General features: G+C 70.3%; 54 protein-coding genes (1 of these 54 running past the window's edge). 23 read left to right on the plus strand and 31 right to left on the minus strand.

Annotated features, from left to right (window positions below):
- Positions 1–205: 205 nt before the first annotated feature.
- Complete coding sequence (locus tag EDF28_RS12070; RefSeq protein WP_123938472.1) at positions 206–2,035, plus strand: beta-galactosidase family protein; 1,830 nt, start codon at positions 206–208, stop codon at positions 2,033–2,035.
- 88 nt (positions 2,036–2,123) lie between these two features.
- Here the strand turns inward: EDF28_RS12070 and EDF28_RS12075 are convergent, their stop codons facing one another.
- Both EDF28_RS12075 and EDF28_RS12080 read right to left on the minus strand, forming a co-directional pair.
- On the minus strand, positions 2,124–2,588 hold the full coding sequence (locus tag EDF28_RS12075) for a hypothetical protein (RefSeq protein WP_123938473.1): 465 nt from the start codon (positions 2,586–2,588) through the stop codon (positions 2,124–2,126).
- Entirely contained in the window at positions 2,585–2,884 is a 300-nt protein-coding gene (locus EDF28_RS12080; RefSeq protein WP_123938474.1) for a biopolymer transporter Tol, read from the minus strand. The genes EDF28_RS12075 and EDF28_RS12080 overlap by 4 nt, the downstream gene beginning before the upstream one ends.
- Before the next feature lie 44 nt (positions 2,885–2,928).
- Here EDF28_RS12080 and EDF28_RS12085 point away from each other — a divergent pair, with 44 nt between their 5' ends.
- The gene (locus tag EDF28_RS12085) at positions 2,929–4,002 is read left to right on the plus strand and encodes a spore photoproduct lyase family protein (protein ID WP_123938475.1); all 1,074 of its coding nucleotides are present in this window, start codon (positions 2,929–2,931) and stop codon (positions 4,000–4,002) included.
- Here the strand turns inward: EDF28_RS12085 and EDF28_RS12090 are convergent.
- Positions 3,990–4,646: a TetR/AcrR family transcriptional regulator gene (locus EDF28_RS12090; protein WP_123938476.1), complete on the minus strand. Its 657-nt coding sequence runs from the start codon at positions 4,644–4,646 to the stop codon at positions 3,990–3,992. The genes EDF28_RS12085 and EDF28_RS12090 overlap by 13 nt on opposite strands.
- Positions 4,647–4,738: 92 nt before the next feature.
- Here EDF28_RS12090 and EDF28_RS12095 point away from each other — a divergent pair, with 92 nt between their 5' ends.
- The gene (locus tag EDF28_RS12095; protein ID WP_123938477.1) at positions 4,739–5,086 is read left to right on the plus strand and encodes a DoxX family protein; all 348 of its coding nucleotides are present in this window, start codon (positions 4,739–4,741) and stop codon (positions 5,084–5,086) included.
- 22 nt (positions 5,087–5,108) lie between these two features.
- Here the strand turns inward: EDF28_RS12095 and EDF28_RS12100 are convergent, their stop codons facing one another.
- Both EDF28_RS12100 and EDF28_RS19585 read right to left on the minus strand, forming a co-directional pair.
- Entirely contained in the window at positions 5,109–6,209 is a 1,101-nt protein-coding gene (locus EDF28_RS12100) for an SDR family oxidoreductase (protein ID WP_123938478.1), read from the minus strand.
- 37 nt (positions 6,210–6,246) lie between these two features.
- A complete protein-coding gene (locus EDF28_RS19585) occupies positions 6,247–6,498 on the minus strand; it encodes a DUF3253 domain-containing protein (RefSeq protein WP_235035881.1) in 252 nt (83 codons plus the stop codon).
- 228 nt (positions 6,499–6,726) lie between these two features.
- Between EDF28_RS19585 and EDF28_RS12110 the strand changes: the two genes are divergently transcribed.
- Complete coding sequence (locus EDF28_RS12110; RefSeq protein WP_260154930.1) at positions 6,727–8,064, plus strand: alpha-amylase family glycosyl hydrolase; 1,338 nt, start codon at positions 6,727–6,729, stop codon at positions 8,062–8,064.
- Positions 8,065–8,142: 78 nt separating this feature from the next.
- Here EDF28_RS12110 and mmsB read toward each other — a convergent pair whose 3' ends face one another.
- The 3 genes from mmsB to chvE all read right to left on the minus strand — a co-directional run bounded on the left by mmsB (position 8,143) and on the right by chvE (position 12,094).
- Positions 8,143–9,324: a multiple monosaccharide ABC transporter permease gene (gene mmsB, locus EDF28_RS12115; protein ID WP_111086259.1), complete on the minus strand. Its 1,182-nt coding sequence runs from the start codon at positions 9,322–9,324 to the stop codon at positions 8,143–8,145.
- Complete coding sequence (gene mmsA, locus EDF28_RS12120) at positions 9,311–10,861, minus strand: multiple monosaccharide ABC transporter ATP-binding protein (protein WP_123338695.1); 1,551 nt, start codon at positions 10,859–10,861, stop codon at positions 9,311–9,313. The genes mmsB and mmsA overlap by 14 nt, the downstream gene beginning before the upstream one ends.
- 102 nt (positions 10,862–10,963) lie before the next feature.
- A complete protein-coding gene (chvE, locus tag EDF28_RS12125) occupies positions 10,964–12,094 on the minus strand; it encodes a multiple monosaccharide ABC transporter substrate-binding protein (protein WP_123938480.1) in 1,131 nt (376 codons plus the stop codon).
- Positions 12,095–12,275: 181 nt separating this feature from the next.
- Here chvE and EDF28_RS12130 point away from each other — a divergent pair, with 181 nt between their 5' ends.
- Positions 12,276–13,325 carry a substrate-binding domain-containing protein gene (locus tag EDF28_RS12130; RefSeq protein WP_123938481.1) on the plus strand — a complete coding sequence of 350 codons (1,050 nt, stop codon included), beginning with the start codon at positions 12,276–12,278 and terminating at the stop codon, positions 13,323–13,325.
- A gap of 53 nt (positions 13,326–13,378) precedes the next feature.
- On the opposite strand, the gene EDF28_RS12135 is transcribed toward EDF28_RS12130, so the two are convergent.
- From EDF28_RS12135 to EDF28_RS12150, 4 genes are read right to left on the minus strand one after another with little or no spacing between them, the layout of a single operon-like run.
- Positions 13,379–14,332: a carbohydrate ABC transporter permease gene (locus EDF28_RS12135; RefSeq protein WP_123291928.1), complete on the minus strand. Its 954-nt coding sequence runs from the start codon at positions 14,330–14,332 to the stop codon at positions 13,379–13,381.
- Between the two features lie 3 nt (positions 14,333–14,335).
- Positions 14,336–15,304 (minus strand): carbohydrate ABC transporter permease, encoded by a 969-nt coding sequence (locus EDF28_RS12140; RefSeq protein ID WP_123938482.1) that lies wholly within the window; start codon positions 15,302–15,304, stop codon positions 14,336–14,338.
- A gap of 58 nt (positions 15,305–15,362) precedes the next feature.
- Entirely contained in the window at positions 15,363–16,670 is a 1,308-nt protein-coding gene (locus EDF28_RS12145) for a sugar ABC transporter substrate-binding protein (RefSeq protein ID WP_123938483.1), read from the minus strand.
- A 4-nt stretch (positions 16,671–16,674) separates the two neighbouring features.
- On the minus strand, positions 16,675–18,672 hold the full coding sequence (locus tag EDF28_RS12150; RefSeq protein WP_123938484.1) for a glycoside hydrolase family 127 protein: 1,998 nt from the start codon (positions 18,670–18,672) through the stop codon (positions 16,675–16,677).
- Between the two features lie 173 nt (positions 18,673–18,845).
- On the opposite strand from EDF28_RS12150, the gene EDF28_RS12155 reads away from it, so the two are divergent.
- The 11 genes from EDF28_RS12155 to EDF28_RS12205 all read left to right on the plus strand — a co-directional run bounded on the left by EDF28_RS12155 (position 18,846) and on the right by EDF28_RS12205 (position 33,261).
- Positions 18,846–19,859 carry a LacI family DNA-binding transcriptional regulator gene (locus EDF28_RS12155; protein ID WP_123938485.1) on the plus strand — a complete coding sequence of 338 codons (1,014 nt, stop codon included), beginning with the start codon at positions 18,846–18,848 and terminating at the stop codon, positions 19,857–19,859.
- A 640-nt stretch (positions 19,860–20,499) separates the two neighbouring features.
- Positions 20,500–22,191, plus strand: a complete 1,692-nt coding sequence (locus tag EDF28_RS12160) for a xylulokinase (RefSeq protein ID WP_123938486.1) — start codon at positions 20,500–20,502, stop codon at positions 22,189–22,191.
- A complete protein-coding gene (locus EDF28_RS12165) occupies positions 22,188–22,946 on the plus strand; it encodes an L-ribulose-5-phosphate 4-epimerase (RefSeq protein ID WP_260154935.1) in 759 nt (252 codons plus the stop codon). The genes EDF28_RS12160 and EDF28_RS12165 overlap by 4 nt, the downstream gene beginning before the upstream one ends.
- Positions 22,943–24,487: an L-arabinose isomerase gene (gene araA, locus EDF28_RS12170; RefSeq protein ID WP_185094230.1), complete on the plus strand. Its 1,545-nt coding sequence runs from the start codon at positions 22,943–22,945 to the stop codon at positions 24,485–24,487. Before EDF28_RS12165 ends, araA begins: the two co-directional genes overlap by 4 nt.
- A 26-nt stretch (positions 24,488–24,513) precedes the next feature.
- Positions 24,514–25,779 (plus strand): D-arabinono-1,4-lactone oxidase, encoded by a 1,266-nt coding sequence (locus EDF28_RS12175; RefSeq protein ID WP_311394740.1) that lies wholly within the window; start codon positions 24,514–24,516, stop codon positions 25,777–25,779.
- An 88-nt stretch (positions 25,780–25,867) separates the two neighbouring features.
- On the plus strand, positions 25,868–26,332 hold the full coding sequence (locus EDF28_RS12180) for a DUF2510 domain-containing protein (RefSeq protein WP_123938488.1): 465 nt from the start codon (positions 25,868–25,870) through the stop codon (positions 26,330–26,332).
- A gap of 505 nt (positions 26,333–26,837) precedes the next feature.
- On the plus strand, positions 26,838–27,767 hold the full coding sequence (locus tag EDF28_RS19690) for a cation-transporting ATPase (protein ID WP_123938489.1): 930 nt from the start codon (positions 26,838–26,840) through the stop codon (positions 27,765–27,767).
- 217 nt (positions 27,768–27,984) lie between these two features.
- Positions 27,985–29,649 carry an ABC transporter substrate-binding protein gene (locus EDF28_RS12190; protein ID WP_165901084.1) on the plus strand — a complete coding sequence of 555 codons (1,665 nt, stop codon included), beginning with the start codon at positions 27,985–27,987 and terminating at the stop codon, positions 29,647–29,649.
- The gene (locus EDF28_RS12195; protein ID WP_123938491.1) at positions 29,646–31,334 is read left to right on the plus strand and encodes an ABC transporter ATP-binding protein; all 1,689 of its coding nucleotides are present in this window, start codon (positions 29,646–29,648) and stop codon (positions 31,332–31,334) included. The genes EDF28_RS12190 and EDF28_RS12195 overlap by 4 nt, the downstream gene beginning before the upstream one ends.
- On the plus strand, positions 31,331–32,266 hold the full coding sequence (locus EDF28_RS12200) for an ABC transporter permease (RefSeq protein ID WP_123291939.1): 936 nt from the start codon (positions 31,331–31,333) through the stop codon (positions 32,264–32,266). Before EDF28_RS12195 ends, EDF28_RS12200 begins: the two co-directional genes overlap by 4 nt.
- Positions 32,263–33,261 carry an ABC transporter permease gene (locus tag EDF28_RS12205; RefSeq protein ID WP_123672464.1) on the plus strand — a complete coding sequence of 333 codons (999 nt, stop codon included), beginning with the start codon at positions 32,263–32,265 and terminating at the stop codon, positions 33,259–33,261. Before EDF28_RS12200 ends, EDF28_RS12205 begins: the two co-directional genes overlap by 4 nt.
- A gap of 1 nt (position 33,262) precedes the next feature.
- Here the strand turns inward: EDF28_RS12205 and EDF28_RS12210 are convergent, their stop codons facing one another.
- The 4 genes from EDF28_RS12210 to EDF28_RS12225 all read right to left on the minus strand — a co-directional run bounded on the left by EDF28_RS12210 (position 33,263) and on the right by EDF28_RS12225 (position 37,600).
- Positions 33,263–34,240: a squalene cyclase gene (locus EDF28_RS12210; protein ID WP_123938492.1), complete on the minus strand. Its 978-nt coding sequence runs from the start codon at positions 34,238–34,240 to the stop codon at positions 33,263–33,265.
- A 134-nt stretch (positions 34,241–34,374) separates the two neighbouring features.
- Positions 34,375–35,694: a GNAT family N-acetyltransferase gene (locus EDF28_RS12215; protein WP_123938493.1), complete on the minus strand. Its 1,320-nt coding sequence runs from the start codon at positions 35,692–35,694 to the stop codon at positions 34,375–34,377.
- Positions 35,695–35,723: 29 nt separating this feature from the next.
- The gene (locus EDF28_RS12220) at positions 35,724–37,199 is read right to left on the minus strand and encodes a cryptochrome/photolyase family protein (protein ID WP_123938494.1); all 1,476 of its coding nucleotides are present in this window, start codon (positions 37,197–37,199) and stop codon (positions 35,724–35,726) included.
- A 38-nt stretch (positions 37,200–37,237) separates the two neighbouring features.
- Entirely contained in the window at positions 37,238–37,600 is a 363-nt protein-coding gene (locus EDF28_RS12225; RefSeq protein ID WP_123291944.1) for a hypothetical protein, read from the minus strand.
- 135 nt (positions 37,601–37,735) lie between these two features.
- On the opposite strand from EDF28_RS12225, the gene EDF28_RS12230 reads away from it, so the two are divergent.
- The gene (locus tag EDF28_RS12230) at positions 37,736–39,868 is read left to right on the plus strand and encodes an acyltransferase family protein (RefSeq protein ID WP_123938495.1); all 2,133 of its coding nucleotides are present in this window, start codon (positions 37,736–37,738) and stop codon (positions 39,866–39,868) included.
- Between the two features lie 110 nt (positions 39,869–39,978).
- Entirely contained in the window at positions 39,979–40,158 is a 180-nt protein-coding gene (locus EDF28_RS12235) for a hypothetical protein (RefSeq protein ID WP_123938496.1), read from the plus strand.
- Between the two features lie 56 nt (positions 40,159–40,214).
- Here EDF28_RS12235 and EDF28_RS12240 read toward each other — a convergent pair whose 3' ends face one another.
- From EDF28_RS12240 to EDF28_RS12250, 3 genes are read right to left on the minus strand one after another with little or no spacing between them, the layout of a single operon-like run.
- Positions 40,215–41,063 carry an ABC transporter permease gene (locus EDF28_RS12240; RefSeq protein WP_123938497.1) on the minus strand — a complete coding sequence of 283 codons (849 nt, stop codon included), beginning with the start codon at positions 41,061–41,063 and terminating at the stop codon, positions 40,215–40,217.
- On the minus strand, positions 41,056–41,889 hold the full coding sequence (locus EDF28_RS12245) for an ABC-2 family transporter protein (RefSeq protein ID WP_123938498.1): 834 nt from the start codon (positions 41,887–41,889) through the stop codon (positions 41,056–41,058). Before EDF28_RS12245 ends, EDF28_RS12240 begins: the two co-directional genes overlap by 8 nt.
- Positions 41,879–42,889: an ATP-binding cassette domain-containing protein gene (locus EDF28_RS12250; protein WP_123938499.1), complete on the minus strand. Its 1,011-nt coding sequence runs from the start codon at positions 42,887–42,889 to the stop codon at positions 41,879–41,881. The genes EDF28_RS12245 and EDF28_RS12250 overlap by 11 nt, the downstream gene beginning before the upstream one ends.
- A 133-nt stretch (positions 42,890–43,022) precedes the next feature.
- On the opposite strand from EDF28_RS12250, the gene EDF28_RS12255 reads away from it, so the two are divergent.
- Entirely contained in the window at positions 43,023–43,643 is a 621-nt protein-coding gene (locus EDF28_RS12255) for a DUF402 domain-containing protein (protein ID WP_185094231.1), read from the plus strand.
- Positions 43,644–43,649: 6 nt separating this feature from the next.
- On the opposite strand, the gene EDF28_RS12260 is transcribed toward EDF28_RS12255, so the two are convergent.
- Positions 43,650–44,147 carry a hypothetical protein gene (locus EDF28_RS12260; RefSeq protein ID WP_123938501.1) on the minus strand — a complete coding sequence of 166 codons (498 nt, stop codon included), beginning with the start codon at positions 44,145–44,147 and terminating at the stop codon, positions 43,650–43,652.
- 71 nt (positions 44,148–44,218) lie between these two features.
- Between EDF28_RS12260 and EDF28_RS12265 the strand changes: the two genes are divergently transcribed.
- Complete coding sequence (locus tag EDF28_RS12265) at positions 44,219–44,830, plus strand: hypothetical protein (RefSeq protein WP_123938502.1); 612 nt, start codon at positions 44,219–44,221, stop codon at positions 44,828–44,830.
- A 52-nt stretch (positions 44,831–44,882) separates the two neighbouring features.
- Complete coding sequence (locus tag EDF28_RS12270; RefSeq protein ID WP_123938503.1) at positions 44,883–45,731, plus strand: ornithine carbamoyltransferase; 849 nt, start codon at positions 44,883–44,885, stop codon at positions 45,729–45,731.
- Here the strand turns inward: EDF28_RS12270 and EDF28_RS19260 are convergent.
- The 6 genes from EDF28_RS19260 to EDF28_RS12295 all read right to left on the minus strand — a co-directional run bounded on the left by EDF28_RS19260 (position 45,725) and on the right by EDF28_RS12295 (position 49,255).
- Positions 45,725–45,865, minus strand: coding sequence for a hypothetical protein (locus EDF28_RS19260; protein ID WP_165901085.1), 141 nt, complete (start codon positions 45,863–45,865; stop codon positions 45,725–45,727). The two genes, EDF28_RS12270 and EDF28_RS19260, sit on opposite strands and share 7 nt — an antisense overlap.
- A gap of 17 nt (positions 45,866–45,882) precedes the next feature.
- The gene (locus EDF28_RS12275; protein WP_123938504.1) at positions 45,883–46,410 is read right to left on the minus strand and encodes a hypothetical protein; all 528 of its coding nucleotides are present in this window, start codon (positions 46,408–46,410) and stop codon (positions 45,883–45,885) included.
- Between the two features lie 11 nt (positions 46,411–46,421).
- Positions 46,422–47,075, minus strand: a complete 654-nt coding sequence (locus EDF28_RS12280) for a signal peptidase I (RefSeq protein ID WP_123938505.1) — start codon at positions 47,073–47,075, stop codon at positions 46,422–46,424.
- The gene (locus tag EDF28_RS12285) at positions 47,072–47,956 is read right to left on the minus strand and encodes a hypothetical protein (protein WP_123938506.1); all 885 of its coding nucleotides are present in this window, start codon (positions 47,954–47,956) and stop codon (positions 47,072–47,074) included. Before EDF28_RS12285 ends, EDF28_RS12280 begins: the two co-directional genes overlap by 4 nt.
- A complete protein-coding gene (locus EDF28_RS12290) occupies positions 47,953–48,549 on the minus strand; it encodes a TasA family protein (RefSeq protein ID WP_123938507.1) in 597 nt (198 codons plus the stop codon). Before EDF28_RS12290 ends, EDF28_RS12285 begins: the two co-directional genes overlap by 4 nt.
- A gap of 151 nt (positions 48,550–48,700) precedes the next feature.
- Positions 48,701–49,255 (minus strand): alternate-type signal peptide domain-containing protein, encoded by a 555-nt coding sequence (locus EDF28_RS12295; protein WP_123291956.1) that lies wholly within the window; start codon positions 49,253–49,255, stop codon positions 48,701–48,703.
- Between the two features lie 356 nt (positions 49,256–49,611).
- Here EDF28_RS12295 and pnuC point away from each other — a divergent pair, with 356 nt between their 5' ends.
- Both pnuC and EDF28_RS12305 read left to right on the plus strand, forming a co-directional pair.
- Positions 49,612–50,277 carry a nicotinamide riboside transporter PnuC gene (gene pnuC, locus EDF28_RS12300; protein WP_123938508.1) on the plus strand — a complete coding sequence of 222 codons (666 nt, stop codon included), beginning with the start codon at positions 49,612–49,614 and terminating at the stop codon, positions 50,275–50,277.
- A 127-nt stretch (positions 50,278–50,404) separates the two neighbouring features.
- Positions 50,405–51,115 (plus strand): hypothetical protein, encoded by a 711-nt coding sequence (locus tag EDF28_RS12305; RefSeq protein ID WP_123938509.1) that lies wholly within the window; start codon positions 50,405–50,407, stop codon positions 51,113–51,115.
- Here the strand turns inward: EDF28_RS12305 and EDF28_RS12310 are convergent.
- From EDF28_RS12310 to EDF28_RS12330, 5 genes are all read right to left on the minus strand, one after another.
- Positions 51,112–52,335, minus strand: a complete 1,224-nt coding sequence (locus EDF28_RS12310; protein ID WP_123938510.1) for an ABC transporter permease — start codon at positions 52,333–52,335, stop codon at positions 51,112–51,114. The two genes, EDF28_RS12305 and EDF28_RS12310, sit on opposite strands and share 4 nt — an antisense overlap.
- Positions 52,332–53,258 carry an ABC transporter ATP-binding protein gene (locus tag EDF28_RS12315; RefSeq protein ID WP_123338726.1) on the minus strand — a complete coding sequence of 309 codons (927 nt, stop codon included), beginning with the start codon at positions 53,256–53,258 and terminating at the stop codon, positions 52,332–52,334. Before EDF28_RS12315 ends, EDF28_RS12310 begins: the two co-directional genes overlap by 4 nt.
- Before the next feature lie 145 nt (positions 53,259–53,403).
- Complete coding sequence (locus EDF28_RS12320) at positions 53,404–55,065, minus strand: glycoside hydrolase family 13 protein (RefSeq protein WP_123938758.1); 1,662 nt, start codon at positions 55,063–55,065, stop codon at positions 53,404–53,406.
- 68 nt (positions 55,066–55,133) lie between these two features.
- Positions 55,134–56,039: a carbohydrate ABC transporter permease gene (locus tag EDF28_RS12325; RefSeq protein WP_123291961.1), complete on the minus strand. Its 906-nt coding sequence runs from the start codon at positions 56,037–56,039 to the stop codon at positions 55,134–55,136.
- Positions 56,039–56,456, minus strand: the 3' portion of a protein-coding gene (locus EDF28_RS12330) for a carbohydrate ABC transporter permease (RefSeq protein WP_123291962.1). The gene runs 530 nt beyond the window's last position; the window shows 418 of its 948 coding nt (coding positions 531–948); its start codon lies off the right edge, out of view; the stop codon is at positions 56,039–56,041. The genes EDF28_RS12325 and EDF28_RS12330 overlap by 1 nt, the downstream gene beginning before the upstream one ends.

Consider the following 56,456-nt stretch of genomic DNA (forward strand, 5'->3'; position numbering starts at 1 on the left):
CACCCGCCCCCCTCTCTCCGCGGGGGCGCCCTCCGGGGCGGGGGGGGGGGGGGCGGCGGGGGGGGGGGGGGGGGCGGCCCCCCCCCCCCCCCCCCCCCCCCCCCGCCCGGGGGCCCCGCGGCCCCCCCCCCCCCCCCCCCCCCCCCCCCCCGGGGGGGGGGGCCCCCCCCCCCCCCCCCACCCCGCTGTCTGAAAGAGTCATCTCATGCGATTCGCCATCGGCGACACCGACTTCCTGCTCGACGGCGAGCCGCACCGCGTGCTGTCCGGGGCGATCCACTACTTCCGCGTGCACCCCGACCTGTGGGCCGACCGGATTCGCAAGGCGAAGCTGATGGGCCTCAACACCATCGAGACCTACGTCGCCTGGAACGCGCACGCGCCGTCGCCCGACGTCTTCGACCTGACCGGCGGGCTCGACCTCGGCCGGTTCCTCGACCTGGTCGCCGCCGAGGGCATGCACGCCGTCGTCCGCCCCGGCCCCTACATCTGTGCGGAGTGGACCAACGGCGGCCTGCCGTACTGGCTCTTCGCCGACGGCTCCGTGGGCGTCCGGCGCAACGAGCCCGGGTTCCTCGCGGCGGTCCAGACGTACCTGCAGCAGCTGGCCCCCGTGCTGGTCCCGCGGCAGATCGACCAGGGCGGGCCCATCGTCCTGGTGCAGGTCGAGAACGAGTACGGCGCCTACGGCTCCGACCCCGAGTACCTGCGTGCGCTCGAGCAGATGCACCGCGACATCGGGCTGACCGTCCCGTTCACGAGCGTCGACCAGCCGATGGGCACGATGCTCGAGGACGGTTCGCTGCCGTCGCTGCACAAGACCGGCTCGTTCGGCTCGCGGTCCGCCGCGCGCCTCGAGCGCCTGCGGCAGGCCCAGCCCACCGGCCCCCTGATGTGCTCGGAGTTCTGGGACGGCTGGTTCGACAGCTGGGGCGAGCACCACCACACCACCTCGGCCGCGGACAGCGCTGCGGACCTCGACGTCCTGCTCGCCGCCGGTGGCTCGGTCAACATCTACATGTTCCACGGTGGCACGAACTTCGGCTTCACGAACGGCGCCAACGACAAGGGCGTCTACCGACCGATCGCGACGTCGTACGACTACGACGCCCCGCTCGACGAGGCTGGTCGGCCCACCTCGAAGTTCCACGCCTTCCGCGCGGTCATCGAGCGCTACGCGCCCGTCCCGCCGTTGCCGGCGTCGATGGAGCCGGGTGGGTCGGGTCGACTCGCGTCCGATGGGGCGGACGGAGTCGGCCTGGAGGCCCGGATCACCCCCGCCACGGACCTCGCCGTCCGCCTCGACCGCGTCGCGTCGCTCCGCTCCCTGCTGCCCACGCTCACGACGTGGTCGGCGCACGACGAGCCGCCGACGTTCGACGCCCTCGGTGCGGCCAGCGGCTTCGTCCTGTACCGCGCCGAGGTCGACCTGCCGACCGGCGGTGTGCTGACCATCGGGCAAGAGGTCCGCGACCGCGCGATCGTGTCCGTCGACGGCGTCGTCGTCGGCGTCCTGGAGCGCGAGCACCACGACCGCGCCGTCGTCTTGCCGCCGGTGACCGGCACGCTCGAACTGCTCGTCGAGGACCAGGGCCGGGTCGACTACGGCATCCGCATCGGCGAACCGAAGGGCCTGATCGGCGGAGTCGCCGTCGACGGTGTCCCGCTGTCGCGCTGGACCGCGGCACCGTTGGCGCTCGACCCGATCGCACCGTCCGCCCTCGATGCGCTGTCCGCGGTGGAGCCGACCGACGGCGAGGTGCTCGCGGGGCCGACGTTCGCCGCGGGGTCGTTCGACCTCGACGCGGTGGACGACCGCTACCTGGCGCTCGACGGCTTCCGCAAGGGTGTCGCGTGGGTCAACGGGTTCTGCCTCGGTCGGTACTGGTCGCGCGGCCCGCAGCAGACCCTGGCGATCCCGGGCCCGGTCCTGCGCTCAGGCCGGAACGACCTCGTCGTCCTCGAGCTGCACGCGTCGGCATCCCGCACGGCCCACCTGCTCCTCGAGCCGTCCTTGGGGCACACCGAGGGCTGACGCAGCCCCCGGCGTACCTGGTCGAATCGGGCGTACCTGGTCGGAACTTCCGACCAGGTACGCCCGATTCCGCTTTCCACCGCGGGCGTCATGGGACGTTTCGGACTTCGTGAGTCGCTGCCCACGCCCGCACCTCGAGGAGCGCCTCGTGTCGCCAGCGCCAGAGCGGGGCGAACTTCGTGCCGTCGTCCGCCCAAGCCCGGGTCAGCAGCCAGATCTGCCGTCGGTGGCCGACCCCGCGATCATCGCGCCACTCGACGTACGCGTCGTCGAGCACCGCGGTGATGCCCGCACGCGGTGCGGTCCACGACGACAGGAAGCCGGAGTACCGGAGGGTTTCGTCGGACAGGTGCACGGCGACGCGACGGAGCCTGGCCGTGGCCCAGGTCCCACCGGCGATGAAGGCGACACCGAGGACGAAGACGAACACCCGCGCCGATGCTCCGGGAACGAAGGCCACGCTCGCGAGTGCGACTCCTGTCCCGATCATCACCGGGCCGAACACGATGAGGTTCAGGATGCGATCCAGGCGCGGCGGACGAATCGTCGTCACGGCAGGGCGTCCAGATCGGCGAGTGCCCGCTCGGCGTCGGCGATCCGATCGGCCTCGGGGCGCGTCCACCACTCCGGGCCGCGTTCGCCCAGACCGTGCTTCGCGAGCCCGTTCCGGTGCCGAGCCGCGGCCAGCGCAGCGTCGTCGCCGGCGCGCTTCGCGGTCTTCACCGCGTTGCGCCCGCGCCCCAGGTGGGAGCGGAGCGCGGCCGCGAGTTCCTCGGGCAGGGCCGGGTCGGTGCGGCGCCAGCGTCGGCCGTTCACCACGAAGTAATGGTCGTCGGCTTCGGCGGTCATGCCCCGAGTCTGCACCGTCAGTGGTCCCCGGTAGACAGGAGTCGATGAGCAACGACCGCGCCCGCCCGATGCTCGACGTCCGTCGGATCTACGCCGAGCCCGCTGCCCTCGAACTGCAGCGCGGGCAAGAGGTGATCGGGCGCTGGCCGGACGCCGAGATCGTGCCGGTGGAGTCCCACTGGAACATCCCCGAGGTGCACGGCGACGAGCGCAACGTGCAGCGGTGGGTCCGGATCAAGACCGAGGCGCTGGTGCTCGGCGTGAAGAAGTCGTTGATCACGCGACCGAACGGCCGCTCCGCCGACTTCATCGCGCCCTCGACGGCGAACGGCTGTGCGATGGCGTGTGCGTACTGCTACGTCCCGCGGCGCAAGGGCTACAGCAACCCCGTCACGGTGTTCGCCAACATCGACCAGATCACGAAGCACGTCGCTCGCAACATCGCGAAGCAGGGGCCGAAGACCGAGCCGAACCAGTGCGATCCCGGGTCGTGGGTGTACGACATCGGCGAGAACAGCGACTGCTCGGTCGACGCGATGATCAGCGACAACGTCCGTGACCTGTGCGACCTGTTCCGGATGACCCCGACCGCGAAGGCGTCCTTCGCGACGAAGTACGTCAACCGCGAGTTGCTCGACTGGGACCCGATGGGCCGCACGCGCATCCGGTTCTCGCTCATGCCGCACGACACCGCGAAGGTCACCGACATCCGGACGAGTCCCGTCGCCGAGCGGATCGCTGCGGTGAACGAGTTCGTCGACGCCGGCTACGAGGTCCACCTGAACTTCTCGCCCGTCATCGTCACCCCGACGTGGGAGTCCGACTGGACCGAGCTGCTGCGGCAGGTCGACGACGTACTGTCACCGGCCGCCAAGGCGCAGATCGCGGCCGAGGTGATCTTCCTCACGCACAACCAACCCCTGCACGAGGTCAACCTCGGCTGGCACCCGAAGGCCGAGGACCTGCTCTGGCGCCCCGACCTGCAGGAGCAGAAGGTGTCGCAGAACGGCGCGGTGAACGTCCGCTACCGGTCCGGGATGAAGGGGCAGCTCGTCGAGCGCTTCCGCGAGCTCGTCGCCGAGCACCTGCCGTCCTGTCGGATCCGCTACGCCTTCTGACGGCCGGCGGGCTGGTGGCGCTCCGCCAGGGCCCGACGGACCTGATCGCCGCGCAGGGGGCGTCCGGCCAGCACGCCGCGCGGGACGTCCGTTGCCCGGAACCCGTCGAGCACCAGGTCCACCCAGCGTCGGTACGCCTCGGGTGCGACCCGGCCGAACGTGCGGATCGTCTCCGCGATCGACAGCTGCAGGAGTGCGACGTCGGCCAGGGTGGCGTCGGCGCGGATGACCGCGGCCGCCTGTCCGGCTGTGAAGAGGGCGTCGATCCCGTCCTGCACGGCGATGCGGAGCCGGAGCAGTTCCGGAGCGTCGCGGTAGTCGGTGGTCATGAGCTCGCTGAAGCCGGTGCGGCGCGCCTCGATCGCCGCCGTCTCGCGGACGAAGGTCGCGAAGCCCTCCCACGGGTCCGAGGCGGACAGCTCGCGGCAGTGCTCGACGAGGTCGAGCACCTCGTGCATCGGCTCGACCAGGACGGCTTCCCACAGCGCCGCTCGGGTCGGGAAGTGCCGGTACAGGGTCGCGTTGCCGAGTCCCGCTGCGACCGCGATCGGTTCCAGTGCAGCCTGGAGGCCGTGGTCGGTGAACGCGGACCGGGCCGCGTCGACGAGCGCCTGACGGTTCCGGGCGACGTCTCGGCGGGTCATGCACCGAGCCTAGATCGCGTGGCCGGGAATACGGGGAGCAGTCCCCGGTTTGAAACGGGGACAACCATCCGTTTCATCACCTGGAGTTCCCCGTGCACATCGCAGCCGTCGTCCTGTCCCTCGTCCTCGCCGTGGCCCTGCTCGGCTCGGGCGTCATGAAACTCGTCCGCAACCCGAAGATCGTCGCCTCGATGCAGGCCGTCCACGTCACTCCCGCGCAGATGACCGTCCTCGGTGTGCTCGAGGTCGCCGCTGCCGCCGGGCTCGTCATCGGCATCTGGTGGGTGCCCCTCGCCATCGCCGCGGCCATCGGCGCGGTGGTCTACTTCGTCGGCGCCGTGGTGGCGCACCTCCGAGCGCACGACAAGGACCTGCAGGGCGCCGTCGTCCTGCTGGTGCTGTCGGTCGCGACGCTCGTGGTGCTCCTGCTCGCGCTGTAGCCCGCTGTTCCGGGCCGACGACTCAGGGGATGAGTCGGTCGGCCCGGTAGCGCGCGAAGAGGTCGGCGAACGCGCGTTCGGTCCGGCGGAAGGCCGTGAACCCGGCCTCGCGGCTCTTCCCCATGTCGGTGACGACCTCCATCGCGCGACCGAGGTCGGCGTCGGTGTGCCACCACGAGGCGAGCCGTGTGATGTCCGCCTCTGCCAGACCGTGTCGCTCGGCGATGCCGGCCCACTCCGACTCGTGCGGCGCCATCTGCTGCTCGAGCGGTCGCGGCTCGTCCTGGTACCCGACCACCCGCGCCGGGTCGACGCCGAGGTGCGCAGCGAGCCGCGGCCACATCCAGCGCCACCGGAAGACGTCGCCGTTCACGATGTTGAAGGCCTCGTCGGCGCCCTCGGGTGCGGTCGCCGCCCACACCATCTGCTCGGCGAGGATCCCCGCCTCGGTCATGTCGGTCAGGCCGTTCCACTGCGCCTCGCTGCCCGGGAACACGAAGTCCAGGTCGAGCTCCTTCGCGAGCGTCGCCTGCACCGCGATCGTCAGGCCCATGTTCATGGCGTTGCCGACGGCGTGCCCGATCACGGTGTGCGAGCGGTGCACCGACCACGTGAAGCCCTGGCGCTCGGCGGCGGCGAACAGCTCGTCCTCCTGCGCGTAGTAGAAGTTCGGGGTGTCCAGGCGGGGTTCTTCCTCGTGGAAGGGCGTGTCCGGCATCTCGCCCGCGGCGTAGGCCTCGAACGGGCCGAGGTAGTGCTTCAGCCCGGTCACCAGTGCGACGTGCGCCAGCGGGGCATGCGCGAGTGCGGCGAGCAGGTCGCGGACCATGCCGCCGTTCACGCGGATGTTCTCCGCCTCCGTCCCCTGGCGCTGCCACGCGGTGAAGAACACGTGCGTGGGACGCTCGTCGGCCAGCGCGGCGCCGAGGCTGTCGGGATCGCGGAGATCCGCGGCGACGGTCCGGACGTCCTGCTGGGGGAGCGGGCGGCGCGACAGCGCGGTCATGTCCCAGCCGAGGTCGAGCAGGTGGCTCACCAGGGCGGAGCCGGTGATGCCGCTCGCCCCCACGACGAGGGCTCGGGGCTGGACGGGGGTCGGTTCGGTCGATCCGGTTGCAGTCATCCCCGTCCCCAACCGACGGTGCACGACAGGTGTTCCCTCACCGCGGGCGACGGATGCGGATCGGCCCCTTCGCCGTCGACGGGTCCACGACGGAGCCGCCCTGGGTGATCTCGACCTCGCCGCGCGCCATCATGCGCTGGGCTGCTCGACGGGCGGGTTCCATGAGCGGGCGCCAGTCGTCCGGTTCGAGCGACCGAGCGACCTCGGACGGACAGATGCTCGAGGTGCGTGCCCGTGCAGCGAGCAGCTCGTCGATGCGCTGCTCGAGTGCCAGGTCCGTCCGGTCCACTCCGTGGCGACGGCAGGCACGGGAGCACCACTTGGTTTCAGGCGCCGCCGACGACGGCATCCGACGGCCGCACGACACACAGGTCCGATCGGCCTGTGCCGACTCCGACGCCGCAGCGTCCGCTTCCGTCCTGATCGCACGTCCCATGCCCACATCCTCGTCCTGCCGTCCCTGTCCGTTCCCAGCACGGGAGCGCCCAGCACAGGCGCGGCTGGCAGCATCGGAGCGGTGAGCACCGACACCGCACCCTCCCGTCCGCCCGAGCCCGCCTGGGTGCCGCACGTCATGTGGTGGCACGTGTACCCGCTCGGGTTCGTCGGGGCGGACGTCCGCCCGGGGGTGCCGGTCGAGGAGCGCGCGGTCGAGCACCGTCTCGGCCGCATCGAACCCTGGCTCGACCACGTGGTGGACCTCGGCTTGAACGGCCTGGTGCTCGGGCCGGTGTTCGCGAGCTCCACCCATGGCTACGACACGGTGGACCACTTCCGGATCGACCCTCGGCTCGGCGACGAGGCCGACTTCGACCGTCTGGTGTCCGGGGCGCACGAGCGGGGGATCCGGGTCCTGCTCGACGGTGTCTTCAACCACGTCGGCCGTGAGCACCCGGCGTTCCGGGCGCTCGGAGAAGAGGGACCGGACGGGGCGACCGCTGGCCTGTTCGCGATCGACTGGTCGGGGTGGACGCCGGGGCAGCCGGTGCCCGTCGGGTTGTTCGAGGGACACGACATCCTCGTGGCGCTGGACCACGACAGCCGAGCGACCGAGGACCTCGTCGTCCAGGTGATGACGCACTGGCTGGAGCGCGGGATCGACGGCTGGCGCCTCGACGCGGCGTACGCGGTGCCACCGGCGTTCTGGGCCAGGGTGCTGCCACGGGTGCGCGAGCGGTTCCCGGACGCGTGGTTCAGCGGTGAGGTGATCCACGGCGACGCGGCGGCGATCGCGCGGGAGTCGACCATGGACTCGTTGACGCAGTACGAACTGTGGCAGGGCATCTGGCACGGCATCGCGGACGGCAACGGCCACGAGCTGGCGCACGCGATCGAGCGGCACGACGCCCTGCTCGAGACGTTCGCCCCGACGACCTTCATCGGCAACCACGACGTGACCCGCATCGCGAGCGCGGTGGGGGAGGAGTTCGCCGGGCACGCGGCAGCGGTGCTGTTCACCGTCGCCGGCACCCCGATCGTCTACGCGGGCGACGAGTACGGCTGGACCGGGGTGAAGGAGGAACGCGAGGGTGGCGACGACGCGGTCCGACCGGAGTTCCCGGACGCACCACCCGCAGCGGGCGATCTGACGCACGCGTACGAGGCCCTGATCGCCCTGCGCCGCCGCAACCCGTGGTTGCACCGGGCGCACACCGACGTGGTGCACCTGACGAACACTGCGGTCGTCCTGCGGACCGCGACGTCGGACGCGGCCGTGGTGACCGCCCTGAACCTGTCGGCCGATCCCGTCGAGGTGCCCGCGGCGGATGCGACGCAGGTGGAGGCGGGCGGCGCGGATCTCGGGGACGGAACCCTGCGCCTCCCGGCCAGGGGGTGGGCGGTCCTGTCCCGCTGACGCACGAAAGCGACAGAAGTGCGCGGACGTTCCGCAGCACTCTGTCGCTTTCGCGGGGGTGACCCCGGAAGGACGCCCCTACTTGCGCGCGGCGGCCGCCCGACGCTTGTTGAACACGTCGAACGCGACGGCGGCGAGCAGGACCAAGCCCTTGATGAGCGACTGGTACTCGGTGCCGACCCCGAGGATCGACATGCCGTTGTTCAGCAGCCCGATGATGAGACCACCGACGATGGCGCCGGGGACCGTGCCGATGCCGCCGGTGACCGCTGCGCCACCGATGAACACCGCGGCGATGGCGTCGAGTTCGAAGCCGTTGCCCGCACCGGGTGCCGCCAGGTTGAGCTGACCGGTGAAGACCACGCCGGCCAGGGCCGAGATGACTCCCATGTTGACGAACAGCATGAACGTGACGCGCTTCGTCTTCACGCCGGACAGCTGCGCGGCCAGGGCGTTGCCGCCGATGGCGTAGACGTGGCGGCCGAACACCGCGCTCCGCATGATGACCGAGTAGATCACCACGAGTGCGCCGAGGATGACGAGCACGATCGGGGTGCCGTTGTAGCTCGCGAGCAGCAGGGCCACGTAGACGACCAGCACGACGCCGAAGACGAGCTTCACGATGAACCAGGCGAACGGTTCGCTCTCGAGCTGGTACTTGCGGCGGGTGGCCCGGCCGCGGAACGCCGTGACGGCCATGACCGCCGCGGCGGCGAAGCCGAGGATCATCGTGAGCGGCTCGTACCCGGTGGTGCCGAACGACGGCAGGAAGCCGGAGCCGAGGGCACGGAACCCGTCCGGGAACGGCGAGATCTGCTGGTTGTGCAGCACGATCTGCGCCGCACCGCGGAAGGCGAGCATGCCGGCCAGGGTGACGATGAACGCCGGGATCCCGAAGTAGGCGATCCAGAACCCCTGCCAGGCGCCGACGAGCGCACCGACGACCAGGCAGAGCACGACGGCGATCGGCCACGGGATGTGCCACTGCGTGATCATCACGCCGGCCATGGCGCCGGTGAAGGCGACGACCGACCCGACGGACAGGTCGATGTGCCCGGCGATGATGACCATCACCATGCCGATGGCGAGGATGAGGATGTAGCTGTTCTGGACGATCAGGTTCGAGACGTTGATCGGGGCCAGGGTGATGCCGTTGGTCGTCACCTGGAAGAAGACGACGATGACGATCAGCGCGATGAACAGGCCGATCTGTCGGAGCTGCCCGGTGAGGTAGCCGGCGGCGGACTTAAGCGCGTTCATTGACAGGGGTCTCCCGTTCCTGGGTCATGTACTGCATGAGGACCTCTGGGGTGGCCTCGGAGCGGGGCACATCGGCGGTGATGGTGCCCTCGGAGAGTGTGTAGATGCGGTCGCAGATGCCGAGGAGCTCCGGGAGCTCCGAGGAGATCACGATGACCCCCTTGCCCTGGTCCGCGAGGCTGTTGATGATCGTGTAGATCTCGTACTTCGCACCGACGTCGATGCCGCGGGTCGGCTCGTCGAGGATGAGCACGTCCGGGTCGGTGTACATCCACTTCGACAGGACGACCTTCTGCTGGTTGCCGCCGGAGAGCTTGCCCGTGATGACGTCGACGTTCGGTGCCTTGATGTTGAGGTTCTTCAGGAACTGCCCGGCGACCGTGGTCTCCTCGGACGCGTTCACGAAGCCCCAGCTGGCGAGCTTGCCGAGCGCCGACCCGGAGATGTTCCGTTTGATGTCGTCGATCAGGTTCAGGCCGTAGCGCTTGCGGTCCTCGGTGACGTACGCGATGCCGTGGTCGATCGCCTGCGACACCGTGTGGGTCTTGATCGGCTCGCCGCGCTTGTACACGGTCCCGCTGATCCCGGATCCGTACGACCGGCCGAACACGCTCATCGCGAGTTCGGTCCGCCCGGCGCCCATGAGCCCGGCGATGCCGACGATCTCGCCGGCGCGGACGTTCAGGTCGACCTGGTGGATGATCTCGCGCGACCCGTCGAGCGGGTGGTGGACCGTCCAGTCCTCGATCCGCAGGAGTTCCTCGCCGATCTTCGGTTCGTGCTCGGGGTACCGGTTCGACAGGTCGCGGCCGACCATCCCGCGGATGATGCGGTCCTCGGAGACGTCGTCGGCGTGCATGTCGAGCGTCTCGATGGTCTTGCCGTCGCGGATGATCGTGACCTTGTCGGCGATCGCCTTGATCTCGTTGAGCTTGTGGCTGATGATGATCGCCGTCATGCCCTCGGCCTGCAGCGAGCGGATGAGCTCGAGCAGGTGCGCGGAGTCGTCGTCGTTCAGGGCGGCTGTGGGCTCGTCGAGGATGAGGAGCTTGACCTTCTTCGACAGCGCCTTCGCGATCTCGACGAGCTGCTGCTTGCCGACACCGATGTCCACGATCTTCGTGACCGGGTTGTCCTTGAGGCCGACGCGCTGCAGGAGCTCGGCGGCTGCCAGGTTCGTCTTGTTCCAGTCGATGAAGCCGCCCTTGGACCGCTCGTTGCCGAGGAAGATGTTCTCGGCGATCGACAGGAACGGGCTCAGCGCGAGCTCCTGGTGGATGATGACGACGCCGGCTGCTTCGGAACCGTTGATGTCGTGGAACGCGACGGGCGACCCGTCGAGCAGGATCTCGCCCTCGAAGGAGCCGTGCGGGTAGACGCCCGACAACACCTTCATGAGGGTCGACTTGCCGGCGCCGTTCTCGCCGCAGATGGCGTGGACCTGTCCACGCTCGACCTCGATCGAGACGCCCTGCAGGGCCTTCACGCCGGGGAACGTCTTGGTGATGTCACGCATCTCGAGGATCGTGTCCGTCACGTCGACCGCCTTCCGTGGTGCGCGCCGTGGCGCGCGGATGGGGCGGACGGGAGGCACGGGGCGGGGTCGACCCGTGCCTCCTGTCCGACAGGTGGGTTGCGACTACTTCAGGTCGGCTTCGGTGTAGTAACCCGAGTCGACGAGGACTTCCTTGTAGTTGTCCTTGGTGACGACCGTCGGCTGGAACAGGAAGGTCGGGACGACCTTGACCTTGTTGTCGTAGCTCTTCGTGTCGTTGACCTCGGGCTTGTCACCGGTGAGCAGGTCCTCGGCCATGGTGACCGACTGCTTGGCGAGCTTGCGGGTGTCCTTGTAGATGGTCGAGTACTGCTGACCGGCGATGATCGACTTGACCGAGGCCGCCTCGGCGTCCTGGCCCGTCACGATCGGCAGCGGACGGTCGCTGGTGCCGTAGCCGGCACCCTGCAGCGCCGAGATGATGCCGATCGAGATGCCGTCGTACGGCGAGAGCACGCCGTCGAGCGTGGTGCCGCCCGAGTACGACTTCGCGACGAGGTTCTGCATGCGGGCCTTGGCGGTCGCCGGGTCCCACTGCTGCGTGGCGGCCTGCGAGAGCTGGTCCTGACCGGACTGGATCTTCAGCGTGCCGTCCTCGAGGTACGGCTTGAGGGTCTTCATGGCGCCGTTGAAGAAGAAGCTGGCGTTGTTGTCGTCGAGCGAGCCGGCGAAGACCTCGATGTTGAACGGGCCCTTCTCGCCGGTCTTCTCGCCCTTGTCGTCGAGGACGCCGAGGCCGGTGAGCAGGCTCGTCGCCTGGTCGACGCCGACCTTCTCGTTGTCGAACGACACGTAGTAGTCGACGTTCTTGTTGCCCGTCAGCAGGCGGTCGTAGGAGATCACCTTGATGCCGGCCTTGGCGGCGGCGTCGAGCTGGTCGGAGAGGGCTCCGCCGTCGATCGACGCGATGATGAGGACCTTCGCGCCCTTCGTGATCATGTTGCTGACCTGCTGGGCCTGCTGCTGGACCTTGTTGTCGCCGTACTCGAGGTCGACCTTGTAACCGGCCTTCTCGAGGTCGCTCTTGACGGCGTCGCCGTCCTTGATCCAGCGTTCCGAGACCTTGGTCGGCATGGCGACGCCGACGAGGGCGCCCTTGTTGTCGCTGCTGTTGCCGCCGCCGTCGGTGGACGCGCGGCCACCGGCCGAGCAGCCGGCGAGTGCGATCGCGATGCCGAGGGCTGCAACGCCCGCGATGATCCTGCGCTTCGTCATCGAAGTACCTCTGTTCCTCTCGCGTCGTCCTCGACGCGCTCAGGTGCCGGGGCTGCTGTGCCCCGAGGGATGTGCTCGTGTGAGCGCTCACATACTGGGGCTTTCGTAACGGGGTGTCAACTCGACCTGACCGTTTCGCGATCTTGCCGCGCGGGCCGGACTGCGCGGTACGGTTGGCCTCGTGACGACCACGACCGCCCCAGGGGGCACGGGCGGCAAACGCCGGAAGGCTCCGACGATCTTCGACGTCGCCGAGCGTGCGGGCGTCTCCCACCAGACCGTCTCGCGCGTGATCAACGGCGACCCGACGGTCCGCGACGCCTTCCGCACGCAGGTCACCGACGCCGTCCACGACCTCGGCTACCGACCCCGCGCCGCCGCCCGCGCACTCGCCGGGGGGCGGAGCCGCGCGCTCGGCATCATCACCGCTGGCGACGCGCTGTACGGTCCGTCGAGCACCGCGATCGGCTTCGAACGCGCGGCCCGGTCGGCCGGGTACCACGTGCTGCTCTCCACCCTGCCCGAGGAACCGACGCCGTCCGACCTGTCCGGTGCACTCACGACGCTGCTCGCGCAGGACGTCGCCGCGATCGTGCTCGTCGCCGCGGACAACCGGGTGCTCGACGCCCTCGGGTCGCTCACCGTGCCGGTCACCGTGCCGGTCGTCGTGTCCAACGCCGTGCAGCGCGACGCCGTGCGGACCCCGGCGGCGTCGACCGTCGCCGCGGTCGCGATCGACCAGGCCGCCGGGACGTCGCTCGTGATGGAACACCTGTTCGCGCGCGGGCACCGGCGGATCGTGCACATCGCCGGACCACCGGTGTCGCAGGAGTCCGAGGTGCGCCGTGCCACGTACGTCCGGATCATGCAGGACGCCGGCCTCGAGCCCGTCGTGCTCGACGGCGACTGGACCCCGGGGAGCGGGTTCGCGGCCGCACGGCACATCGACGTGACGGCCGTCGACGCGGTGTTCGCCGGCAACGACCAGATGGCGCTCGGGGTGCTCCACGCCTTCGCCGACGAGGGCCTGCGCGTGCCCGACGACATCGCGGTGGTCGGGTTCGACGACGTCCCCGAGGCCGCGCACTTCACCCCGCCGCTGACCACCGTGCGGCAGGACTTCCGGGCGATGGGAGAGCGGGTGCTCGACACCGTGCGGGCCCTGGTCGAGGGCGAGCCCCGCGACGAGACCCTGCTGGCGCCCGAGCTCGTGGTGCGCCGGTCGGCGTAGCCCGCGCGGAGCGCGGCCGAGCTTGCGCGGATGGTGCGAGGCTGACCCGACCGTCAGCCCTTCAGCGCGCCGGACGACAGGCCTGCGACGTAGAACCGCTGCAGTCCGACGTAGAGCGCGATGCACGGGATCATCGCCACCACCGACCCGGCGACGAGGTTGCCGTACGACACCTGCCCGTACGCCCCGGTCTGCAGGTTGAGCAGCGCCACCGGCAGCGTGTAGAGCGAGTCCTTCGTCAGGAAGGTCAGCGCCCCGAGGAACTCCGTCCACGACGCCAGGAACGCGTACAGCGCAGCGGTGGCCGCGCCGGGCAGCAGGAGCGGGCGGAGCACCGACACGACGACCCGGAAGCGTGAGGCCCCGTCGACGAACGCCGAGTCCTCGAGCTCGGTCGGGATCGACTCGAACGCGTTCCGCATCACGAACACCCCGAACGGCAGGTTCACCGTCGTGTAGAACAGCACGAGCCCGAGCAGTGAGTTCGTGAGCTTCATGGCGTTCATCTCGAGGTACAGCGGGGTGAGGATCGCTTGGAACGGCACCATCATCGTCAGCAGCACCAGGCCGAACACGATGCCCGACCCGCGGAACCGGAAGCGGGCGAACCCGTACCCGGCCATCGTCGCGATCACCGCTGTCAGCACCGCCGTGGCGATCGACACGATCAACGAGTTGAACACGCCGGTCAGCAGATGCGACGACGAGCTGAAGACGGCGGCGAAGTTCTGCCAGCCGAGCTGGAAGAAGGTCGCGGGGTCGGCGGCCTGCGTGATGACGGCCTCGGACTGGAACGCCCGCAGGATCGACCACAGCAGCGGGACGCCGAAGACGAGCACCGACCCGACGCCGGCGATCACGTACAGGGTGCGCTTGACGGCGGTGTCGCGGGGGTGCCGGACGCTGCCCTGGTGGTGGCGCCGGCGGCGTCCGTCACCGGTGGTGGTCAGCGTGCGGGTGGACAGGTCCGGCGCCGCGAGGCCGGCACGGGAGGTCGTGGTGCTCATGGCTCAGTCCTTCTCTCGCAGTGCCCAGAACTGGAACACCGTGACGGCGGCGATGACGACGACCAGGGCGATCGACTCGGCGGTCGCGGCGCCGAGCTGCAGGTTGACGAAGCCACGGTTGTAGATCGCGTTGACGATCGTCGTGGTCTCGGTCCCCGGCCCGCCCTGGGTCAGGATGTAGAACTGGTTGAACGCGAGCAGCGAGCCGATCACCGAGATGATGGCGCTGAGGGCGATGGTCGAGCGGATCATCGGCAGGGTGATGAGTCGTTCGGTCTGCCACCAGGACGCGCCCTCGAGCTGCGCCGACTCGTAGACCTCGTCGGGGATGCCCTGCATGGCCGACATCAGGAGCACCATCGTCAGGCCGGACACCGCCCAGACCACGAGCACGCAGATGAGCAGCGTGGCGAGGGGGCCGTTGACGAGCCAAGCGGTGCTGCCGTCGGTGATGCCGAGCCAGCGGAGCACCATGTTGACGGCTCCGGAGTTCGGCTGCGCCTCGAGCACGAGCATGAACGACAGCGTCGTCAGGCCGACGACGTACGGCAGGAAGAACACCGTCCGCAGCAGGGTGCTGCCCCGACGCCGTGCCCGGATGAGCACCGCCAGGAAGTAGCCGAGCACCAGGATCGGCACCGTCACGATCGCGGTGTACAGCAGCGTGTACCCGATGGCGTGCACGAACGTCGGGTCCTGGAACAGCGTCAGGTAGTTCTGCAGCCCGATGAACCGGTACGGGCCGATCAGGGGCCAGTTCGTGAACGAGATGTAGAGCGCGAACACGAGCGGGGCGAGGACGAACACCGCGACGAAGACGATCGCCGGGGTGACGAGCACGGCGCCGGCGCGCGGCGGGTGCGTGAGCGACCCGCGGGACGGACCCGAGCGACCCTGGCGGCCCGGGCGGCCGGCGCCGCGGCCGACGGTGGGGCGGCCGGCGCCGGTCCGTCGGTTGGAGATGGTGGTCATGTCTGCACCTCTCTGTGCAACGAGCGAACGAACGAGCGAACAGGCGAGCGAGCGACGGTCAGGCCTGGACCTGGCCGAGGATGCGGGTGTAGTCCGCCTGCGCCGTCTTCATCGCGGCAGCGGTGCCCGAGCCGAACACGGCCTCGCGGAACATCGCGAAGTACGGTGACGACGGCTGGTTGTTGAGCAGGTTGTACGCCAGGGTCTGTGGCGCGTAGCCCTTGTCGATGGCGTCGAGCGGGCCGAACGCCAACGGGAACCGCTTCCGGTACTCGGGCGTCGCGGCGTCGGATCGGGTGGGGAAGTACCCGCCGTCGGGCAGGGCCTGCTGTTGCTGCAGGCCGTTCGCGTACTGCATGAACGCCCAGCCCCCGGACGGGTTCGCCGCCCCGTTCGGGATGCACATGTTGTCGCCGCCGTCGAAGAACGACCGCTGGCCGTCCCACGACGGGATGAGCACCGTCTGCATCTTCGCCCGCATCGCCTTGGTGGCCGCGGGCACGGTGGCGCCGTACGAGGTCGGGAAGATCCCGACCTTGCCGGCCCGGAAGTCCGCGCCCCACGTGGTGCCGGCATCCGAGTAGGTCGCCTTCGACAGCGCGCCGTCCTTCCAGAGCTGCCGGTAGAACTCGAGCATCCGTTCCAGCGCTTCGTTGCCGGTGATGTTCGCCGTCTGCTTGCCGACCTCGCCGGACATCATGTCGACGCCGGTCGCCCAGACGTGCGGCTGGGTGACGAAGCCGATGATGCCGGCGGCGTTGCCGGAGATCGACCACCCGTAGACGTCGTCGTCGAGCTTCCGGATGGCCTTCGCCGCGTCGAGCAGCGTGGAGAGGTCCTTCGTCGACTCCTCGACGTCGAGCCCGGCCCGGTCGAACAGCTCGGTGTTGACGAACAGCTGCGAGTTGTCCGCCAGGTAGGGCAGCCCGTAGTACCGGTCGCGGTACTCGAGCAGCCGCAGGTGACCCGGCGAGATCGCGTCGAAGTAGTCGAGGCCCTTGACGACGTCGGTCAGGTCGGCGAACGCCTCACGGAAGATGAACAGCTGCGAGTTGATGTCGTCGATGTCCACGACGTCCGGCGGCTCACCACCGCGGATGGCCGTCGCGAGCTTCGTCACGTACTGCCCGTCCGGCACCGGGGTCAGCTCGACCTGCAGCTTCGGATTCGCCTTGTTGAACCCGGCCACGGCCGAGGTCAGCCCGGCCTGGGTCGCGGACCGGCACCAGACGTGCACGGTGCCGGTCGCGTCCTTCCCGAAGCTCGCCACCTTCGCGTCGACCTTGGGCAGGGTGCCGGAGCACCCCGCCAGGGCGAGTGCTGCGCCGCCGGCGACACCGCCGACCAGGAACGCTCTGCGGTCCATCACGTCACCGCGCCAGCGGGAGCCACACGCGCATCGGCGCCGCGCCCCGGTTCGCCCAGGCGTAGTAGGGAACCGCGGTCGCGGTGACGGCCGGGAGGTCCGTGGTGGCGCCCTGCGAGCCGGCCGCGTCGTCGACGCTGGTCGCGTCCACGGCGTGATCCGCGCCTCCAGACCGGGTCGCGTCCAGCCGCTGGTACGGCCACGATGCCTGCTCGTGTCCGGCCGGGGCGTGTCCGGGCACGCGCAGCGTGACGATGCCGTCGAGCAGGTCGTCGCGACGTTCCTCGGTGATCGGTGCGACCGCGTCGACCGTCAGGTCGTCGACCGTGAAGCCCTGCTGGTCCGCCTGCTCCACGGCGTACACGAGGGGGCCGCGCTCGATGGCGACCTGACCGCGGGCGGCGTCGATGCGGGTGTCGGCCACGTACCGGTGCGGCGTCGTGTCGAAGACGAGCTCGACCGTGTCCCCGGCCGTCCAGTGCCGGTCGACGACGTGCAGCGTGCCCGGCTCCGGGTGCGCTGCGCCGTCCGGTCCCTGCACCGTCGTCGTGTCCGACCAGACCGGGATCCGCAGGCCGAGGGCGAGCGGGCCGTCCTCGGTGACCGTGACGACCACGCGGCCGTCGTGCGGGTACCCGGTCTCGACCGACACCGGCCCGAGGTCCGCCGTCGCGTACTGGTGGATCTGCAGGCCGCCGTCGGTCGCGGTGGCCAGGTAGCCGTCCAGGCTCGCGAACGTGCGCATGATGTTCGGCGGGCAGCAGGCGCAGTCGAACCAGCCTCGGCGCCCGTGAGCGGGGGAGCGGTTCTCGTCCTGGTGCGCGTGGTCCCGCTGCTGCAGGGGGTTCACGTAGAAGTACTCGGTGCCCGCCAGGCTCACGCCGGCCAGGAACGCGTTGTACAGCAGGCGCTCGATCGCGTCGGCGTAGACCGGCTTGCCGGTGGCGAGCAGCAGGCGCCACGCCCACTGCACACCGCCGATGGCCGCGCAGGTCTCGGCGTAGCCACGGTCGGTCGGCAGCTCGTAGGGGTCGCCGAACGCCTCCCAGTCCCAGCGCGCCCCGAGGCCGCCGGTGATGAACGCCTTCGTCGCCATCATGTCGGCGAACTGCCGCTCGCTCGCGGCCAGCAGCTCGGTGTCGCCGGTCTCGATCGCGACGTCGACGGCGCCGGCTGCCAGGTACACGGCGCGGACGGCGTGGCCCTCGACGGTCGTGGCCTGTCGGCTCGGCACCCGGTCGGAGAAGTACGTCGGCTCACCGCCGGCGCGCTCGATGATGCCCGTGCCGCGGGCGTCGACGAACCAGTGCGCCAGGTCGAGGTACTCACGGTTGGCGGTCTCGCGGTACAGCTCGACGAGGCCCATCTCGACGACGGGGTGGCCGTCGACGTCGCGGGTCTTCGGCGTGCCGTCCGGGGCGGTGCCGTCGCCGAACGTGCGGACCAGGTGGTCGGCGTTCTTGATCGCGACCTCGAGCAGGCCGGTGTCGCCCGTCGCACGGTGCTGCGCCACGGCCGCTTGGTACAGGTGGCCGGCGCAGTACATCTCGTGGCTCCACTTGAGGTCCGTGTACCGCTCGCCCTTCCCCCGGATCTGCTGCACGGAGTCGAGGTAGCCGTCGTCGGCCTGCGCCTGGGCGTACAGGGCGGTGACCTCGCGCTGCAGTTCGAGCAGGTCCTCGGACGGGGCGCGGCCGTACTCCCACGCCACCGCCTCGAGCCACTTCGTCACGTCCGAGTCCATGAAGATCGGGCCGGTGGCCTCGCCCTCCTCGAGCCCGGCGGCGATGCGCAGGTTCCGGAAGTTGCCGGCGGTCTCGAGCAGGGCGTACCCGCCGCGGACCGCGTCACGGCCGTTGCGCTCCTGCCGGAGTGCCCAGAAGCCGCCGGTGATCCGGGCGTCGCCCGTCGGCAGGGGCCGGAGCGTGAGGTGCGCGCCGGCGGTCGGGAGGACCGGGGTCGCGGTGTGCGCACGGCTGTCGGTCGCGAGCGTGGTGGTCATGTCGCCTCCTTGCGATGTGACTGGGACCGTCCCGGTGTCTGCCGTCGGTGCAGCGTTTCGGAAAACGGTTTCTGCGGTGGACAGTACGACACCGACCTGGTGTGCGCAAGAGTTGTGGCCGTTTTTCTGCGTATGCTCATCCTCACGTCCCGCGATCCGGAAAGGAACTTGCCGTGACCCTCGAGCGCACCGGTGCCGACCGCAGCACGCAGCCCGTCCGGATCACCGACGTCGCCGCGCTCGCCGGGGTGTCGATCGGCACGGCGTCGAAGGCGCTCAACGGCACCGGACAGCTCCGCGACTCCACGCGGGCACGGGTCAAGGACGCCGCCGAGAAGCTCGGGTTCGTCGGCGACGCCCGGGCCCGTGCGCTGTCCTCCGGTCGGACCTACACGGTCGGCATGATCACCACCGACTCCTTCGGTCGGTTCTCGATCCCCGTGCTCCTCGGTGCCGAGGACGCCCTGTCCGCCGGGCAGATGGCGGTCCTGCTCTGCGACACCCGCGACGACCATGTCCGCGAGGCCCACTACCTCCGCTCCCTCGCAGCCCGCGGCGTCGACGGGATCATCGTGACCGGACGGTCCGCCGACCCGCGACCGCCGATCGACGTGGCGATCCCGGTCGTGTACGCGTTCACGCCGTCGACCTCGGCCGATGACGTGTCGATCACCCTCGACGACTCCGCCGGGTCCGCGCTCGTCGCCTCGCACGTGCTGACGCTCGGGCGGCAGCGGGTCGCCGTCGTCACCGGGCCCGCGCGGCACCGTTCCGCCGAACGTCGCGTGGCGGGAGCGGCCTCCGTGCTCGGGTCACGACTGGTCACGCCGCCGCTGTTCGGCGAGTGGTCGGAGCGGTGGGGGCGCCAGGCCGTCGACGTGCTCGCGCGGCAGTCGCCCGACGTCGACGCGATCGTGTGCGGCAGCGATCAGATCGCCCGCGGCGTGTGCGATCGGCTGCGGGAGCTCGGGCGATCGGTCCCCGAGGACGTCGCCGTCACCGGGTACGACGACTGGGACGTGATGGCGCTCGCCTCGAGGCCGCCGCTGACGACGGTGGACCTGCGGCTCGAGGAGCTCGGGCGCGTGGCCGGGCAGGCGTTGCTCGGTCTGATCGACGGCGGTGCGGCGGCCTCGGCGACGGTCACCCCGTCCCTCGTCATCCGCGAGAGCACCGCCGGCGCGTAGGGCGGTCGTGGTCCGTGGTCCGTGCCCCGTGCCGGGTGCCGGTGCCGGTTTCCGGTTCGCGTTGCGGTCGGCCCTGAGCGGTCACAACACCCCGTCCTCCGTGCCCGAGTGGTCACGAACCGGCGCTCGGCGCGCCTCCAGCTGACAGTTCGTGACCGCGCGATGGGGAAGCAACGAGGTGTCGTGACCGTACCGGGCGCCGCCGTTCGGAGTGGCACGGTTCGGCGAGCCGGCATGCGCGGGTGTGGGGCGGCGGGTGGTCTGGACGTGCGCGGGTGTGGGGCGGTGGGTGGTCGGGACGTGCGCGGCCGCGGGGCGGTGAGTGGTCGGGACGTGCGCGGGTGCAGGGCGGTGGGTGGTCGGGACGTGCGCGGGTGTGGGGCGCCAGCGGGTCGCACGTCGTCGTCGCCCTCGTTCGTCGCGCGGTCACGACTTGTCGTGCGTAGGACGTCGACCGGTCAGGAACAGTCGGCTGCAGTTGCTCGGGACGACGGTTCGTGACCGGCCGGGGGAACTGAGCGGGGTGTCTCGACCGGTGGGGCAGGCGTGAGCGGGCGGCGCGCCCGGACGTTGCGAGAGTGAGCGCTCACGTGCCAGGATGTGAGCGCTCACGGAGGACGACGGAGTTCTGGAGGAACGCATGGGCGACGAACCCACCCAGCAGGTCGCGAACGGCCGCACGACACTCGGGATCGAGCTCGGCTCCACCCGCATCAAGGCATGCCTGGTGGACGAGGACCTCGTGCCCATCGCCGCCGGCTCCCACGAGTGGGAGAACGAGTTCGTCGACGGCCGCTGGACCTACTCGCTCGACGCCGTCGAGACCGGTCTCCGAGCCGCGTACGCCGCGCTCGTCGCCGACGTCGAAGCGCAGTTCGGCGTGCGTCCGACCACCTTCCGCGCGGTCGGCGTGAGCGCGATGATGCACGGCTACCTGGCGTTCGACGCCGCGGGCGACCTGCTCGTGCCGTTCCGGACTTGGCGGAACACCTCGACCGGGCCCGCAGCCGAACAGCTCAGCGAGGCACTGTCGTTCAACATCCCGCTCCGCTGGTCGATCGCACACCTGTACCAGGCGGTCCTCGACGAGGAACCGCACGTGGCCGAGGTCGCGGGCATCACGACGCTCGCGGGCTACGTGCACCGACGACTCACCGGACGGAACGTGCTCGGCGTCGGGGATGCCTCCGGTGTGTTCCCGATCGAGGGCGGCCCCGTCGACAGCGGCCCAGGAGACCCGGGCGCGAAGGACTTCGACCATGCGATGCTCGCCACCGCGCAGGACCTGATCGGTGTGCCGGACCTGCGGTCCCTGCTGCCCGAGGTCCTCGTCGCCGGTGCCGAAGCCGGTGAGCTGACCCCCGAGGGCGCCGCGTGGCTCGACCCCACCGGCACGCTCGAACCCGGCGCGCCGCTCTGTCCGCCCGAGGGCGACGCCGGCACCGGCATGGTCGCGACGAACGCCGTCGCACCCCGCACCGGCAACGTCAGCGTCGGCACGAGCATCTTCGCGATGGTGGTCCTCGAGCACCCGCTCAGCACCCCGCACGAGGAACTCGACGTCGTGACCACCCCGGCGGGCGACGCCGTGGCGATGGTGCACTGCAACAACGGCGCGAGCGAGATCGCGAGCTGGGCGAAGGTCTTCGGACGGTTCGCCGAAGCGGCCGGGCGGCCCCTCGACGTCGACACCGTCTACACGACCCTGCTCACCGAATCGATCGCGGACAGCACCGACCCCGACGCCGGCGGCCTGCTCTCGTTCAACTACCTGGCCGGCGAACCCGTCACCCACGTCGAGGACGGCCGGCCCCTGCTGCTCCGCACCCCCGACGCCCGCTTCACCCTGGGCAACCTGGTCCGCTCCGAGGTGCACGGCGCGTTCGCCACCCTGGCGATCGGCATGGACGTGCTGCACGGCGAGCAGGTGCAGGTCGACCGGATGACCGCGCACGGCGGGCTCTTCCGCACGCCCGGCGCCCCGCAGCGTCTGCTCGCCGCGGCACTGCGGGTGCCGATCGCCCTCGAGGAGACCGCGGGCGAGGGCGGAGCGTGGGGCATCGCCGTCCTGGCCGCCTACCTCGAGCACACCGACCAACAGCTCGCCGACTTCCTGTCGGACACCGTGTTCGGCGGGGACGCCGTGCACGTGGCCGAGCCCGAGCCGGCCGACGTCGACGGCTTCCAGACCTACCTGGGCCGCTACCGGGCCGCACTGCCCGTGCAGGACGTGGCGGCGGCGGCGACCCGCCCCAGCGCGACCACGCGCCCGACCGAGCAGACCGACGGCGCCGACCCGCGCCTCCCGGCAGAGCAGGAAGCGACCCGATGACCGACGCGACCCAGCAGGACGCGACCCAGCAGAACGCGACCCAGCACGCCGACGCGACCGACCCGACCACGCGCCAGGCAGTGGCGACCACCCGGGAACGCGTCGCCCGCCTGCACGGCGAACTCGTCCGCTACGGCCTGGTGATCTGGACCGGCGGCAACGTCTCCGAGCGTGTGCCCGGCACCGACCTGTTCGTCATCAAGCCGAGCGGTGTCTCGAGCGACGACCTGACCCCGGAGAACCAGGTCGTCTGCACCCTCGACGGCGAGCCGGCCGACGGTTGGGGCAACGCGCACGGGCCGTCCTCCGACACCGCCGCGCACGCCCACGTCTACCGGAACATGCCCGAGGTCGGCGGTGTCGTGCACACCCACTCGACGTACGCGACGGCGTGGGCCGCACGAGCGGAACCCATCCCGTGCGTGATCACCGCGATGGCCGACGAGTTCGGCGGGCCGATCCCGGTCGGCCCGTTCGCGATCATCGGCGACGACTCCATCGGCCACGGCATCGTCGAGACGCTGACCGGCCACCGATCCCGCGCGGTCCTCATGCAGAACCACGGCGTCTTCACCATCGGCAAGGACGCGAAGGACGCCGTCAAGGCCGCCGTGATGTGCGAGGACGTCGCCCGCACCGTGCACATCGCGAAACAGGGCGGGGACGTGGTCCCGATCGCGCAAGCAGACATCGATCGACTCTTCGATCGCTACCAGAACGTCTACGGACAGAACCCCGAAGGAGCCATGCGATGACGCAGGACACCCCGACGCACGACATCACCGTCGACCCCCAGGCCACGCTCGACGGCTACGAGGTCTGGTTCCTCACCGGCTCCCAGGGGCTGTACGGCGAGGAGACGCTGCGCCAGGTCGAGGAGCAGAGCAAGGCCGTGCACGCCGAACTGGCCGGCGCCCTGCCGGTCAAGCTCGTCTGGAAGCCGGTCCTGAAGGACGCCGACGGCATCCGCCGCGCCCTGATCGAGGCGAGCGCCGACGACAAGGTCATCGGCGTCACCACCTGGATGCACACCTTCAGCCCCGCGAAGATGTGGATCGGTGGCCTGCAGGCGCTGACAAAGCCGCTGCTGCACCTGCACACGCAGGCGAACGTCACCCTGCCGTGGGCGGACATCGACTTCGACTTCATGAACCTCAACCAGGCCGCGCACGGCGACCGTGAGTTCGGCTACGCGCTCGCACGCCTCGGTGTCCGACACGCCACCGCCGTCGGGCACGTCTCGGATCCCCGCGTCCAGCAGCGGGTGTCGAACTGGACCCGTGCCGCAGCCGGTGCCGCAGCAGTCCGTGAGCTGAAGCTCACCCGCTTCGGCGACAACATGCGCTACGTCGCCGTCACCGAGGGCGACAAGACCGAGGCCGAGATCGAGCTCGGCGTGCAGGTGAACACCTGGGCGGTGAACGAGCTGGCAGCGGCCGTGTCCGCCGCGTCGGACCAAGAGATCGACGCGCTCGTGGCGACCTACGAGCGCGACTACGACGTGGACCCGTCACTCCGCAGCGCCGGCGGCGAACGACACGCGGCGCTCCGCGACGGCGCCGCCATCGAGATCGGCCTCCGCACCCTGCTGGCGCAGAACGGCTCCGCCGCCTTCACGACCAACTTCGAGGACCTCGGCACGCTCAAGCAGCTGCCCGGCCTCGCGGTCCAGCGCCTGATGGCGGACGGCTACGGCTTCGGCGCCGAGGGCGACTGGAAGACGGCCGTCCTGGTCCGGGCGATGAACGTCGCCGGCGCCGGACTGCCCGGCGGTGCGAGCCTGATGGAGGACTACACCTACGACCTCACGCCCGGTGCTGAGAAGATCCTCGGTGCCCACATGCTCGAGGTCTCGCCCACGCTCACCACCACGAAGCCGACGCTGGAGATCCACCCGCTCGGCATCGGCGGCAAGGACGACCCGGTCCGCCTGGTCTTCACCGCCGACTCCGGCGAGGCCGTGGTGGTCGCGCTCTCCGACACCCGCGACGGCTTCCGCTTGACCGCGAACGTCGTCGACGTGGTGCCGCCGACCGAGGCCCTGCCGAAGCTCCCCGTCGGCCGTGCCGTCTGGGAGCCGCGCCCGTCGTTCCCCGTCGCCGCCGAGGCCTGGCTCACCGCCGGCGCCGCCCACCACACCGTGATGACGACAGCCGTCGGTCTGCAGGTGGTCGAGGACCTGGCGACCATGGTCGGCACCGAGTTCCTGGTCATCGACGAGCACACCACCGCCCGCGGCTTCCGCGACGAGCTGCGTCTCCAGCAGACGTGGCACCGTCTCGACCGCGGCTTCTGAGGGACGCGGACCGTACGATGAGCGACGTGATCGCAGAGCAGCGCACGCGGACGAACTGGGCGGGCAACGTCACCTACCGGGCGTCCGGTCTGGCGCGTCCTTCGTCGGTGGCCGCGTTGCAGGAACTGGTCGCGTCGACCCCGCGCCTGACGGCGCTCGGCTCACGGCACTCCTTCAACACGATCGCCGACACCGACGCCGTGCAGGTGTCGTTGCAGGACCTGCCACCGGTGCTCGACATCGACACGTCGCGTCGTGTGGTCCGCGTGGCCGCCGGCATGACGCACAGTCAGGTCGCGGCCGGTCTGGAGGCCCGTGGCTGGGCACTCGGGAACCTCGCGTCCCTGCCGCACATCTCCACGGCCGGGGCCGTCGCCACGGGCACGCACGGCTCCGGCGTCCGCAACCCGTCGCTCGCGCAGGCGGTGGTCGGGCTCGACGTCGTCCGCGCTTCCGGCGCGATCGAGCACGTCGATGTGTCCTCGCCGGACGCGGCCCTCGACGCCCACCGGGTGGCCATCGGTGCGCTCGGTGTCGTCACCACGGTGGAGCTCGCGATCGAGCCGACGTTCGAGGTCGCCACGACGGTGCACCTCGACCTGCCGTGGGACGCCGTCTCCGAGCACTTCGACCAGGTCATGTCCGACGCCTACTCGGTGTCGATGTTCACCTCGTTCGACGACCGCGGTGCCCGGCAGGTCTGGGTGAAGCACCGCGTGGACGAGCCCTCGCCCACCGTCGACCTCGTCGCCCTCGGAGCGCGGCCCGCCACCGGCCCCGTGCACCCGGGGGAGAACGACCCCGCCGGCGTCACCGAGCAGGGCGGCGTCCCCGGGCCGTGGGCCGAGCGGCTGCCGCACTTCCGGTCCTCGTTCACGCCGTCGACCGGTGCCGAGATCCAGGCCGAGTACTTGATCCCGGCAGCGTCGGCAGGGTCCGCGCTCGAGGCCCTCCGTCCGCTCGAGTCGGTGTTCGCGCCGATCCTCATCGCCGCCGAGATCCGTACGATCGCGCCCGACACCGCCTGGCTCGCGCCGTCGTCCGGTCGGCAGTCGGTCGGCATCCACTTCACGTTCCGCCGGGATGCCGCTGCGGTGGCGGCCGCAGTGACGCGGATCGAGGAAGCGCTCGCGCCCTTCGACCCGCGGCCGCACTGGGGCAAGGTGTCCGGCGTGAGCGTCGAGCGCCTGCACGAGGCGTACCCGCGGCTGTCGGACTTCGCTGCGGTCGCCCGCGACGTCGACCCCACGGGCCGGTTCCGCAACGCGTACCTGGCGCGCGTCCTGTCCTGACGGGGCGTGCCGCGTGGCACCACGACTGGGGCGTGCGCGTGACGACACCGGTTCCGTAGCCTCCTCGGAGGCAACGGAGGGGAGCACAGTGACGCTGCCGATCGCCGGGTGGTACCCGGACCCGCAAGACTCGAACCGCACACGGTGGTGGGACGGAGCACGTTGGGGAGCACTCGCACCCCAGCCTGCTGTAGCTGTCCCCGCGCCACAGTGGGAGCCGGCACCGCGTCCGCCCGCGCCGTCGGAGTACCGCGCGGCCGTCACCGAGCAACCGCTCCGAGGGCGGAAGGCCCGGATCGCCAAGGACCGGGCGACCCGTGCAGCGAATCCGTTCGGGTACGCCGGGCTGGTCCTCGCGCTGCTCGGGTTCATCGTCAACGTGTTCGCGATCCCCGGGATCCTGGGGATCGTCTTCGGCGCGATCGGTCTGGCACGCGCCGGGCAGCTCACCGGGCAACGGATCACCGGGTTCGGAGTATCACTCGCAGCGGTCATCCTCGGGTTGGCGGCGTCGGCTGCCTTCGTCGTGCGAGCGGCACAGCTGCTCGCGTGACGACAGGTGTCCCGCACCGTTGAGCGCGATGCGGGACACCCGGGTCCTCAGTCCCTGCGGGACAGGTCGATCAGGAGCCTGACCACGGTCACGAGCAAGCTCGCGATCCCCAGCCAGGGCACCCGACGCCTGGACCGATCATCGGTGTCGTTCGACATCGGTGACCTCCTGGTGTCGTCGCCGGCTGACACGAGGAGCTTCGACCAAGGGATGCGTCGCCGAGCGTGCTCGGCTACCATCGGTTCCGAGCGTTGGACTCGGGATGGTTGGTTCATCCCTTGGCTTTCCACTCGGAAGGCAAATCGAAGCCCGGAACTGTTGTCGCAGTCCCGGGCTTCGTGCTTTCGCCCGGATCGCGCTCCGGCGGTGGCGCGACCGGGTCAAGCCTACGACGAACTGTCCGGTGACATTCCGGTCGTTGCTCACAGCGGTTTCCCGCCGGATGTGCGGGCGACCCGCCGGTTCGTCGCTGGGAGCGCACATGTGCATCCACAAAGGTCGGGGGATGGCGAACTTCAACCGCATCCTCGGCATGGCCTCGAAGGTCATCGACAAGCAGCTCCAGAAGCGTGGGCAGGGGGACGGTGCGCCCGGCAACGGAGCGCAGCGCGCTGGCGGGACCGACTGGCGTGACGTCGTCCGCGGTGCAGCGGACCGGCTGACGGGCGACGACCGGAGCCAGCAGCAGCGGCCGCAGCAGCAGTACGGCCAGCCGCAGCAGCAGCAGTACGGCCAGCAGCAGTACGGGCAGGCGCCCCAGCAGCAGTACGGCCAGCAGCAGTACGGGCAGCCGCAGCAGCACGGCCCGGCCGACTCGGACAAGGTCGCCCTGGCGAAGTACGACTACCTGCTCCGCACCTCGTCACCGGACCAGCTCGAGCAGGTCCACCACGACGCCTTCGCCCGCCTCACCCCGGCGCAGCGGCAGCAGGTGCGCAACCGCCTGAACTCCGAACTCCCGCCGCACGAGCACCTGCGCGACGACTCGGCGGGCGGCATGGCGCGCGCGATGACCCGCGGCGAGGTCCGCCGTCCGGGCCTGATCCGCCGCGTCCTCGGCGGCTCGAGCAACGGCAACGGCAACGGCAACGGCCGCGGGCGTGGTGGCGCCTTCGCCGGCGGTGCCGCGGTCGGCGCCGGCGCGATGGTGCTCGGCGGCATCGGTGTCGCGGTCGCCGGGGGAGCGGTGCTGAGCGCCGCCGCCGGGCCCGTGCTGGCCGAGGCCGCGAACCTCGGCGTCGACTTCGACGGCATCGCCTCCGGCATCGGCGACCTCGGACTGGCCGACCTCGGGGCCGACCTCGGCGGCGGCTTCGAGGGGATCGCGGGCGAGGGTGAGCAGCTCCTCGGCGGCCTCGGTGAGCAGGCGTCGGGCCTCGGCGAGCAGGCCTCGAACCTGGGCAACGACTTCCTCGGGGGCCTGTTCGACCGCTGACCCACGCCCCTCGGGTGGACTCGGTGCAGATCCATCGGGAATAGACGGACGTCGCGCGGCACTTGGATTGTTTCGTCGTGCGACGTCTGTCGCACGTGTGATTCGGACGGGCGACCGCCGCGGTGTCAGGATGGACGCCGCCCGGCGACCCGGTCCGTGCAACCACAGCGGCTGCAGCACGGTCGCCACCACCCTTCCCACGAGGAGCACCACCGTCATGAGACGCCCGAACCGCCTGACGATCACCGCGGCCGTCGCCGCAGCAGCAGCCCTGGTCCTGACCGGCTGCTCGGGTGGGAGCTCGTCCGACGACGGTGACGGCACGGCCAAGGGCGGCACGCTCAACATCCTGACGACGGCCACCGCGGTGCACCTCGACCCGGCGACGAGCCAGAACCTGAACATCACCACCTTGGGTCTGGTGCTCCGCCGGCTGACGGCGTGGGACGTCGAGCCCGGCAAGGCCGCCAAGGTGGTGCCGGACCTGGCGACGAACACCGGCGACTCGAGCGACGGCGGCAAGACCTGGACGTACCACCTGAAGGACGGGCTGAAGTTCCAGGACGGCACGCCGATCACCACGAAGGACATCAAGTGGGGCATCGAGCGCTCGTTCGCGCCGACCCTGACCGGTGGCCTGAGCTACCACAAGTCGCTCCTGGTCGGTGGCGAGGACTACAAGGGCCCGTTCGACGGCAAGACCCTCGACAGTATCGAGACGCCTGACGACTCGACCATCGTCTTCAAGCTCAACGCCGCGTACGGCGACTGGCCGTGGCTCGTGTCGATGCCGGCGTTCGCTCCGGTTCCCGACGGCGACGGCACGGACACGGGTGCGTACGACAGCAAGCCGGTCGCGTCCGGGCCGTACCAGGTGCAGTCGAACACCCAGGGCTCGCAGATCACCCTCGTCCGGAACAAGGAGTGGAGCGCGAAGACCGACGACGTCCGCACCGCCGGCCCGTCGAAGGTCGTGTTCAAGGAGAGCCAGGATCCGTCGACCGTCACGCAGACGCTGATCGCCGACAACGGTGACGCGAAGGACTCCTTCGGCGCGAGCTACCTCGGCGCAGCCGAGCTGAACCAGGTGCGGAGCAACCCCGCCGCCCAGGACCGCCTCGCCACGTCGAAGGCCGGCCCGATCAACTACATGGCGATCAACACCCAGAAGGGATCGCTCAAGGACCTCAAGGTCCGTCAGGCCCTGCAGTACGCCGTCGACAAGAAGTCGTACCGGATCGCTGCGGGCGGCGCGCTCGCCGGTTCGTACGCCACGACCCTCATCACCCCGGGCATCGCGGGCCGCGAGGACTACGACCTGTACAAGCCCGGCGCGAACGGTGACGTCGCGAAGGCGAAGCAGCTCCTCAAGGACGCGGGCGTGTCCGACCTCAAGCTGACCCTGGCGACCCAGAACGACCCGACCTACCTCGCCCAGGCGCAGGCGCTGCAGTCCGGCCTCAAGCGCGCCGGCATCACCGTCACGCTGAAGCCGCTCGACGCGGACTCGTTCTACACCGCGACGACCGACGGCACCGACTTCGACCTGGCGCTGTTCAGCTGGCAGCCGGACTTCCCGAGCGCGAACGCCAACATCCAGCCGCTCTACGACTCGTCGCAGATCGGTGGCGGCGGCTACAACGTCTCGAAGTACAGCAACCCCGAGGTCGACGCGCTGATCAAGAAGGCCAGCGCCACCGTCGACCAGCAGGACGCGCAGAAGCTGTGGGTCGAAGCGGACAAGAAGATCATGGCCGACGCGCCGATCGTCCCGCTGACCTACGCGAAGCAGTCGTTCCTGGCCGGTTCGAACATGCAGAACTTCCAGATCGCGGACTTCCCGGCGTACCCGAACTACCTCAAGGTCTCGCTCGCGAAGTGAGTTCGCCGCTGCTCGAGGTCGAGGGGCTCCGCGTCGCGTTCGGCGACGCGGAGCCCGTCGTCCGTGATGTCTCCTTCACCCTGACCCCCGGTCGTGTGCTCGCCCTCGTGGGGGAGTCCGGCTCCGGCAAGTCCGTGAGCGCCATGAGCGTGCTCGGCCTGCTGCCGCCCGAAGCGCGGGTCTCCGGCAGCGTCCGGTTCCGTGGCGAGGAGCTCGTCGGCGCCTCCGACGACACGCTCCGTGCCGTTCGCGGCGCCGGCATCGGCGTCGTGTTCCAGGAACCGATGAACTCCTTCACGCCGGTGCTGTCCATCGGCACGCAGGTCGCCGAGGCGATCCGGGCGCACCCGACGGACCTGGATCGTGCGGCGGTCTCCGCGCGCGTCGACGAGCTGCTGCGTGCCGCAGGCCTCACCGACCCCGAGCGCATCCGCAAGGCCTACCCGCACGAACTGTCCGGCGGGCAGCTGCAGCGCGCCATGATCGCGATGGCCCTGGCCGGGGACCCGGTCGCGCTGATCGCCGACGAGCCGACGACCGCCCTGGACGTCACGGTGCAGGCCGGGATCCTCGACCTGCTCCGCCGACTCGGTCGCGAGCGCTCCCTGGCCGTCCTGCTCATCACGCACGACATGGGTGTGGTGGCGGACGTCGCGGACGAGCTCCTGGTGATGCGCCGCGGCGACCCCGTCGAGCACGGCACGGTCGCCGAGGTCTTCGCGCACCCGTCCGCCGACTACACGCGCGAGCTCCTCGCCGCCGTCCCCAGCCTGGAGGCCCGTGGCGGCGCCGCCGACGCTGCTGCGGATGTCGAAGGGGACCCGTCCACTGCCCGGGCCGACGAGGCGGAGGCGAGCCGTTCCTCCCGTCCGCTGGTCGCGCAGCTGCGCGACGTCGCCGTGCGGTACTCGCGCCGCGGCGGACCGACCGTGTCGGGTATCGACCTGGACCTGCGGGCCGGCGAGACCGTCGGGCTGGTCGGGGAGTCCGGGTCCGGCAAGTCGACCATCGGCCGCGCGCTGGCGGGCCTGGTGCCCGTCGTCGAGGGCTCGGTCGAGGTCGACGGCAGCGACCTGCGGACCGCCAGGGGCCGACGGCTCCGCGAGCTCCGCAGCCGCGTCGGCATCGTCTTCCAGGACCCGGCGTCGTCGCTCAACCCGCGGCAGACCATCGGCTGGAGCATCGCCGAGCCGTTGCTCGTGCACGGGACGGCCTCGGCGGCCGACCGTGCGGAACGCGTCCGTGAACTGCTGACCGCCGTGCAGCTCGACCCGTCGTGGGCCGAGCGGTTCCCGCACCAGCTCTCTGGCGGGCAGCGCCAGCGCGTTGCCGTCGCGCGGGCCTTGGCGCTCCGTCCGGCGCTCGTCATCGCCGACGAGCCCACCTCGGCGCTCGACGTGACCGTGCAGGCGGCCGTGCTCGACCTGCTTGCACAGCTGCAGGACGAGTTCGGGTTCGGCATGCTCCTCATCAGCCACGACCTCGCGGTCGTCCGGCAGCTCGCTGACGAGGTCGTCGTCCTGCACGACGGTCGCGTGGTCGAGCGGGGGACCACGGACGCCGTGCTCGACGACCCGCAGCAGGACTACACGCGCATGCTGCTCGCAGCGGCGCCCGTCGCCGATCCCGTGCGACAGGCGGCCCGCCGCGAAGCCTGGCGCGCCTGGGAAGGAGTGTCCTCGTGACCGCCAACGTCGTCGAGCGCCCCGTGGCCTCGTCCGGACGCACCACCGGCTTCCGCGCCGTGGTGCGCCGCATCCGGCAGGACCGCTGGGCCGTGACCTCGGCGGTCGTCATCGTCGTGTTCCTCGTGGTCGCCGTCGCGGCGCCGCTCATCAGTGCCGTCACCGGGCAGGACCCCTACGGGTACGACATCGACGCGCTCAACTCGTTCGGGGCGCCGAAGGGCTTCGGCGGGGGGATCAGCGCCGAGCACTGGTTCGGCGTCGAGCCGCTGACCGGTCGCGACCTGTTCGCGATCGTGACGTACGGTGCCCGGACGTCGCTCGGCATCGGGCTCGCCGCGACCTTCCTGTCGATCGTCATCGGGGTGCTCGTCGGCGTCACCACCGGCTTCTTCGGCGGCTGGTACGACCGCGTGCTCTCCCGCGTGGTCGACGTGATCTTCGGCTTCCCGTCGCTCGTCTTCATGATCGCCCTGACCGCGATCGTGCCGACGTCGTTCCCGAAGCCCGTCCTGGTCGTGCTCGTCATCGGGTTCTTCGGCTGGCCGTCCGTCGCCCGCGTGGTCCGCGGCCAGACACTGTCGCTCGTCAGTCGGAACTACGTCGTCGCCTCCACGGCGATGGGCGCTGGCCGGTGGCACGTCATCCGCACCCAGCTGCTGCCGAACCTGGCAGCGACGATCACCGTCTACGCGACGATCTCGATCCCGTCGATGATCGGCGCCGAAGCCGCGCTGTCGTTCCTGGCGGTCGGCGTGACCCCGCCGACGCCCTCGTGGGGCCGCAGCATCGGCGACGCCGTCGGTTGGGTGCAGACCGACCCGATGTACCTCGTGTTCCCCGGAGTGGCACTGTTCCTCATCACCCTCGCGTTCAACGTGCTCGGCGACGCGCTGCGTGACGCCCTCGACCCGAGAGGAGCACGCCGATGAGCACCTTCCGCTTCATCGCGATCCGCGTCCTCGGTGCAGCCGTCGTGCTGCTCGTCGTCGCCGCGATCACCTACGCACTGTTCATGCTGCTGCCGACGAACCCCGCGCGGGCGATCTGCGACAAGCCCTGCACGCCGGACCGGCTGCGCGAGGTGCAGGCGTTCCTGGGCACCGACAAGCCGTGGCTGGCGCAGTTCGGCGCCTACCTGGCGGGGATCTTCACCGGCCGCACGTTCGGCAGCGGCGCGTCCGTGATCACCTGCGCCGCGCCGTGCTTCGGGTACTCGTTCCAGCTGCACGAGAGCGTCACCGACCTGATCCTGTCCCGCCTGCCCGTCACCGCGTCGATCGCCGTCGGTGCCGCCGTGCTGTGGCTCGTCGCCGGGGTGTTCGGCGGAGCGGTGTCGGCGCTCCGTCGCGGCACGTTCGTCGACCGGGCCGTGATGACCGTCGCGGTCGCCGGGGTCTCGTCGCCGGCGTACCTGATCGGGTTGCTCGGCATCCTGCTGTTCGGGTTCGTGCTCGGCATCCTGCCGACGAGCGGGTACGTCGCGTTCACCGACGACCCGGTCGGCTGGTTCACCCACCTGATCCTGCCGTGGTGCGTGCTCGCGTTCATCAGTGCCGCGATCTACGCCCGACTGACCCGTGGCGAGATGCTCGAGTCGATGTCGCAGGACTTCGTGCGGACCGCTCGGGCCAAGGGCCTGCGCGAGCGACAGGTCGTCGTGCGGCACGGACTGCGCACCGCGATCCTGCCGGTGGTGACGCTGTTCGGGCTCGACCTCGGGTCGCTGCTCGGCGGTGCGGTCATCACCGAGAAGGTGTTCTCGATGCAGGGCCTCGGCGCGCTGCTCATCGACGCCGTGCACACCCTCGACCTGCAGGTCGTCGTGGGCTTCACGTTGTTCTCGGCGCTGTTGATCGTCACGGCGAACGTGATCGTCGACGTGGTCTACGCGTTCGTCGACCCGCGGGTGCGGCGCCGGGCGTAGCTCAGGCGGCGTCCCACCAGCGCAGCACGCGCGTGCCGTGGAGCGTGAGCCACTTCGACGGCTCGCCCTCGGGGACGTCGACCTCGAACCACTGCCGACCCGGCGGCCGCGTTCCCTGGGTCCACGTCCCGTCGTCGTTCCTGGCGGCACGGACGACCTCGATCGCCTCGGCCGCCCGGGGGTCCGGCGCGGTACCGTCCTGCAGCGCAGCCACACGCAGGTGGTCGGTGACCCGCAGCGCCGAGTAGATCCACCGCAGCGGGTACGCGAGCCGGGTCGCCCAAGGCCCGACGAGCTCGCCGTCGTGCTTCCGGAACAGCAGCCGTCGTTCGAGCAGGTACTCGGTGCCGCGGAGTCGAGCCGCTCGGAGTTCCGCCGCGCGGGGGTGGGTGCCGCCGGTCAGCTGCTCGTGCTGCAGGAGCCCCTCGATCACGTTGAGGGTCGAGTGGAACGACGACGCCGTCGACCCCTCGATCCACTCGCAGTTCCAGCCGCCGTCGTCGAGCTGGTGGTCGAGGAACCAGTCCGCCAGCTGCCCGACGTCGGCACCGAGCCAGGCGCCGTTCGCCAGGGTGAACGCGTTGATGCAGCAGTCGACCTCGCCGCTCCAGTAGGGGAGGTCCTCGTACTCCCAGCGGCTGTTCGTCGCCAGCCGTGCGGCCGTGTCCCCGAGGACCGCGGAGTCGAGTCCCCAGTCGCGCAGGGCGTTCAGCGACCAGGTCGTCGCCGTGTAGGGCTGCCCGGGTTCGTCCGCCTCGGGACCGTCGGGGTCGAAGTCCGCCGGGAAGTACGCGCCACCGGCCCACTGCCCGTCGGGGTCCTGGTGTGCGAGCATCGCCGCCCCGAGGCCCTCGGTCGCGACCCGCGCCCGGGTCTGCTGCCACACCGACGGCGGCGCACCGGTCAGATCACGCTCGACCTGCCACCGGACCGCCGGGTCCGAGTCGAGCAGCCACTCGACCACCGCGTCGTCGCTCATGGCGCGGAGGCTACGCCGTGCGGCGCACGCGCGGTGGCGCGAGGGCGGCTCGTGCGAGGTTGTTCACTCCGTGCGGGGGAACAACCTCGCACCGAGTGAACAACCTCGCACCGAGCAACAGCCTGCGCGGTGGATCAGAAGTAGGTGATGCCGTGCGGGGTCCGAGGGGGCAGGAGCATCGCGCGCAGCAGCTCGATCGACGCGGTGTCCGCAGCGCGGACCAGGCCGGCGGCCGCCAGGGTGACGGGCGAGACCGACCCGATGAGCAGGGCACCGAGCTCTGCCACGTCGAGCTGGACGTCGGAACCGGCCACGTCGGCGTCGTCGGCGATGCGCGTGACGCTGCCACGGGCCTCCTGGACGTCCAGCCGGTACGTGCCGGTCGTGTGGCCGAGCGCATCGGTGACCGCGAGGGTCAGCGAGCCGTCGACGGCGAACGGCCGCGACTCGAGCACCGCGGCCACGTCGAGGACGCGCAGCCAGACGTGGTCCTCCTCGTGGTCGACGTCGTACGCACGGTTGTCGCCGAGCGCCGCGACGATCGGGTCGTCGAGGCGCGAGCGGTTGTACTTCACGACGTCGTTCAGGTCGACCGACAGCACGAACTCCCACAGCGCCGTGTAGGCCTGGTCGTTCGCGTAGACCAGGTCGACGATCTCGAGTGCGGTGTCGGAGGACCCGTCTTCCTTGACGCGCCACGTGACGTAGCCGTCGATCTCGTCCGTGCCCTCGGCGCGGTGCACCGCCGCACGGACGTCCTTCGCCTTCTGCCCGTCGTTGCCGAGCAGTCCGAAGACGACCGGCCAGGTGCCCGCGTTGCGGACCATCGAGCCGGGCGTGCGGGTGTGGAAGCGCTCGAAGACCGCCTTGCCGGGGCCGTCGGCGAGCCACTGCGGCGTGACGACGGACACCGAGCCCGACGTCGGGGCGAGGAGGGGGAGTGCGCGTTCGCGTCGCACGCGCACCGCGCGCTCGCGGATCGCGCTGCCGAAGCCGAAGCGGCGGTAGATCGTGCCCTCGGACGCGGTCAGGGACGCCACGGCGTAGCCCTCGGCGACACCGCGCTCGAGCGCGTGCGTCATCATGCGGCGCAGGATGCCGCGGCGACGCTCGGTGGGCCGAACCGTGACCGCGGAGATGGCCTGCGTGTCGACGGACGACCCGTCGCCCCAGCTCAGCGCCTTGCGGAACCACGTGAAGGTGCCGGCGGGCCAGGTCTCGTCGACGGAGCCGGGGAAGGGCTTCCGGACGTAGACGCCCAGGAAGGTCTCCTCGTCGGCGATGAAGTGGGACGCCATGCGCGCTGCACCTTCGGCGTCCGGATCGGCTTCGTGGAACCCGAGGCCGACGGCCTGCATCCACGATCCGGTCTCGGCGTTCGGTGCCCCCTCGTCATCCGTCCCGGGCGCGAACTCGCGCAGCTCGTAGCGGTCGTCGAATGCCTCGTTGCTCACGCTCACGACCCTATCGGGACCGGGTGACGTCACGGCAAGGTGCGACGGGCCTCCTGCGCGACGACCTCGTCGAGGTCCGCCAGCGACCGCATCTGCTGCAGCGGGCGGGCCATCCGGTGGTTGTCACGGAGCGCCGGCTCGGTGCGCGCGAGGAACGCCCAGTACCCGGCGGTGAACGGGCACGCGTCGTCGCCGACCCGCTTCGTCGGGTCGAAGCGGCAGCCCCCGCAGTGGTCCGACATCCGGTCGATGTAGCGACCGCCCGACGTGTACGGCTTCGTGGCGACCATCCCGCCGTCGGCGTGCTGGGACATGCCGATGATGTTCGCCGGCATCACCCAGTCGGTGCCGTCGACGAACACGTCGGTGAACCACTCGGTCAGGTGCACCGGGTCGTAGCCGCGCTGCAGTGCCCAGTTGCCGAGCACCATGAGGCGCTGGATGTGGTGCAGCCAGCCGTGGTCGTGCAGGCCCTCGATCGCGGTCCGCACGCAGACGGCGTCGATCTCCGACGCGTCGAGTTCCCGCCACCAGTCGGGGAGTCGTCCGTGCGCGCCGAGGGCGTTCTCCGATGCGCCGTAGTCGTCGCCGAACCACCAGTAGAGGTGCCAGACGTAATCGCGCCATCCGGCGAGCTGGCGGACGAAGCCCTCGACGCTGGCGAGCGGGGCGGCCTCGGTGCGGTGCGCTTCGAGGGCGGCGTCGATCGCCTGCCGCGGATCGAGCACCCCGAGGTTCATCGGCACGCTGAGGAGCGAGTGCGCCATCGTCCAGTCGTTCGTCAACGTGGCGTCCTCGAACGGCCCGAAGTCGCCGAGGCGCACCGCGACGAAGTCGTCCAGGGCACGCTTCGCCTCGTCCGCCGTCACCGCGAACCGACGGGTGTCGTCGCGGCCGACGAACCGGGCGGTGCCGTCCCGCTCCCACCGGTCCAGGTCGTGCCGCACCTGGTCGTCGACGTCGTCCTCGTCCGGCCACCAGGGCTCGGGCAGCCCGAGGGTCGTGGCGCCCTTCGGTGGCGGCTGACGGTTCTGGTCGTCGAGGCTGAACTTCCCACCGATCGGCTTGCCGTCGCGCAGCAGCCAGCCCTCACGGCGCCGGACACGCTCGTAGTGGTCCTCCATGCGGAACCGACCCGTGCCCTGCGCCGCCCACTCCGCGAACTCGTCCTCGTCGGTCACGAACCCGCGGCTCGGCAGGATCACGGTGCCCCGTCCCCAGTGCCGGATCTGCGCGCGGAGGGTACGGGACGGCGGATCGATCGCCTCGAGGTCGTCGCGGCCGGTCAACGCCTCGCGGAGGGTGTCGACCTGGACGTGCTCGGCACGGTCACCGAGTTCGTGGACGCGGTGGCGCAGGGCACTCAACCAGAGGTGGGCCTTCGCCCGGTGGACGGGGCGAGCGGTGAAGAACTCGCGTGCCTCGACGACGAGGGCCGGGCCACCGTCGTCGAACAGGGGCCCGTACTGGCCGGGGAGGACCAGGCGACGACGTTCGGAGGGCATGGGTGGACCGTACCCAGCGAGTGGGGTGGAGCTGTCAGTCAGGGGCGTTCGTCGACGAGGGCGATGAACCGGCTGCCGATGCCCTCGACCTCACGTCGGGTGAGCCCCGCAGTCGGTTCCGGCGCCTGGTACGGCTCGTGGTAGTCGCACATCAGGTAGTCCCACTCCGGCCACCACTTCTTCGGCCGCGCTTCTTCGGCGAACGCGCAGACGACGCACTCGAGGCGGACCCAGACCTTCTTGGCACCCGTGCGGTTCGCTCGGGACTGCACGAGCCACGCGGGCGGATCCTGTTCGATCGCGTCGAGTTCGGCTTCGCTGAGACGCGAGGGGATTCCGTGGTGGGTCGCCATCTCGAGGGTGATGTCGAGTCGAACGGCGGCGTCGCGTCGGGAGAGCATCCGACAAGATTAGGTTCTGTCGGGGCTCAGTGCCGTCGGCGATGGGGACGAGCCCGGTCGCGCGACAGTTCCGCTCTGCGGCATCTGCCACAAGCGGAGCCCGATGTGCGGGTGTGAGCTCGTAGACTCCTCGTGATGGCTGGGATCACCGTGGCGTCGCGGACTCGGCGAGGGCGCCGTACAGGCCGTGGCATTGCGGCGGACAGCACGCGGTGGGACGTGCAGGGGCTCCGCGCGTTCGCGGTCCTCGCCGTGCTGCTGTACCACCTGTGGCCGACGAGGCTTCCCGGCGGTTTCATCGGTGTCGATGTCTTCTTCGTGATCTCGGGCTTCCTGATCACCGGGCACCTGCTCCGCGAGGTCTCCGCGACCGGCCGGATCGCTCTCGCCGGGTTCTGGGCTCGTCGTGCGAAACGACTGCTCCCCGGCGCCTTCCTCACGCTCGTCGCCACTGGGGTCGCGGTCCTCCTCTGGGTGCCGAGCGCGCTCTGGGGGCAGTACGGCCGGGAGCTCATCGCCTCGGCCGTCTACGTCCAGAACTGGCAGCTCGCGGCCGATTCGGTGGACTACCTCGCCGAGGGCAACGGCGCGTCCCCGTTCCAGCATTTCTGGTCACTGTCGGTCGAGGAGCAGTTCTACATCGCGCTGCCCCTGCTGCTGCTCGGGGTCCTGTGGTTCGCGCACCGCGCACGCCGAGCACAAGCCGACCCGGTCGTCGTGACCCGCGTCGTGCTCGGCGTCGTCGTGGTGCTCTCGCTGACGTGGAGCATCGTGCAGACCGGGACCGCGTCCGGGATTGCCTACTTCTCGACGGCGACGCGAGCGTGGGAGTTCGCACTCGGCGGACTCGTTGCGACGATTCCCCTGGGCGTGCCGCGGTCGAGTGGGACGCGGACGACCCGGGCGATCGTTGCCTGGGTCGGTGCCGGCGGGCTGGTCGTCTCGCTGTTCGCCATCACCGCTGCGACGCCGTTCCCGGGCATCGCGGCGGTGCTGCCGGTCGTGTCCGCGACGCTGGTCGTGCTTCTCGGTTCGCATTCGGGACTCGAGTTGGTCGGTCATGTCGCCCCTGTCCGTTTCACCGGTCGGATCTCGTACGCCGTCTACCTCTGGCACTGGCCCGCGATCGTCCTCCTGCCGATCGTCACGCGCCACGAAGCGACCACGCTGGACAAGGTCGTGATCGTCGTCGGTGCGCTGACCCTCGGCGCGGCCACCACCCTGCTCGTCGAGGAGCCGCTCCGGTTCTCCGCGCGCGTCCGGCGCCTCCGACCCCGCCGGGTTGCGGTCTACGGGGTGCTGAGCACCCTGGTCGTGGTGGCGCTGGGCGCGACCTCGCTCACGGCCCTCCACGTCCAGCAGGTCCGGACAGCGCTGCTGGCGGAGCGCCTCGGCTCCGGCAACGTCGCGTGCTTCGGAGCCGCGGCGGAGATCGCTTCGGCCGACCCGTGCGTGAACCCAGCCCTCGCCGACGTCCGCGTGCCGTCCGCAGCGAACGCGGTCGCCGACGACGCCAACCGATCAGCCTGCTGGTCGAACGACTCGAGCACGTTCCGAGTGTGTTCCCTCGGTCCGACCACCGGGTACTCGAAGCACCTCATCGCGATCGGTGACTCGCACAACAACGTGCTGGTGGACGCCTACGAGCGGATCGCGGAGCAGCGGAACTGGCGCATCGACGTCGCCGGTCACCAGAGCTGCTACCTGACGACTGCCGAGCAGCAGGCGGGGTCCAGACGCCAGGCCAACGCGTGCACCGGCTGGAAGCAGAACGCCATGGACCACCTCCGGTCACACCCCGACCTGGACGGCGTGATCGTGACGCACTCGAGCGGTAACGGCCCGGTCGTGGTGCCGGAGGGGAGCACGGACGAGCAGACGGTCGTCGACGGACTCGTCACAGGATGGAGCGCCGCCGCCGAGGCCGGTATCCCGATCATCGCGCTCCGCGACAACCCTGCAGCACGCCCCGACGTCGTTGCGTGCGTCGGTCAGATGTCGGGACCGACCACCCCAGCCTGCGACTCTTCGCGTGTCGACGCCCTCGCACGGTTCGACGGATCCGCGGAGGCCGTCGACCGCGTGCACGGCGCTGCCCGTCTCGTCGACCTCACGGACTCGTACTGCACCGACACGGTCTGCCCCGCCGTGATCGGTGGCGTACTCGTCTACCGCGACCAGACACACCTGACGAACACGTTCGCGACGACACTCGCGCCGTACCTCGGCGACGAGATCGACGCCGCGTTGGCGGCGATGCGATCTTGATCGGAACCGCCGGCGGAGGAAGCCCCCGTTCTTGCCGACGGCTTGCCCCTGAGCGTCAACGGTGCTTCGCAATGGTTGCAGCCGCGATCGGTCGCACTTACGCTTCCCGCATGTGGTGGTGGATCGGAACCGGCGTGGTCCTGGCTGTGCTCCTCGTGCTGTGGTTCGTCATGCACCGGTACACCAACTTCGGCTCTCGGGCGGCGAGGTACGAGGGGACCGACCCCGAAGTCGCTGAAGCCCTTCGGCAGGCTGAGTCCGACATCGCGCGGGGGCGCATGTACTTCTGAGGCTCTCGCAGGCGAGCGAGCGAAGTGAAGGAGGACGTCCCCGGCTACAAGGGGCGTCAGGCCCCGGGGCTCGTGTAGTGCCGGGACTGCCGCATGAAGAACCACCATCCGAATGCGAGCATCAGCGGCCCGGCCATGGGTGCGATGTCAGCGAGCCACGTCGGGACCAGCAGCTCGTCGGTCTTGCCGAGCACGACGGTCGCAGGCAGGTACGCGATGAACGCCAGCGGCAGCGCGAACGTCAGCGCGAAGACGCCCGCGGGACCGAACACGGGAAGCGGGTAGGCCCCGAAGTCGGTGAGCGTGTTGTCGACGCTGACCTTGAGGTCACGGGTGGATCCCAGCCGGAACGACAGCCCTGCGAGACCGATCTGCAGCCCGGCCTCGAGCAGACCGCCACCGATCGCGGCCGCCACGGTGAGTGCGACCAGCCAGGGCGTCCAGTCGATCGGCGCGAGCGTGATGGCGGCCACGAGGATCCCAAGCCCGAGCACCAGGTCGCCGAGGGTGCCCAGGTTGAACCACCTGGTCAGCAGCTGGATCAGCGGTGGTACGGGGCGGAGCAGGAAGCGGTCGTACTCGCCCTCGCGGATCACCATGTCGGTCGCCAGGTGCTGTCCGAAGAACACCGTCCCGACGCCGTGTGCAGTGAGCCGCAGCCCGTACAGGAAAGCGATCTGCGCCGTCGACCAGCCGGCGATGACGCCGAACCGGTCGAGCAGGACGCCGATGAACAGCAGCTGCGTCCCTTGCAGGGCCGCACTGCCCGCCATCATCAGGATCAGGTTGCCCTTGTAGATGAGGGACTGCCGGAACGCCGCGGCGAGCAGGATCCGCCACTGGCGGAACCAGCCGGGAGGCTCGGTGGCGGTCCCCGGGGCGACCGTGCGTCCGATGTCAGCCACCGTTGATCACCGTCCTCCGCAGGGCGCGCAACCACACCAGGTGGGCGGCGAACGCGAGCGCGACGATCCAACCGGCCTGCAGGGCGAGCTCACCGAGGACGTTCCAGCCCGGCGTCCGGTCGAACCAGATCGAGAGCGGGGTGAAGATCTGCGCACTGAACGGCAGCACACGGAGCACCGCGGCGAGGCCGTCCGGCATGAACCACAGCGGGATGAGCGAGCCTGAGCAGAACGCCGCCGCCATGCTGTAGATCATGTAGGCGCCGCCGACGTCGGTGGTCCAGAACGCGGTCAGCCCGACGATGAGGTTGCACTGGATCGCGATGACCAGACCGAGGACGGCGCTGAGCACGAACACGAGGGTCTGCCACCAGGTGCTCGGAGCGGGAACCGCTCCGAGCAGCAGCGCCAGGGCGAGCCCGACGATCGCCTTCGGCACGTTGGCGAGGGAGCTGCCGAGCTGCGCGGCGACGGTCTGCGTGATCAGCCCGACCGGCCGCATGATGTCGAACACCACATTGCCGTCGCGCACCCGTCGGTTCAGCGACGAGAACTGCCACGGCTGGAACACGACGGCGAACAGGGCGCCGAGGACCGCGTACCCGACGGCGTCGGCACGGTCGACGCCGCTCACCGAGGTGCGGTCGCCGTAGACCGCGTTCCACACGAGCATCACGAGGACGACCCGCATCACCGTGCTCACCGTGCCGACGAGGACATCAGCGCGGAAGACAAGGACGGAGCGCAGCCCTTGCCCGACCAACGCGAGGCGGACCGCGAGCGGGCCGGCGGGCCGGTCGCGGGCCTCCAGGACGTCAGCCGACACGGCGCACCGAGCGTGCCGTGTAGATCTCGGTGATCACGTCCTCGAGTTCCGGCTCGTGGACCGTGAGGTCCGCGATCGGCAGCGCGGCCGTGGTCCGGGCGATCGCGGTCGAGGTGGACACCTCGGTCGGGTCGTACCGGAGGTCGAGGAGGTGCGCATCACCGTGCTCGTGCGTCCCTGCTCGCTCAACGCCCTCGACCCACCAATCGCGCGGCTCCGGCCCGGACAGTTCGACGCGCAGGGTTCGGTGTGGCAGGTACGCCCGGCGGAGCGCGTCGATGTCGCCGTCGAACAGGATCCGACCGTCGTCGATGATCACCACACGACGGCACAACTGCTCCACGTCACCGATGTCGTGGGTGGTCAGCATGACCGTCGTGCCAGCGGTGCGGTTGCGCTCCCGGACGAATTCGCGGATGCGTGCCTTGGCGACCACGTCGAGCCCGACGGTCGGCTCGTCGAGGTACAGCACCGGCGGCTCGTGCAGCATCGCCGCGACGAGGTCCCCACGCATCCGCTGTCCGAGGGAGAGCGTCCGGACCGGCCGGTCGATGAAGGACCCGAGGTCGAGCAGGTCCACGAACTCGTCGAGCGTGCGTCTGTACGCCGACGGGGCGACGCCGTAGAGCTTCGCGAGGACGTCGAACGAGTCTCGGAGCGGCAGGTCGAACCACAACTGCGTGCGTTGCCCGAACACCGCACCGATGGTGCGTGCGTTCGCCGAACGGTCCTTCCACGGCACGACACCGTTCACTCGGACCTCGCCACTCGTGGGGACGAGCACACCTGTCAGCATCTTGATCGTCGTCGACTTCCCGGCGCCGTTCGGGCCGAGGTAGCCCACGATCTCGCCCGGCTCGATCGACAGCGAGACGCCGTCAACGGCCCGGTTCGTGATCGTCTTCGTGGTGAACAGGTTCCGCACACCCGAGAACGCACCCTGCACCCGGACGGGGCGTGAGAACTCCTTGACCAGACTGTCGGCGACGATGAGCGACATTCGTCCAACGTATCGAAGAAAGCCCCCAGTGGCGAGGAACCGACATCGCCCGACGCCGCTGTGAGAGCATCGCCGGATGCACGACGATGTTGCGAACGACGTGCGGAGCGAACCGTTCCGCTCCGGTGAATCCGTGGTCCTCCGCAGTCTGCACGCGCTCGGTTCGCACGGTCGAGCCGTCGCCTTCGCCGTCGCGGGTCGAGTCCTCGTCGATGACGACGACGTCGCGGTGGTCGCGAGCCCGCTCGGTTCCGCGGTCCGTCGCCGGGCCGGTACCGGCAGCGGGCCGAACGCGCGGCTCGTCCTCCCCTCGGACTGGGACGGCTCCTACGTCGAGGACAGCTGGTGCGGAGCGACCGTGGTCCGCGTGCACCCGAAGGGCGCAGCGTGGTCGGTGTGGCGCTGGCACGACGGGACGCAATGGTTGCCGGACTGGTACATCAACCTCGAGCTGCCGTGGGTGCGTACGTCCGTCGGCTTCGACAGCCAGGACTGGACCCTCGACGTCATCGCGACCCGAGACGATGCGGGCCGCTGGTCGGTTCGGTACAAGGACGAAGACGAACTCGCGTTCTACAGGGACGAGGGCCTGGTCACGGAAGCGGACCGCGCGATGATCGAACGCACCGGCGAGGATGCCGCCGCGGCCGTGCACGCGGGCTCGTTCCCGTTCGAGACCGACTGGTCGCGGTGGGTGCCGGACCCGAACTGGTCCGCCCCGCAGGTGCCCGCAGGGTGGGATGCCGTCCGCTAGCTCCGCTCAGTGCGTCTGCGCCGCGAGGTCGGCGTAGGCGGCGGCGTACCAGCTGACGGTCGAGTCGCCCGACGTGGGCCCGATGGTGATCGAGTCGGCCGAGGTCACGACGTAGAGGTCTTCGTCGTGGCCGCACTGGACCGAGCGCGCCGCGAGCTCCCTGCCGGTGTCAGCGCCGTCGGCGATGCGACCGCCCCAGACGGCCATGCGGACGGTTCCGTGTCCCTGGCAGGCGAGGGACACGCGGACGTGTGCGCGCTCGCCGCCGTCTGCGACGCCCAGGGACAGCCGACTCGACGCGTCGTTGGTTCCGGCACCAGCGCCGAGTTCGCCGGGCTGGTCCGCCCACCGATCCTGGACGTTCTCCATCCAGGCGGAAGCGTCGTCAACCGGCGTCGCACGGCCGGAGCAGGCGGTGAGCGACACCACGATCACGAGCGTCAGCCCGATGACGCTGCTCCATCGGCCGCGGCGAAGGTGGTCGTGCACAGACGAAGCAATCATGTCGATCACAGTGTCGTGCACGCCGGCCGTGCCCGCACCCTCCCGTTCTGGCGTCGTACGCTGGGCGAGTGGTGAGCGCGATCGTCCTCGTGATGGCCGAGTACATGGTCGACGACTCCCCGCTCTGGTACCGCGGGTCGCGCGAGTGCATCGGGAGCGTTGATGCGGGATCTCTCGGGCTGAGCAGGCCGCTGCGGGACGACCTCAGGGCGTGGAACGACGTCTTCGATTCCCGCGGGGAGCCCGACTTCGACTGGCCTTCCGGAGCGGTCCGTGACGCTCATCGCGTCGAAGCGTTCGTGCTCGCGAGCCGTGTGCAACTCGAGCTCGGCGACGAAGCCCATGTCTGGTGCGGAGCCGGCGCCGGCATCGACACGGTGGCCGAGGCGGGTACTGCCGTCGTGCTGCCGAGTGCACGACCCGGAACCGATGTCGAGTTCTTGCGTGACGGGGAGCGGGACGTCCGGTCGGCACGCGCCGCGGGTGCTGGTGATGGCACCGCCAAGGCGATCGTGCACTGGCGTGCCCTCACCGAACGAGTCGGGACGCCGTTCGGTGATGCCGAGACCCGCGCCGTCGGGCTCCGGACGGCAGCGCGCATCCAAGCCGATGTCGGCGTTGGCGCCCAGGTGGTCTTCCTCAGCGGCGCATCGGTGGCGTATCGACTGGACGAGTTCGGCTGAGGCTGACACCCTCCAAGCACACGCTGTTCCGGACAGTCCCTACGGTGGTGGGATGCGTTCTCTCGCCAAGCTCGATGACTGGTCTCCGTCCGACGTCCATGCGGTCTTCGAGCTTGCCGACGCGTACCAGCACCGCCGGGGACCGGTGACGGCGGGGTCGGCAGCCATGTTCTTCCCGCCGACCAGTCTGCGAACCAGGGTGACGTTCGAGCAGGGTGCTTCGCTGATGGGGCTCGATCCGATCGTGTTCCCGGACACGACGCTCGACAAGCCAGAGGCGCTGGCAGACGTCGCCCGGTACCTCGACAACTGGGTCGACATCATCGTGGTGCGTCACCGTGACCTCGCCGTCATCGAGGGACTGGCTGCCGCGCATGCGCTGCCTGTCGTGAACGCCATGACCGACGAGAACCACCCGTGCGAGGTCCTCTCCGACCTCTACGCACTGCGGCAGCGTGGGGAGATCTCGTCGCTCCGCTTCCTCTTCGTCGGGGCGGACGGCAACATCGCCAGGGCATGGCAGGAAGCTGCTCGAGTCCTGCGACTCGACCTGGTCCAATGCTGCCCGGCCGGCCTCGCAACGCCGGGCGCTGCATGGACCGACGACCTCGAGACTGCCGTGCGGTCAGCGGACGTGATCCTGACGGACGGCCCCGGAGCGCACGCCGACGCCCTCGAGTCGTACCGGATCACCGCGGCGCTCCTCGACGTCGCGCCCACGGGAGCCCGCTTCGACCCGTGTCCGCCGTTCGTGCGTGGCCGTGAGGTCAGCGCCGATGCCGTGGAACACCCCGCGTTCGTCGGGCACGGGTTCAAGGCCGCACTGCTCCCGGTGCAGCAAGCAGTGATGGCGTTCTGCCTCGGTCTCGGACCGTCGGGCGGCTCCGCCAGTCGTCAGTAGTCGGGGTCCTGACGGTCCTGGTCCTGCCATGGGAGCATCCGACCGGCGACCAACGACAGCACGCCCCCGAACATGAAGACGAGCAGCACCGCCCACCAGGGGTTGCGTCGTTCGCGCGGCTGCTGTCCGTCCATGCCGTCACGATAGCGGGTCAGTCGGTCGCACCCCGGGGCGGTTCGACGAGCAACCCGACGCGATCGGCCAGGTAGTCGGCGAGCGGGACGGCGGAGCCCGCGGCCGGTGACCAGCGGACGAGCGGCACGTCGTCCTCGACGAAGAGCACACCGGTCGAGTCGACGAGCGTTCCGTCCAACGCGATCGCCGTGGTGCCGTGGTTGACGGTGTCGCCGGCCGCGAAGTGTCCCTTCGCCGCAGCAGCGCGGTAGGCCCGACGGACCTCGGCCGAGACCGACTGGAACTGTGCCCGGCCCGGGTCGGTGACCCGGGTGATCGCCCCGGTGGCCCAGACCCGGCCGCCCGATTCGAGCGACGAGCCGATCAGCAGTGCACCAACGCGCCACACGCGACCGAGGGGCCGCATGGTCGCTTCGCGGCGGATGCCGAGCACCGCCTTCGGCTGCGCGTACTCGCCGAGCGCCTCGTCCGGCACCCCGGCGGCACGGAGCCGTCGTGCGGCGTCGTCCAGCAGTTCCCTCGCTCGCTGCACTCCGTCGGTCACGTCCACCGAGCCTAGACCGGGGCCTGCCCCGAGCGCCGGTGCGATGCCCTGCGGCGCCCGTGACCGGCCGTCGCACGTCGCCCGCGCCCGGACGCCCCACGTCGACGGCGCGCGGCCGTGACCGTGCCGATGGTGATCATCACGCCGCCGTACGCCAACAGGACGCCGGCGACGGTCGGGATGAGCCAGCTCCGCGAGCCGTTGACGAGCTGGTTGACGACACCGATCTCGGGGATGCTGTACCAGACGACTCCCCGGATCTGTGCGGCGGTGACGGGGTGCGGGTCGGCCTTCGCGTTGTTGTCGCCCTTGAGGACGAACGTGCGCGCCCCGTTCGACGACGAGGACACCGAGGTCACGCGGTGGCTGATGACGGCCGGCTGGCCGGAGACGATCTGGTAGGTGACGACGTCGCCCACCTCGATGTCGTCGACGGCGGTCGGGCGGACGACGAGCAGGGTGCCCGGGGGCAGCGTCGGCTCCATCGACTGGGTCAGGACCGTCAGCGGCATCGACCCGGTGGCCTTGGGGACGACGATGAGCACGACGGCGAGGGCTGCGACCAGCAGGAGCAGTCCGGTGCTGAGACCGAGGACGACGGCGTGCACGACCGCACGCCCACCGGAGCGCTCTGCACGTTCGGGACGAGCCGCCGCGCGGGTCATGCGCCGCACCGGATCGCCGCGCCGTTGTTCTGCGTGAAGAGCGTGACCGGGCCGCTGCCGGCGACGGTCGAGGTCGGGTTGCCGGCGCTGTCGAGGACCTTGACCGTGACGGTGAGCGTGCCGGAGGTACCCGCGCTCGCCGGGATGTCGCTCGGGGCGATGGTGATGAACGCCGAGTAGTCCTGGGCCTTCTGTCCGACCGGCGTGGTCCCGACGTAGGCGGCGTACCAGGTCTCCTTGGGGCGGCCTGCGGCGTCCCAGGTGACGTCGACGTAGTTGCCGCTGTGGTCGTTGCAGGTCAGCGCTGCTTCCGCTGCGGAGGTGTTCAAGTAGAAGCCGCCCTGCACGACGCCCGACGTCCAACTGCCGCTCGCCACGGTGAGGTTCACGTTCACGTTGGCCGTGGCGGATGCCGGCGCCGAGGACTTGGGCGTGCTGCGGGTGCACCAGATGGCCGAGGCGCCGGCGGCGAGCTTGGACGTCATGCTCGGCAGTGACGCCCAGGTGCCGGTGACCGAGCCGCTGCCGACCGCGGTGTTCGTCGTGCACGCCGCGGTCGTGGCGACGGGCCAAGCGACGACGGTGACCGCCTGCGCGAGCGCCGTCGAGCTGCCGGAGACGACGGACACGGTGGTCGTCGCGGTACCGGCGATGGAGCCCGAGTTGGTGAGCGTGATCGGCTTCGTGACCGACGTCACCGTGGACGAGAAGGTGGTGGTCAGCGCGCTCGTGCCGGCGATCGAGGCGGAGACCTTGCCGATCGTGACGCTCGAGGCCGTGGTGCTGGACGCACTCCACAGTGCCCAGGCGGCGCTCGACCCACCGCCGACGAACACGGCGGTGAGCAGCACGGCGACGACGAGCCGGAGACGGCGGTTCATGCGGAGACCTGCGTTCCGGTGACGGTGAGGGTGAAGTCGGTGACGGCGCCGGACACGCTCTGCGGCGCGTCGGCGTCGAGGACCAGCTCGACACAGCCGACGGTGCTCGCACCGGGCTGGAGCGTGAACGAACCGCTACCGGTGTCGAAGGCGGCGAGACGGCCGCTCGCGCCGGACAGCCCGGTGGTGCAGGCCGCAGCCGATGACACGTTGGTCAGACGGAGCGTCAGCTCGCCGAGGACGGCCGCCGACGACGCGTTCGTCGCGTAGGCGACGTTCGTGGACGTCGTGGCGACGCGCATCGAGAGCGGGATCGAGCCGGTGTTCTTCACGGCGAAGGTGCCGGTGACCCCGGTACCCGGTCCGAGGACGGTCGTGTTCATCGTCGACAGGGTGCCGACGGTGATCGTCGCGGTCGCGGACTTCACGGTGGTGGCCGCGGTGCTGGCGGTGCCGTTCCAGAGGGCGTAGGTCCCGCCGACGCCGAGGAGCGCCGTGGCGACGGCGACGACCAGGGCGAGCGCGACGGGCAGGATCCACCGGTGGCGTCGTGCCGCGCGGTGGCGGCCCGTCGTCCTCGGTGTCCCGGTCATGTGCGTCCCCTGGTGCTCGTGAGCCTCTGCTGGTGCGGGCCACAAGGGCCCAGACGGGCCACAAGGGCCCAGACGGGCCACAAGGGCCCAGCACGGGCCACGACCGGCGGATCAGGGGCCGGTCGTGGCCCGCGTCAGTGCGATCGGTGGATCAGGAACCGATCGCGGTCTGGGTGAGCGTGAAGGCCAGGGCGCCGACGTTGATCGACCCGTTCTGCCCGGTCGTCGCCGAGGACGGCAGCGTGATCGTGAAGACGACCTTGACGGTCGAGGTCGACGCCGACGGCGAGACGACGAAGGTGTTCGCGTTCGACGTGGACTGCACGACGGTGGCGCTCGAGGACGTCACGGCCAGGGTCTTCTGCGTCGCGGCGAGGAGTGCGGAGTCACCGGTGATCGACTGGCTGGCGTAGGTCAGGTTCGCCTTGAGGTCCTGGCCGGTCGCACCGATGTTCAGCGTCTGCGTGAACTGGAACGTGTTGCCCGGCACCATCAGGGCGGTGGTGGGGTTGATCGCGGTCGAGCGGCCGTTCGTGATGTCCGTCCAGGCGCCGTCGTTGTTCGCGCTGAGGGTCAGCGTGCCGGAGCTCACCGAGGACGCGGCGCTGGAGGCACTGGCGTTCCAGAGGGCGAAGGTGCCTGCTCCACCGAGGAGGAGGGCGATGCCGGCTGCGCCGGCGATGGCACCGGTGACGATCTTGTGCATGGTGGCGGGTCCGTTCTGTGCGTTCGGGGCGCACTGGATTCCACCGGCTCGTGATTCGGGTCGTCGTGCCGGTGGGACGGTGTCATCGACCTCGCGGGTGAGGGGTCGCGGCTGACCTTTGCCGAGAGCGGTCGCCGGGCTCCGGAGCGCAGATCTGCTGCTCGGGCGGGCTGGACTCGCTCTGGTGACGACGGTACTCGTCCCCCAAAGTGCGGACAAGTGGGAACATGCTTTCGCATGGACCCAAAACGGGGGTGATTTTTGTCCACCCTGTGGAGGACATGTTTGTACCCCGATCATCACCGGAATGCCGGACGTCCCCCGACCGTTGCACCGACCGGAAACGAGGAGGGCCCATGGACATCGTGCGCTGGCTGTTCGACGCGCAGATCGTCATCGGCGACCAGACGGTGCTCTGGCGCGAGGTGATCGGCAACGTCTTCGGGCTGCTCAGCGCGCTCGGCGGGATGCGCCGCAAGGTCTGGGCCTGGCCCGTCGGGCTGGTCGGCAACGCGCTCCTGTTCACCGTCTTCATGGGCGCACTGTTCGACACCCCGAACCCCGTCAACCTGCTCGGCCAGGCCGGCCGCCAGGTGATGTTCATCATCGTGAGCATCTACGGCTGGTACCGCTGGACCCACCGCCCCGACGACACGTCCACCGTGATCGAACCGCACTGGGCATCGTGGCGGACCCGGATCCTGCTGGTCGTCGGCATGGTCGGTGGGACCGCCCTGCTGACCCCGGTGTTCCGCGCCCTCGGGTCGTACGAGCCGGTGTGGAGTGACGCGTGGATCTTCGTCGGCTCGCTGCTCGCCACCTACGGCATGGCGAAGGGCTGGGTCGAGTTCTGGCTCATCTGGGTCGCGGTCGACCTGGTCGGTGTCCCGCTCCTGTTCTCGGCCGGGTACTACGCGTCGGGTCTCATGTACGTCTTCTACGGCGTCTTCACGCTGACCGGCTTCTTCGTCTGGGCGAAGCAGCGGGTGAAGCCGCCGGCGGCCCCCGTCACGGTCGGCTGACGAGTCGGCTGACGACCCGGCTGAACGGCCCGCCCACGCCGAGCCGGTCCACGCCGACCCGGCGTGGATGTGACGGCCCCCGGTCTGGGACGAGACAATGGGGTACCGCACACGATGGGATGGTCGGATGGAACCCCTGCACGGCGAACGCGTCGAGGACGATGAGTCCCTCGCCGAGCGCACCGTCCGCGGAGCGATCCGCGCCTACCGGCTGCACCCCTTCGACGCGGTCGACGCCTCGGTCGTGGCCGAGGTCGCGGGCATCCCGCTCGAGACCGTGGAGCGGTTGTTCCCCGCGTGGGAAGCGCTGCTGCTGGTGACGTACGACCGGTGGACGCAGCTGCGTGGCACCCGTCGGAAGACCCCGCCGGCGTGCACGATCGACCACGTCCGGCTGACCCTGGCCGAGGACGTCGCCGACCCGGGGCTCGTCCGCGTCCTCGCGGGCGTGATCACGGTCGCGAGTTCCGAGTCCGGCTTCGCCGAGCTGTTCCGCAAGCGCTTCGACGAGTACGTCGAGCAGCTCAGCAACGGTCTGCAGCGCGACTTCGACAACGGTGCCGAGGAATCGGCGATCCCGTCGTACCAGGCGGCCACGCAGCTGCTCGCGGTGTACGAGGGACTGCAGATCCAGATGCTCGTCCGGCCCCACATCGACGTCATGGTGGAGTTCGACCGGTCGGTCCGGACGCTCCGCCAGGGCTGGAAGCAGCACGAGTTGCCGTCGTGGGACCTCGACGCCGACGTCCCCGAGCGCGAGACGCCGCAGCGCCAGCGACCGGCGGAACACCAGCAGACTGCACGCGAAGCCGAGCGGGAACCCCAGAGCCGTCCCTAACGGGAGACCGACCGCCGCCGCCACGACACGATCTGGCGCAGCGTCACCTTCGACCCGTACTGCGCGACCGAGTGCCGGAACAGGTACTCGGCGAACCAGAGCAGCAGGCCGGCGGCGACGAACACCTCGACGATGCAGACCACCGACTCGGTGACGCTCAGCGAGCCGACGGCGTTCCGCACCATGGCGGTGACGGGAGTGAACGTCGGGAAGTACGTGAAGAACGCGGCGACGGGCGACGTCGGGGTGGTCATCACGAAGAACGCCGCGTAGAGCGGGATGATCAGGGCGAAGATCGCCGCCGACTGCAGTGCCGAGGCGTCCTTGATCGACGGCACCGCGGCACCGACAGCGACGAACAGCCCGGACGCCAGCAGCACGCCGCCGACGAGCAGCAGCGCGCCGACGAGCATCCGCCACGGGTCGATCGTCAGCCCGCCGAGCTGCGAGGCGACGAGTGGCAGGACGGCGAGCATCCCGACCAGCCCCGGGATGACGAACACCCCGACCTGCACGAACCCGACGAGCAGCATCGCGATCACCTTGCCGCGGATCAGGTCGCCGGCGGTGACGGCGGTCAGGATCATCTCGGAGATGCGGTTCTCCTTCTCCTCGACCACGACGGTCACCATGCGTGCCGCGAGCAGGATGACGAGTCCGAAGAAGGCGGCGACGTACAGGAACGGCGGAACGATCGACAGCCATCCCGGCGCGACGTGCCCGTCGGCGTAGGTCGTGACGTCGGTGGCCGGTGGGGAACGCAGGAGCTCGACGGTCTCGGGGGCGTCGACGGTCGCGGCGACGCTCTGCTCGAGCACCCGTTCGGCGAGCGACGAGTAGCCACCGTTCGCGAACAGGCCGCGGTCGGCGGCATCGACGGTGATCGGCGAGGTCGAGGGGGAGGACGGGAACGAGATGAAGGCGTCGAGGTCCCCGGAACGCACGGCGGCGCGGTCGGCGTCGGCGTCGGTGGACGGCGACCCGCCCCACTTCGCCGCGACGGACTCGGACACCAGCCCGGAGTGGTCGACGTAGCGGAACGGGGTCTTCGTGGCGGACGAGCCCGAGACGACCGAGTCGGTGCCGGCTGCCTGTCCGATGCCGACGAGCAGGGACACGATGACGATGACGACCGGCAGCGCGAGCGTGCCGATCCAGAACGCGGGCTTCTTGACCGCGCGGACGAACTCGAACCGGACGACGGTGCCGAGGCGGCTCACGCTGCTGCCCCCGCGGCGGCGAGCGCGTCGTGGCCGTAGACCTGCACGAAGATCTCGTCGAGCGGGATCCGACGCATCTCGAACGCGGTGACGCGGACACCGTCCGCCACGAGCGCCGCGAGGATGTCGGCACCGTCCGGTGCGGCGGCGGACGTCGGCACGAGGTAGGCGACGTGCCCCTCGTGCCGCGCGAGCTTGTACAGCGGCGAGCGGGGGACCGGTCCGTCGAGGCCGACCCGGGCGACGGCGCCGCCGAAGGCGTCCTGCACGTCGGGGATCGACCCGTAGGCGGCGGCGGTGCCGTCCTTGAGCAGCAGGATCCGGTCGCAGAGCCGCTCGACCTCGTCCATGTGGTGGGTCACGAGGATGACGGTCGCGCCGTCGGCCTTCCGTTCGTCGACCAGGTCGAGCAGCAGCCGTCGGTTCACGGGGTCGAGGCCCTTCGTCGGTTCGTCGAGGATGAGCAGCCGCGGCCGGTCCATGATCGTGATGCCGAGCTGCACCTTCTGCTGCTGCCCGCCGGAGAGCTTGTCGACGCGGAGCTTGGCGCGGTCGGCCAGACCAACGCGTGCCAGGTAGTCCATGCTCCAGGCCGTCGCCTCGGGACCTCGGAGCCCGCGGAGCCGTCCGAAGTAGGACATCACGTCGATGACGGATTCCTTGCGGTAGAGCCCGCGCTCTTCGGGCAGGTACCCGATGCCACCGGTGGCGGGCCGGTAGGGCTGGCCGTCGATGGTCAGGGTGCCCGCGGTCGGGGTGGTGATGCCGAGCAGGGCACGGATCGTCGTGGTCTTGCCGGAGCCGTTGCTGCCGAGCAGGCCGAACGTCTCGCCGGCGGCGACGTCGAACGACAGTCCGTCGACCACGTTCCGGTCCCCGAACCGCATGACGAAGTCCTGCACGCTGATCGTCGCCCCGCTCATGCGGCGACCCTACCGGCAGCGGCTGACGTCTCGGATGCCGGTCGCGGCCCGAGATGGTGACCCCACGGCGGACGGGAGGCCCGGTGCCTGCCTGCACCGTGCCTCCCGTCCGTCACCTGGTCGCGTCCACGACGCGCACCCTGCGTCAGGAACGCAACCAGGCCGTCCCCACGCCCGTGAGAGCACCGTCTGCCACCGGTGCCGAGGCGAGCAGCAGCTCGCCGGCGGGGAGTTCGTAGGGCTCGTCACCGAACACCGTCACGCTCGTCCAGCCGTTCGGGCGTCGGAACGCGAGCACGTCGTCGCGGCCGGTCTCGAGCCACTCCAGGTGCTCCTCGGACTGCAGCTGGCCGCGCAGCCCGAGGGCCTTCCGGTACAGGCTCAGGGTCGAGTCGGGGTCGGTGTCCTCGGCCTCGACGCTGGCGTCCGCGAACCACGCCGGCTGCGGCAGGTGCGCGGAGCCGGAGCCGAAGCCGAACGACGGGCCGGACCGGGTCCACGGGATCGGGACACGGCAGCCGTCGCGGCCGACGTCGACGCCCGGGTTCCGGAAGAACGCGGGGTCCTGGCGGTCGGCGTCGGGGATGTCGCCGACCTCGTGCAGACCGAGCTCCTCGCCCTGATACAGGTAGGCGGAGCCGGGCAGTGCGAGCTCGAGCAGGGTCGCGGCCTGCGCGCGGCGCAGCCCGAGCGAGCGGTCCAGCGCGTCCTGCGACCCACCGGCGAGCAGCCACTTGCCGCCCTGCTTGTCGGGGGAGCCGTTCCGCGCCGGCAGCGCGTAGCGGGTGGCGTGCCGGACGACGTCGTGGTTCGAGAACACCCACGTGGTCGACGAGCCGGACTGCTCGGCCAGACCGAGGTTGAACTCGATGATCTCCTTGAACGAACCGGCGTCGAAGTCGGCCTCGAGCAGGTCGAAGTTGAACGCCTGCCCCAGACCGTCGGCACTGGCGTACCGGGCGCGGCGATCGGCGGCGACCCAGGCCTCGGCGACCGCGGTGCGTGCCGGGGTGTACTCGTTGAACACGGTCCGCCACTCGGCGTAGATCTCGTGCACGTCGTCGCGGTCCCACAGCGGGTGCGAGCCGTCCTTCGGGATCTCGGCGAGCTCCGCCCAGGTCGGCAGGGCTCCGGACGGCAGGTCCTTCGCGAGCCCGTGGGCGACGTCGATGCGGAAGCCGTCGACGCCACGGTCCGACCAGAAGCGCAGGGTGTGCAGGAAGTCGTCGCGGACCTCGCGGTTCGCCCAGTTCAGGTCGGGCTGCTCCTTGGCGAAGGAGTGCAGGTACCACTGGCCGTCGCCGACCGCGGTCCACGCCGGGCCGCCGAAGATCGAGATCCAGTCGGCCGGAGCCTGTTCGCCGGACGGCCCGGTGCCGTCGCGGAAGACGTAGCGGTCGCGGGCGGGGGAGCCCTTCGGAGCGGCGAGCGCCTCGCGGAACCACTCGTGCCGGTCGCTCGTGTGGTTCGGCACCACGTCCACGATCACCCGGATGCCGGCGGCGTGCAGCGCCTCGACCATCCGGTCGAAGTCGTCGAGCGTGCCGAGCTTCGGGTCGACGTCGCGGTAGTCGTCGACGTCGTAGCCGCCGTCGGCGAGGGCGGACGGGTAGAACGGGCTGAGCCAGACGGCCTCGACACCGAGCGACGCCAGGTACGGCACGCGCTCGGTGATGCCGGGCAGGTCGCCGATGCCGTCGCCGTTCGCGTCCGCGAAGGAGCGCGGGTAGATCTGGTAGACGCTCGCCTGGCGCCACCAGGTCTCGTCGGTGGCAGTGGTGGCGGGCTGGGCGAGGGTGTCGGTCACGACGGGCCTTTCGTGGTTCGTGGCGGTGTCGGTCGGTTCGGTCGTACCGGCCGGGTCGGTCGTCTTGCTCACTTGATGGCGCCCTGGGTCACACCGGCCATCACCCATCGCTGCGTGACGAGGTAGACGATGATCGCCGGGGCCATCGCCATCAGGTACGAGGCGAACGACACGTTGTAGTTGTTGCTGAACTGGGTCTGGAACATCTGCTGCAGCACCGGCAGGGTCTGCAACGCCGGGTCCGAGGTGATCAGCGACGGCATCACGAAGTCGTTCCACGACGCCAGGAACGCGAAGATGCCGACGGTGGCGCTCATCGGTGCCAGCAGCGGGAACACGAGCCGCCAGAACACCTGGCCGGTGCTCGCGCCGTCGATGCGGGCGCTCTCCTCGAGCTCGGCCGGGATCGACCGCAGGAACGCGGTGAAGAGCAGCACGCTGAACGACAGCTGGAACATGACGTGCAGCAGCGCGACGCCGAACGGGTTGTCCAGGTGCGCGAGGCCGGTGAGCTTCACCTGCGACAGCGCGAGCACCGGGAACGGCAGGAACATGGCGGCGAGCAGGTAGAAGAACGACCAGCGGAACAGCCGACGGTCCCAGTTCCGGGCGATCGCGAACGCCGTGAACGATGCGAGCAGGATCGTGCCGACGACGGTGATCGCGGCGACGAGCACCGAGACGCCGAACGCCCGCGGGAAGTCGGTGAGCTCCCACGCCTGCACGAAGCCGTCGACGCTGAACGGTGCCGGCAGCGAGAACGCGTTGCCGTCGACGGCCTGGCCGGTCGTCTTGAACGCCATCGTCAGGGTGACGTAGAGCGGCACCAGGATCGAGAGCGCGCAGAGCACGAGGACGACGGTGACGGGCCAGTTGGCGTTGCCGCCGCGGCGGCCGGCGGTCCGGTCGGCGTCGACCGATCTGATGCTGCCCGTCTTCGTCGTCCCCGGACGGAGGGGTGTCTGGATGGTCATCAGAGCGCTGCCTTCCCGCGGGTCGCCCGCAGCTGGATCACGGCGATGACGACCGCGATGATGAAGAAGATCGTGGCGTTGGCCATCTGGTAGGCGTAGTCGCCGCCGTTGAAGCCCTTGAAGATCGACATCGCGACGCTCGTGGTCGAGGTGCCGGGGCCACCGTCGGTCAGGCCGACGATGATGTCGTACGAGTTCAGGAAGTTCTTGAACCCGATCACCAGGTTGATCAGGATGTAGCCGGCCGTCAGCGGTGCGGTGATCGAGATCAGCTGCCGCCACGCGCTCGCGCCGTCGAGGGCAGCTGCCTCGTAGACCTCGCCGGGGATGGACAGCACCCCGGCGATGTAGATGAGGAGCGTCGACGGGATCGCCTGCCACGCGGTGACGATCACGATGGCGACCCACGCCAGGTCG

The organism is Curtobacterium sp. PhB137 (assembly GCF_003814955.1).
GTDB lineage: Bacteria > Actinomycetota > Actinomycetes > Actinomycetales > Microbacteriaceae > Curtobacterium.

Excerpts from the sequence above, each read along its gene's own strand:
- EDF28_RS12070 (WP_123938472.1), top strand. The coding sequence starts at position 206 with ATGCGATTCGCCATCGGCGACACCGACTTCCTGCTCGACGGCGAGCCG.
- EDF28_RS12080 (WP_123938474.1), bottom strand. The coding sequence starts at position 2,884 with ATGACCGCCGAAGCCGACGACCATTACTTCGTGGTGAACGGCCGACGC.
- EDF28_RS12085 (WP_123938475.1), top strand. The coding sequence starts at position 2,929 with ATGAGCAACGACCGCGCCCGCCCGATGCTCGACGTCCGTCGGATCTAC.
- EDF28_RS12090 (WP_123938476.1), bottom strand. The coding sequence starts at position 4,646 with ATGACCCGCCGAGACGTCGCCCGGAACCGTCAGGCGCTCGTCGACGCG.
- EDF28_RS12100 (WP_123938478.1), bottom strand. The coding sequence starts at position 6,209 with ATGACTGCAACCGGATCGACCGAACCGACCCCCGTCCAGCCCCGAGCC.
- mmsB (WP_111086259.1), bottom strand. The coding sequence starts at position 9,324 with ATGAACGCGCTTAAGTCCGCCGCCGGCTACCTCACCGGGCAGCTCCGA.
- chvE (WP_123938480.1), bottom strand. The coding sequence starts at position 12,094 with ATGACGAAGCGCAGGATCATCGCGGGCGTTGCAGCCCTCGGCATCGCG.
- EDF28_RS12135 (WP_123291928.1), bottom strand. The coding sequence starts at position 14,332 with ATGAGCACCACGACCTCCCGTGCCGGCCTCGCGGCGCCGGACCTGTCC.
- EDF28_RS12140 (WP_123938482.1), bottom strand. The coding sequence starts at position 15,304 with ATGACCACCATCTCCAACCGACGGACCGGCGCCGGCCGCCCCACCGTC.
- EDF28_RS12145 (WP_123938483.1), bottom strand. The coding sequence starts at position 16,670 with ATGGACCGCAGAGCGTTCCTGGTCGGCGGTGTCGCCGGCGGCGCAGCA.
- EDF28_RS12150 (WP_123938484.1), bottom strand. The coding sequence starts at position 18,672 with ATGACCACCACGCTCGCGACCGACAGCCGTGCGCACACCGCGACCCCG.
- EDF28_RS12160 (WP_123938486.1), top strand. The coding sequence starts at position 20,500 with ATGGGCGACGAACCCACCCAGCAGGTCGCGAACGGCCGCACGACACTC.
- EDF28_RS12165 (WP_260154935.1), top strand. The coding sequence starts at position 22,188 with ATGACCGACGCGACCCAGCAGGACGCGACCCAGCAGAACGCGACCCAG.
- araA (WP_185094230.1), top strand. The coding sequence starts at position 22,943 with ATGACGCAGGACACCCCGACGCACGACATCACCGTCGACCCCCAGGCC.
- EDF28_RS19690 (WP_123938489.1), top strand. The coding sequence starts at position 26,838 with ATGGCGAACTTCAACCGCATCCTCGGCATGGCCTCGAAGGTCATCGAC.
- EDF28_RS12190 (WP_165901084.1), top strand. The coding sequence starts at position 27,985 with ATGAGACGCCCGAACCGCCTGACGATCACCGCGGCCGTCGCCGCAGCA.
- EDF28_RS12205 (WP_123672464.1), top strand. The coding sequence starts at position 32,263 with ATGAGCACCTTCCGCTTCATCGCGATCCGCGTCCTCGGTGCAGCCGTC.
- EDF28_RS12210 (WP_123938492.1), bottom strand. The coding sequence starts at position 34,240 with ATGAGCGACGACGCGGTGGTCGAGTGGCTGCTCGACTCGGACCCGGCG.
- EDF28_RS12220 (WP_123938494.1), bottom strand. The coding sequence starts at position 37,199 with ATGCCCTCCGAACGTCGTCGCCTGGTCCTCCCCGGCCAGTACGGGCCC.
- EDF28_RS12225 (WP_123291944.1), bottom strand. The coding sequence starts at position 37,600 with ATGCTCTCCCGACGCGACGCCGCCGTTCGACTCGACATCACCCTCGAG.
- EDF28_RS12230 (WP_123938495.1), top strand. The coding sequence starts at position 37,736 with ATGGCTGGGATCACCGTGGCGTCGCGGACTCGGCGAGGGCGCCGTACA.
- EDF28_RS12235 (WP_123938496.1), top strand. The coding sequence starts at position 39,979 with ATGTGGTGGTGGATCGGAACCGGCGTGGTCCTGGCTGTGCTCCTCGTG.
- EDF28_RS12250 (WP_123938499.1), bottom strand. The coding sequence starts at position 42,889 with ATGTCGCTCATCGTCGCCGACAGTCTGGTCAAGGAGTTCTCACGCCCC.
- EDF28_RS12260 (WP_123938501.1), bottom strand. The coding sequence starts at position 44,147 with ATGATTGCTTCGTCTGTGCACGACCACCTTCGCCGCGGCCGATGGAGC.
- EDF28_RS12270 (WP_123938503.1), top strand. The coding sequence starts at position 44,883 with ATGCGTTCTCTCGCCAAGCTCGATGACTGGTCTCCGTCCGACGTCCAT.
- EDF28_RS19260 (WP_165901085.1), bottom strand. The coding sequence starts at position 45,865 with ATGGACGGACAGCAGCCGCGCGAACGACGCAACCCCTGGTGGGCGGTG.
- EDF28_RS12280 (WP_123938505.1), bottom strand. The coding sequence starts at position 47,075 with ATGACCCGCGCGGCGGCTCGTCCCGAACGTGCAGAGCGCTCCGGTGGG.
- EDF28_RS12285 (WP_123938506.1), bottom strand. The coding sequence starts at position 47,956 with ATGAACCGCCGTCTCCGGCTCGTCGTCGCCGTGCTGCTCACCGCCGTG.
- EDF28_RS12290 (WP_123938507.1), bottom strand. The coding sequence starts at position 48,549 with ATGACCGGGACACCGAGGACGACGGGCCGCCACCGCGCGGCACGACGC.
- EDF28_RS12295 (WP_123291956.1), bottom strand. The coding sequence starts at position 49,255 with ATGCACAAGATCGTCACCGGTGCCATCGCCGGCGCAGCCGGCATCGCC.
- pnuC (WP_123938508.1), top strand. The coding sequence starts at position 49,612 with ATGGACATCGTGCGCTGGCTGTTCGACGCGCAGATCGTCATCGGCGAC.
- EDF28_RS12305 (WP_123938509.1), top strand. The coding sequence starts at position 50,405 with ATGGAACCCCTGCACGGCGAACGCGTCGAGGACGATGAGTCCCTCGCC.
- EDF28_RS12315 (WP_123338726.1), bottom strand. The coding sequence starts at position 53,258 with ATGAGCGGGGCGACGATCAGCGTGCAGGACTTCGTCATGCGGTTCGGG.
- EDF28_RS12325 (WP_123291961.1), bottom strand. The coding sequence starts at position 56,039 with ATGACCATCCAGACACCCCTCCGTCCGGGGACGACGAAGACGGGCAGC.